The sequence below is a fragment of the Methylocella sp. genome, assembly GCF_044226135.1.
Taxonomy (GTDB): Bacteria; Pseudomonadota; Alphaproteobacteria; order Rhizobiales; family Beijerinckiaceae; genus Methylocapsa.
The window spans coordinates 1-51,855 of the sequence record NZ_JBGAHM010000024.1; the positions used below are offsets into that span (position 1 = coordinate 1).

Below are 51,855 nucleotides of genomic sequence, written 5' to 3' on the forward strand. Positions count from 1 at the left end.
GCCGGCGCCGCCGAGCGCGCCGAACGGGCTCTGGCCCGCGCCGGAGCCGAAACCGCCGGCGCCGCTCGACGAGCCTGAGCCGCCCGATCCCGAATGGGCGCCCATGGCGCTCGAGGCCATCGAGGCCGTGCCGCCCGTCAGCCGGTCTGTCGTCGTGGCGGCGCCCGAGCCCGGCGCGAGCTGGTTTGCGGCCGAATCGACGCCTGCGCCTCCGCCCGTGAAAAGCTCGCTCAGCAGCTTGGCGATCTGGCGCGCGTCGCCGTAGCGGACGCGATAGACCTTGACGCCCGTGTTCGCCGTCGCCGAGCCGTCGAGCCGCGAGATCCAGGTCGACGCCTGGCGCAGCAGCTCGGGCTTCTTGGCGACCACCAGGATGGCGTTGGAGCGCGAGATCGGCATCAGCTTGACGAGGCTCGCGCTCAGGCCGGCCTCGCCCGAATCGAGGATCTTCTCGAGCTCGGCCACGACCGGCTCGGGCGTGGTGTTGCGCACCGGAATGATGCCGACCGACTGGCCGCGCATCCAGTCCTGGTCGAAGCTCAGAATCGTTTCGACGGCGGTGCGGCGCTCGACGCCGGTGCCGACGATGAGGATGAGATTGCCGCTCGGGTCGGCGCGGATCGCGCCCGGGCGCGCCGAAAAGCCATCGAGCAGCTTGTTGACGTTCTGGGCCGAGACATGCCGCAGCGGCATGACCGTGAGCCCGTAGCCCGGCTCCATCCGGCCGCCGCGGTCGACCCCGCCGTTGCCCACGGCGTCGTCGACCGGCAGGATGCGATAGCCGCCGGCGTCGCGCACCAGCACGGCGTTGCCGGCGCGCAGGGCGTTTTCGAGCACGAACAGAAGCTGCGAACGCGGCACCGGCCGCCCCGAAGACAGCGTCACGGTCCCCTGCACGCGCGGGTCGACCGTATAGCCGACGCCGAGCACGTCGCCCAGAATGACCTTGGCGAGCGCCGTCACCGGCGCGTTCTCGAAATTGAGGTCGACGCCTTCTCCCGACGTGTTCGCGCCCGCGCCGCCCGCGGCCTCGCCGCGCCCCGGCGGCGCGGAGGCCTCGGGCCCGGCGGTGCCGTAATAGAGCTGCGGCCGGTCCGCGCCGGCGCCGCCGGTGTTCGCGGTCTCGCCCGCTTTCGTGAAGCGCGGCTGAAGGTCGAGGCCGCGCACGCGGTCGATGGCGTCGGGCTGTTCGGTTCCGCCGCCGATCCAGGCCGTCTGCGAGGAGCAGCCGGCGAGCGCCAGGACGACGAAGACGCCGACGCCGGCCGCGACGGCGAGCGACGGCCGGACGCGCGCGCCGGCCGCGAGGCCGGGCGGGACGAAGAGGACGCGGCCCCGAACGTGTCGCAAGAAACCCACTCTTATGCGGCTCCGAAGCTTGAGGCGGAGCCTGAGGCGCGGCCATGACGATTAGCGAAAACCGTCAACCATTGATATAACGGACATAATCTCGCCGTCGATAAAATGAAGGTCAAGGCGAGCCCGGGCGGCGCAGGCGTCCCCAGATTTCGGCGCGGACCGGCCCTGAGGCCGGCGGCGCGGTCCGAACTGGCGACGGCGCGCCGCTTCCCCATCCCAAGGCGCGACGGCATGACCGATACTCCCCTGTCCGATTTCGCCAGACACCTCGTCGAGCGGCGCTGCCTGCCGTCCGACGCGAGCCTTGCGTCCCCCGCCGGCGCGGACGCCGCGCCGTCGATGCGAAAAGTCTGGGAAGCCACTGATCTTTCTGCGAACGCGTTTGCCGATGAAGTCGCGCATTTTTATGGCATGCGTCGCTTGAGCCTGCCTGACCTCGTCGAGGCCCGGTCGCTCGCCCATCTTTTCGCGCCGCGTTTCCTGCGCGAAACCTGCGTCTTTCCCTTCGTCGGCGCGGACGGACGCAACCGCCTCGCCGTCGCCGACCCGAGCGAGGCGGCCGCCCTGCGCGCGGCCGAGATCGTGCTCGGCGGCGAGGTGCTGGTCGAGATCGCCTCGTTCGAGGACGTCGGCGTGGCGCTCAGCGAGCGGCTCGCCGAGGCGCCGGCGCAGGAGCGCCCGGCTTCGCGCGGCGTCGAGGACGACGTCGAGAACCTGCGCGACCTCGCGAGCGGCGCGCCGGTCGTGCGCGCGGTCAATGACCTGTTCGAGAAGGCGGTCGAGCTTCGCGCCAGCGACATCCATATCGAGCCGTTCCGTTCGGGCCTCACGGTGCGCATGCGCGTCGACGGCCTGCTGCGGCAGGTCGCCGCGCCGCAGGGGGCGCCGCCGCAGGCGATCATCTCGCGCATCAAGATTCTCGCCGGCCTCAACATCGCCGAGCGCCGCCTGCCGCAGGACGGCGCGGCGCGCCTGAAGCTTGGCCGCACAGACGTCGACGTGCGCGTCGCCACCATGCCGACGCAATATGGCGAATCGGCCGTGTTGCGTCTTTTGCCCCAAGACCGCAGCCTGCTCGACGCGGCCCGTCTCGGCCTTTCGGCGCGCGACGAAAACATCCTCGCGCGGCTGCTCGCGCTGCCGCACGGACTCATCATCGTCACGGGCCCGACCGGCAGCGGCAAGACGACGACGCTCGCCACCATGCTCTCCCTGCTCAACACGCCGACGCGCAAGATCCTGACGATCGAGGATCCGGTCGAATATGAGATTTCCGGCGTCAACCAGAGCCAGGTCAAGGCCGCAATCGGGCTCACCTTCGCGTCGGCGATGCGCGCCTTCGTGCGCCAGGACCCCGACGTCATCATGGTCGGCGAAGTGCGCGACCCCGAGACCGCGAGCATCGCCGTCAACGCCGCCCTCACCGGCCATCTGGTGCTGACCACGCTCCACACCGAATCGGCCGCCGCCGCCATTCCGCGCCTGCTCGACCTCGGCGTCGAGGGCTTTCTTCTCAAGTCGACGCTGCGCGCGGTGATCGCGCAACGCCTCGTGCGCGTGCTGTGCGAGCGCTGCAAGACGCCCCGCGCGCTCAGCGAGGCCGATCTCGAAGCGGACCCGCGCCTGCCGGCGCTCGGCCTCGCCTGCGGCGACGTGGTGCATGACCCGAAGGGCTGCGAGCGCTGCGGCGGCTCGGGCTACCGCGGCCGCAACGGCATCTTCGAAATGCTCGAACTCAAGGGAGAAGCCTATGAGCTCGTCGGCCCAACCTCCGACGCCTTCAGCATCGACGCGGCGGCGCGCCGCGCCGGCATGGTCACCATGATCGAGGACGCCGTCGCCAAATGCCGCGCCGGCGTGACCTCGCCGGCCGAAGCCCTGCGCGTGACGACGCTGAGGTGACGACGCGCTCATGAAGACCTTCCGCTACAGCGCCCTGACCCAGAAGGGCGAGCTCGTCACCGGCGCGATCGCCGCCGAAAGCGCCGCCGACGTCGCCCAGCGCATCGAATATCTGGGTCTGATCCCCGTCGAGACGAAGCTCGAGGCCGGCGCGAAAGGCGCGTTCGCCGCCCGCCTCGGCTTCGGCGCGAAGCCGCGCTTCGAGGACGTCACCTTCTTCACGGGCGACCTCGCGCTGCTCCTGCGCACCGGCGCGCGCATCAACGAGGCGCTGGAACTCGTCGCGACTGATTCCGACGTCGGCCGGCTGCGCCCGACGATCGAGAAGATCAACGCCGCGATCCTGTCGGGCGAAAGCTTCGCCGACGCTCTGGCGCGGCGCCCCGACGCCTTTCCGCCGATGTATGTGGCGCTGGCGCGCGTCGGCGAGGCCTCGGGCAAGCTCGCGCCGGTGCTTGAGGCGCTTGCGGCCGAGCGCGCGCGCGCCGAGGCGCTGCGCAGAAAACTGTCCGACGCGCTGCGCTATCCGGCCTTCGTGCTCACGGCCGCGGCCGGCGTGCTGCTGTTCTTCCTCACGTTCGTGCTGCCGCAGTTCGGCGCGGTGCTGCGCGATTTCAACGCCAAACTCGACCCGGTCGTGACCGCCTTTCTCTCCCTGTCGGATTTTCTGTCGGCGCATGCGCTCGCCGTCGGCGTCTCGATCTCCGCCGTCGTCGCCGGCGGCGCGCTCATTCTGAGACGCCCGAAGGTCCGGGCCGCGCTCATGCGCGGGCTCGGGCGGGCGCCGCTCGTCGACCGCGTCATGAGCTTTCACCAGACCGCGCTGTTCTGCCGCAACCTCGGCGTGCTGCTCGCGGCCGGCGTCACGCTGACGTCGAGCCTGCGCATCCTCGCCGACATGATGACCTCCGCCGGCGCCTCGAAAGCGTGGGACGAAACCGTCGACCTCGTGCGCCACGGCGGCAAGCTTTCCGACGCGCTGGCCCAGACAAAGGCGTTGCCGGCCATGGCCGCCCGCACCCTTCGCCTCGGCGAGGATTCGGGCCAGCTTCCGCTGCTCGCCGAGCGCGTCGCCAATTATTACGAGGCCAAGCTGCAGCGCAGCCTCGACCGCCTCGTGGGAATCATCGGCCCGGCGGCGATCGTCGTCATCAGCGTGATCGTCGGCGGCCTGATCGTGTCCATCATGACCGCGCTCATGTCGGTGAGCCAGGTGGTGGGCTAGCCGTTGGAGAGCCCCGCGCAAGGCCGCAAATGCAGCATCTTGCCGTCAAGAGACGATCACAATGCCGAAGTATCGCCACGGCGCCGCGTCACGACGACTGGCGTTTCACGAAAGTTATCCGCAATGACGACCGCTTCGATCCAACGCCGTCTCCACGCCTTCGCCCTGCGCTCGAAGCGCGGCCTTCGCGCGCGGCGGCGGCGCGGCGGCGAAGCCGGCTTCACGCTGGTCGAAATCCTCGTCGTCATCACCATCATCGGCCTCATCATGGGGCTCGTCGGCCCGCGCGTGCTGAATTATCTCTCTGAATCCAAGGTCAAGGCGGCGACCATCCAGATCGAGAGCCTGTCGAGCGCGCTCGACCTCTACTTCCTCGACAACGGGCGCTATCCGACCACCGCGCAGGGCCTCGCCGCGCTGGCGCAGCGCCCGGGCGGGGCCTCGTCGTGGAACGGCCCCTACCTCAAGGGCGCGAACGTCCCGCTCGACCCCTGGGGCAATCCCTACCGCTACCGCGCGCCGGCCGAACACGCGCCTTTCGAGATCGTCTCGCTTGGCTCCGACGGGCAGGAGGGCGGCGCGGGCCTCGCCGCCGACATCAGGAGCACGGAGCTTGGCGGCGCGAAAAAAGCCGCGCAACGATGAGCGTCCGGCGCGCGCGCGGCGATCGGCGAGGCGGCCGGCGAGGCGGCCGTGAAGACGCCTTCACCCTGATCGAGACCGTCTGCGTCGTCGCCATCGTCGCGATGATCGCGGCGCTCGCCCTGCCGGCGTTTCCGCGCGGCACGTCGCGCCCCCAGTTCTATGCGCTCGCCACGGCCGCGGCGGCGGCGCTCAAGGCCGACCGGCTCGCGGCGCTGCGCGGCGGCGCGCCGGTCGCGACGCAGATTGACGCGGCCGGCCGCATGATCCGCTCGGGCGCGAGCGCGCGGCGCGTCGTCGCGCCGCCCGACGTCGGCTTCTCCGCCCTTCTGGCCGAAACCTGCGGCGGCCGCCCCGCCGGCGCGACGATCACCTTCTTTCCCTCGGGGCTCTCCTGCGGCGGAACCCTGTCGCTGTCGCGCCGCGGCGAAACGCTCGAAGTGCGCGTCGCCTGGCTGACGGGAGGCGTCGAGATTGCCCCGAAAAAGAGCTTCTGACCGGGCCGCGCCCGAAGACGGCGGCGCGGCCGGCTTCCTTCTGGTCGAGGCCCTCGTCGCGCTCGCCGTCGTCGGCGTCTGCCTCGCGGCGATCGGCGCGCTCGCCGCCGCGAGCCAGCGCTCGGTGCGCCAGGTCGAGGAGCGGCTGGCCCTGACCTCGGCGCTGCGCAAGGTCGAAGCCGCGCTGCCCGACCGCGCCGCGCTCGACGCCGACCTTTCCGGAGAAATCAACGGCCTGCGCTACGCGGTGACCTCGCGGCCGGCCGCCGACCCGTTCCCGCCGCCAGATCCGGCCGGGCCGCCCCCGAAGACTCAGCCGGCCTGGGCGCCGCGCAAAATCGCCATCAGGGTCACGGCCCCGTCCGGCGCCGTCATGGAGGTCGAAAGCCTTCGTCTCACGCCGCTCGCGCGGCCCGACGCGGCGCAGCCATGAGCGCGCCGCGTCGCCCCTGCGCGCGAGCGCGCCGCGCGCAGGCGGGCTTCACGCTGTTCGAGGCGCTTGTGGCGCTCGCGCTCACGGGCTTCGTCATGGCCTCGGTCGCGGTCGTCGCCGGGCAATGGCTGCCGCGCTGGCGCGCGGGCTTCGACCGGCTGCAACAGGCCGATCTCGTCGCGCTCGCGCTTGACCGGCTCGCGGCCGACCTCGCCTCGGCCGAATTCGTCACGCCGCCGGGGGAGCCGCACGTGCTGTTCTACGGCTCGGACAACGCCGCGACCTTCGTGCGCTCGCCGCTCGGCCCGAAATTTCCCGGCGCCGGGCGTGCGACGCCTCCGGGGCTCGAGATCGTGCGCTGGTCGGCGGGCGACGACGGCCTGACGCGCGCGCGCGCCGCCTTCTCGCCGCAGACGGGCCGCGCCGCCCGCGCGGATGATTTCGCGTTCTCCGATTCCCTCCTGCTGCTGCGCAGGCCGCTGCAACTTTCCTTCGCCTACGCCGGGCCGGACCGCGTGTTCGCCGACTCCTGGGCAAATCCCGCGAGCCTGCCGAGCGCCGTCCGCGTCAGCGTCCGGACCGGCGGCGGCGAGCTCGCCTCCGCCTCGACCGTCGTGCGCCTGCGGATCGACGCGCCGGCCTGCGCCGTCGCGGCCGGCGGACAGGCGTCGTGCCTCACGGACACGAAAGACGCCGCAAAGCAGCCGGACGCGGAGCCCGCGCCGGCGGCGGGGCAGCGCCCGTGACGGCCCGAGGACGCGAGGACGGATTTCTGCTGATCGCCGCGCTGTGGCTTCTCGCCGCGCTCGCCGGCTTCGCTTCGGTTTTCGCCGTCTATGCGTCGACCAGCGTCGTCTCGGCGCGCGTCGGCGGCGACCGGCTCGAGGCCGAGGCCCTGATCCGCTCGGCGCTCGAACTCGCCGCGCTGCGCCTGCAGGGCCGCAGCGCCGAGGAGCCGCGCAGCGTCGGCGCCTTCGCCTTCGCGCTGGGCGGCGGATCTGCGGAAACGTCCTTCCGCAGCGAAGGCGCGCGCATCGACGTCAATTTCGCCGACAAGAAACTCCTCGCCGGCCTGTTCGTCGCGCTTGGCGCGCGCCTCGACGCGGCGCAGACCTACGCCGACCGGATCGCCGGCTGGCGCGAGAAGCCCGGCCCCGGACGCAACGCCGAGGCCGATCTCTACAAGGACGCCGGCCTCGACTACGCGCCGCGGCAGGGCCCGTTCCAGACGACGGACGAACTGCGCTTCGTGTCCGGCCTGCCGCCCGACCTCGTCGAGGCGGCGCTGCCGTTCCTCACGGTTTTCAACGGCACGGCGAAGATCGACGTCTTCGCCGCCTCGCCGCCCGTCCTGCGCGCGCTGCCGAATCTCGCGCCGGACGTCGCGGCGACGATTCTTCAGCGCCGCGCCGCGCTCGACCCCAAGGCGGTGCGCGCCCTGCTCGGGCGGGCCGCCGACTACGTCTCCTTCGATCCCTTCAAGTCCGCGCGGGCCGAAATCGCGGTCAGGACCGCGTCGGGGCGGCGCCTGCGCGCCGAGGTCATCCTGCTGCTGCCTGAAAACGACCCGAAGCAGCCCTATCGCGTGCTGTCGTGGCGTGACGATTTCGAGGGCGCATGACGACCGCGCCCGACGTCCGCCTTCCTGCGCGAGGCCGCGGCGTTTCGCCGCGCTTTGTCGGTAAAGTTTTCAATCTTCGGACACGCGCCTGGTGCACCATGGGGATGGCGTTCGCACGAGGCGACGCGCCGCGGCTTTTCTGCGCCACGAAGCCCGCCGCCCCGAAGTTCGCCTTGCGCGGGACCGCCCCGCCGGCGAGACGCGCCTGCCGCACCCGATCTCGCCGCCACGCCCGTCCAGACTGCGCCCGTCCAGATCGCGCCCGATGAAAAGCTTCGACGACATCTCCGCCCGCCTCTCGGCCTGGCTCGAAACCACGGCCAAGACCGTTCTCGCCGCAAGAGCGGGGTTGAGGCGCGCCCCTGCGGCGAGGCTCGTCGAACAGGCGGACGGCGCGTTTCTCATGGAGCAGGCCCCTGCGCCTGGCGCGCAGTCCGGCGGCGCGCCAGGCGTTCCCGTCCGCTTCGAGCCCGACGCCGCGATCGAGGCCTCGGCGCGCGCGGCGCTTTCGGGCTCTGACGTCGAGCTGGTGCTGCGCCCCGAACGCTTTCTGTTCCGCCCGCTCGAACTGCCCGGCCGGGCGGCCGAATTCCTTGACGGCGTGGTGCGGTCCCAGATCGACCGGCTGACGCCCTGGACCGCCGCGGAAGCGGCCTTCGGCTGCCGGCCGCTCGATCCGGCGGCGGACGAGCGGCAAAACGGGAGCTCGGGCGAACGTCTGCGCCTTCTCGTCGCCGCCACCTCTCACGCGGCGCTCGCGCCCTTCGTCGAAGCCGCCCGCGGCTTCGGCGTCGGAACGCTCGCCGTCTACGCCGCGGCGCCCGACCCCGGCGGCGCGACGATCGCCGTCTGTCGGCGGCCGATCGCCGGCGCGCTCGACGCCGGCCGGCTGAAGCGCATTCTTGGCGGCGTCCTGCTCGGCCTCTGGGCCGGCTGCGCGCTGGCGCTCCTTCTGTCCTCCTTCGGCGGGCAGGCCCTCGAGTCGCGCCGCGAGGAGGCCGCAGTCGAAAGCCAGCGCCTGCGCGCGGCGCTCATGCGCGAGGACGACGCCTCTTCGGGCGCCGCGGCGGCGCTGCGCGCGCGCAAGGCGTCGAACCCGGCGGCTGTCCTGCTTTATGACGAGCTCGCGCGCGTGTTGCCCGACGACGCCTATCTGAACGAGCTGCGCATCGCGCCGGACAAGATCCAGATCGCCGGGCTCGCGAGGGACCCGCCGGCCTTGATCGGCCTCATGGAACGCTCGCCCCATTTCGCGCACGCCATGTTCTATGCGCCGACCACCGCTTCGTCCGCCGGCGGGGCGCAGCATTTTTTCATCGAGGCGCAGATCGCGCCGGACTCCGACAAGGCGGCCGCGCCATGAAGCCCGGCGATCTCGTCAAGACCGTCGGCCCGCGCGGGCTTCTCGCGATCGGCGCCTATGTCGCGGCGGCCGTTCTGCCTCTGGTTGTCGCCGCCTCCGCGCTGAGCGGCCTTGGCGACGCCTATGGCGCCTATGGCGCGGCCCGGGAGCGGCTCGCGGCGCTCGAGGCGCGGGCGCGGCCGGGCGCGGCGTCCGGTGAGACGCCGGGCTCGCCTTTTCTCGACGGGCCGACGATCACGGTCGCGGGGGCCGGGCTGCAACGCCGCGTCGCCGCCGCGGCGGCCGAGGCGGGCGCCGTCGTGCTGTCGTCGCAGGTCGACCTTCAGGACGAATCTCAGGCCAATGACGGCTTCGTGCGGCTGTCCGCCAGCCTCGAAGCCGCGCAGGAGGCGATCCAGCCGCTGCTGCATGATCTCGAGACCGGGCTTCCGCTCCTGTTCGTGGAGCAGATCGTGGTTCAGGCGCCAAACGGCGCGTCGCAGAAAATGCGCGTCCAGCTCGACGTCGCCGGACAATGGAGAGACAAGCATTGACTGACCCGTCCCGCGCCCGCGCCCTCGGCCTTTTCGCGCTCGCCGCGGCGGCGTTCGCGCCCTGCGGCGCGGCCCGGGCGGACGCCGTCAATCCGCTCGCCGCGCTCTCGCTCGACGCGCTCGGCGCGACGCGCGAACGGCCGTTGTTTTCTCCCTCGCGCCGCCCGCCCGCGCCGGCGATCGTCGCGGCCGCGCCCGAAGAGCCGCCGCCGCCCCCGCCGCCGGCCGAGCCCGAGACGCCGCGCGTGAAGCTCATCGGCGTCGTGCATGGCGCGGGCGCGGAGATCGGCCTGTTCGTCGACGACGGCGGCAAGACGCTGCGTCTGCGCGTCGGCCAGACGAGCGACGACGGCTGGACCCTGCGCTCCGTCGACGCCCGCGCCGCGTCGCTCGAAAAACAGGAGCGCGTCGTCAACGCCGAGCTTGCGCCGCGCTCGGCCGATCTCGGCGCGCCGGGCGGCGCGCCGGCTCCGGCCCCTGAGCGCCCGGTCGTCGGCTACGCCGGGCAGATCGGCGCCCCGCCGGAGGCGATCTATGGCGGGCGCGATCATTTTGCGCATGGAGGTGAGGCGCATTGACGTGAGGCGCGGCGACTTGCGGGCCGGCGAACTTGAGAGCCGGCGACTGGCGAGCTGGCGACTTGCGGGCCGACGAGCTGGCGGCGTGGCGCGTCAGGCCGCGTCGAGCGTGTCCCTGAGCATGAGCCGCATGGAGCGCAGGGCGCAGACGAAGGCGCCGGCGAGCGGCTGCGGGTCGGCCGCGCAGTAGACCAGGGCCTCGGCGCCGTCAGGGTCGGCCACGAGGTCGCCGAGAAGGCTTTCGTCGGCGGTGCGCGCCATCGGGCAGCCGGCGCAGAGCGGGCGGCGCAGGCAGCGTTCACACAAGGTCATCATGCTGTCGAACGCCGGCGCGAGCACGCCGCAGTCGTCGCGCTCCAGCGTCGAATAGAGGCTCGGCTGGATCGGCGCGCCGAGATCACGCGCCATGCGCCAGCTGCGCGCCGCCCGGACGACGATCGCGCGCATCCGGCGCTCGGAGTCCAGTCCGGCGCCGGTCATGACGCGGTCCATGCGTCGCCCGGAGCGCCGGCGCGCCGCCGCGTTCGAGATCTCGTCTGCATGAAAGCGCCCATCAGTCTCCGCCAGGTTCGCAAGCCTAGCCTCCCACAGGCGCGCGACGACAGCAACCTTTGTTTTTCAAACGCTTAGCGTTCTAATTGCAGGGAAACCGCGTGCGAAATCAATCCGTCCTCAGGCTGGCTCCGGCGCCGCGACGGCGGGAATGGCGGGAAATGCGGCGTTGCGCCGCGCGAGCAGGGCCACGGCCACGCCGGCCTCAAGCAGAATGGCGAGGCCGACGAGCCAGACGAGGTCAGGGTTTTCGCGCACGAGCGATTCCGAGCCGACCAGCACGGCGACATGCAGGACAGGAATGACGAGCACGGTCGAGATGATCGCCGGCGAACCGCGCCCCGTCGCCGCCGCGACCGTCAGCACGAGGCCGATCGCGAGCAGCGTATGGCTCAGCGCGAGCGCCGGGATGAAGCCGCGTTTGGCCGCTTCGCTCATCCACTCGGCGTAGCCGCGCGGATCCCAGTCCGGATTGGGTTTTGCGGCGATGAACTCGCCGAGCGGCAGCTCGAACACGCCGCGCCAGTCGCGTTTCGGCAGCCCGCCCGCCCCCTGCATGTCGACCGGGATGGCGTATTGCTCGAAATTGGCGTTGCGCATGGAGGTCGCGCCCGCCGGCAGCGTCTGGATCGAGCCGTGGTTGAGCACGATGACGACGCCCGTCTCGTTGCGGCGGAACTCGGCCTCGTCGGCGTTGATGATCTGTTCTTCGTCCTTTTCGGCGGAATGCTGGCGGATGAACATGCCCGACGCCACGTCGGCGGTCTTCCAGCGCGTGAAGAAGATCGTCCGCGCGCCCTTGTCGAAGGTGTAGAAATGCGCCGGCTCAAGCATGCGGTGGTTGAGCGAGTCGCGGATGACGTGAATGACGTCATGCATCTGGCCGACGTAGTTCGGGGCGATATAGCAGGAAATGACATAGCCGAGGGCGGTCGCCGCGCTCGCGACGAGCAGGGCGGGCTTGCACACGGCCCACACCGAAAGCCGCAGCGAATAGAGCACGGCGACCATGCCGTCGGCCGACATGCGGGCGAATTCGAGCGCGACGGCGACGCCGACGGCGAGCGGAAGGGCGAGAAACAGCGCCGTCGGCAGCGTGCCGAGCAGGGCCGGCCACAGCAGGCCGCCGCGCACCGCCGCCGCCGGCAGGGTCTGGAACAGAGAGGCCATGACCAGCGGCACGCAGAGCATGGCCGCGATCACGAGCGACGAGAAGGCCGCCCTCCTGGCGAAATAGAGGGTGAGAAGCGGCGGCACGGCGTAACCTCACCTCTTGAGGCGCGCCTGCGCCTTTTGCGCATAGTCGAGCCAGGCTTTGTCGAAAACGCGGCGCTTCGGCAGCGAGACCGCGCCCGCCCAATGGGCGAAGAAGATGCGCTTCTTGGCGCCGTCGAGCGGCAGGCCGTCGGCGTCGAAGGTCACGTCCTGCGCCTTGTAGAAGCTTTCGTCGGAGGCGCCCTCGACGCGCTCGGCGATCGAGGCGATCTTGAGCCCGCGCCGGTGCGTGACGAAATTGCTCAGGGGCTGGGCGAACAGCATGCCGTGCTTGCGCACGTCGTGGAAGATCGCCTCGTCCTGGTCGATCACCTCGAAGAAATGGTCGAGCGACAGGATCTTGTTGGAGGTGAGAAAGAAGCCGTCGTTGAACAGCCGGACGTCCTTCAGGAAGTCGTATTTGTCGCGGCGCTTGTTGTAGACATATTCTTCGCTGGTCGAGGCCATGATGAATTCGGCCTCGCCCGGCTTGAGACGCCCGAACAGCTCGGCGACGTCGCGAAAGAGAATGACGTCGACGTCGACGTAAAGCACCTCGTCGAGCGGCAGGGCGAGCGACATGAACTTGCGCAGGCGGCGCCTGTGGCCCGGAAACAGCGGGTAGAGCCGGCTCGCGAGCCGGTCGAGCTCGCGCGAATCCTCGGTGACGAGCGTCACGCCATAGACCTCGCAGGCGCGGCGCGTCAGCGTCAGATTGTCGTCATAGGGAATGAGATAGAGCGGCGTCGCGGCGCTCGTCTCCTTGTAGCTTTCAAGGAACGGCAGGAGCCAGTCGGCGATCTTGTCGTTGGCGACGATGGCGATCCCGCGCGTCGGCGTGGGCGCGGACTGAGCCGCAGCGGTCTCGATCGCCCCTTCTGCAGTCGGATCGGTCAAGGGTTCAGTCTCGGCTTCATAAGGAGGGCGCGGGCGGCCGGCGCCGGCCGCCTCGCCGCGACGCGCATGCGTCGGACGGCCTGCGCCTTGCGCCGGACGGCTTCGGGACGCGTGCGCAGGCGCATGCGCAAGGCCCGCGGCGCGGCCCCCTGCGGGGCAGGCGCGGCTTGCATAACGCAAGCGGCGAACGAAGTAAATTCGGCGCCCGGCGCGGCGCGGCGGCGCTGAAAATCCTGCGGCGCGCCACGCCGGCGCCATGGAGTTTTCGTCCCAAAGGACTATTGATGCGCCGATGAACGTCGAACCCAGCCCCTGCTCCGCACCGGCCCGCGACGACGCCCGCGGGCCGCTGTCCGGCCGCACGGCGCTGATCGTCCATCCGGCCTGGCACTCCTGCGGCAGCCATCAGGTCTTCGTGTCGCAGGCGGCCGCCTATCGCGCGCTCGGCGCGCGGGTGCTGACCCTCGCGCTCGCCGACGCGCCGGGCGCCGTCGCCGGCTCGCGCGCGCAAAAAGCCTATGACGCCGCGACGCGCGACCTTTCCGCCGACCGGCGCTTCTATTCGGGCATGGCGCTGGCGCGCGTGCTGCAGCCGTCGTTTCTGGCGGCGACGCGGCGCTGGCTGCATGGCGACTTCGCCTCCATGCTGGCGACGACGGCGCGGCTCTCCCCCATCCCGGCGGGGCTCGACGCCGAGGAGCGCATCGACTTCATCCATTGCAACCATTTCTTCTGCATGCCCGCGGCGCTCGAGGTCGCGCGCCGCCGCGGCGCGAAAATCGCGCTCGACACCCATGATCTCCAGGCGCGCCAGTATGCGCTGCGCAACGAGCGCGGCTGGACCGTGCCGCCGGCCGCCCGCTTCGACGACATGCTGGCGATCGAGCTCGCCCTGCTCGCCAGGGCCGACGCGCTGATCCACCTCAACGACGAGGAGGCGGCGAGCTTCAAGATGCTGCTGCCAAAAAGCCGGCACGAGCTGATCTATCCGGCCGTGCCCGAGATCGCGCCGGGCCCGGGCGGACCCGACCTGATCGTCGTCGCCAGCGCCAATTACGCGAATTTTCTCGGCGTCAAATGGATGATCGAGGAGGTTTTGCCGCGCGCGCCCGAGGCCAGGATCAAGATCTACGGCAACATCGACCAGGAGTTTCGCGCCCGCGCCCCGGCCCTGTCGCGCGCCCGGCCCGAACTGTTCCTCGGGCGCGTCGCCGACCTCGCCGCCGCCTATGACCGCGCCGCCGCCGTGCTGCTGCCGACCACCGAAGGCCATGGCGTCTCGATCAAGACCATCGAGGCGATGTCGGCCGGCGCGCCGCTGATCGCGACGCCGCACGCCTTCCGCGGCATGCAGCTCGATCCGGCGCGGCTGACGAACGTCACGCTCGCGCCCGACGCGGAAAGCTTCGCCGCCGCCCTGCGCCAGGCCGCGGCGAACGGGGCGCGGGGCGAGGATCGCGCGGCCTCGGACACGCGGCGCGCCTATGAGGCGCATTTCGCCTTTGAGGCCTACGCCGCCGCCCTCGCGCGGGTGGCGCTGTCGCTCATCCCCACAGACAGGCACATATAAAGATTTGCTTATATCTTTATTGCGCTGTGCGCGGGCGGCTGGTATAGCCATGGGACATATGACTGGAGCCCGTTCATGACCCAGACCCCCAAGGATTACGTCGTCGCCGACCTCTCGCTCGCCGAATGGGGGCGCAGGGAGCTCGCCATCGCCGAGACCGAGATGCCGGGCCTCATGGCCGTGCGCGCCGAATACGGCCCGAGCCAGCCGCTGAAAGGCGCCCGCATCGCCGGCTCGCTGCACATGACCATCCAGACGGCCGTGCTGATCGAGACGCTGAAGGCGCTCGGCGCCGACATCCGCTGGGCCTCGTGCAACATCTATTCGACGCAGGACCACGCCGCCGCGGCCATCGCCGCCGCCGGCGTCCCGGTGTTCGCGCGCAAGGGCGAGAGCCTTGTCGATTATTGGGAATACACCCACAAGATCTTCGAGTGGGACGACGGCGGCGCGCCGAACCTGATCCTCGACGACGGCGGCGACGCCACCATGCTGATTCATCTCGGCATGCGCGCGGAGGCCGGCGACACGGCCTTCCTCGACAAGCCGACCAATGAGGAGGAAGAGGTTTTGTTCGCGGCGATCAAGCGCCGCCTCGCCTCGAGCCCCGGCGTCTACACGAAATACGGGACCGCGATCAAGGGCGTCTCCGAGGAGACGACGACCGGCGTGCATCGTCTCTATCTGATGGAGAAGGACGGCAAGCTGCTGTGGCCTGCGATCAACGTCAACGATTCGGTCACCAAGTCGAAATTCGACAATCTCTACGGCTGCCGCGAATCGCTCGTCGACGGCATCCGCCGCGGCACCGACGTGATGATGTCCGGCAAGGTCGCCATGGTCGCGGGCTTCGGCGACGTCGGCAAGGGCTCGGCCGCCTCGCTGCGCAACGCCGGCGCGCGCGTGCTGGTCTCGGAGGTCGACCCGATCTGCGCGCTGCAGGCCGCGATGGAAGGCTATGAAGTCACGACCATGGAGGACGCCGCCCCGCGCGCCGACATCTTCGTGACCGCGACCGGCAACGTCGACGTCATCACGCTCGACCACATGCGCGCGATGAAGGACCGCGCCATCGTCTGCAACATCGGCCATTTCGATTCGGAGATCCAGGTCGGCGCCCTGCGCAACCTGCAATGGCATAACGTCAAGCCTCAGGTCGACGAGATCGAGTTCGCCGACGGCAAACGCATCATCCTGCTGTCGGAAGGCCGGCTTGTGAACCTCGGCAACGCGACGGGCCATCCGTCCTTCGTGATGTCGGCCTCCTTCACCAACCAGACGCTGGCCCAGATCGAGCTCTGGACCCGCCACAAGGAGATGGAGCGCAAGGTCTACACCCTGCCGAAGCATCTCGACGAAAAGGTCGCGGCGCTGCACCTCGAAAAAATCGGCGTGAAGCTGACCAAACTCACGACCGAGCAGGCGACCTATCTCGGCCTGCCGCTTGAGGGCCCGTTCAAGCCGGACCACTATCGGTACTGAGGCTTTTTCGTCGGCAATGACGCGGGCCGCCCCTTTCGGGGCGGCCTTTTTCGTTGACGCGCGTCGCCTCCCTCGCCTTCGGCCGGGGCTGATGCTATGGCTTGACGAAAATGTCGCGTCGTCGCCTCCCGGGCGCGTTTGACGCCAAAATCGGAGAGCGCGCCATGGGGCCGGCCATGAAACCTCGCTTGCGCCGGGCCAGACGCGGGATTTCGGCGCTTCTCGCCGCCACGCTCGCCGCCGTTCCGGTTCTCGCCGAAGCGCAGACCACGCCCGCGGCGGAGCCCGCGCCTTCCGCGTCGCCGGCCGCGACGTCCCCAGAGCCCGCCGCGCCCGCGGAGCCGGCCGCGCCGGCGGCCCCTGACGAATCCCGCTTCACCCACGACGAGCTGTTGAAGCTGCTCGCGCCGATCGCGCTTTACCCTGATCCGCTGCTCGCGCAGCTTTTGCCGGCGAGCGCCTATCCGCTGCAGATCGTCGAGGCCTATCGCTGGCTCGAAAAGAACAAGACCGCTGTGAAAAAGAAGGATTTTTCCGGCGTCGACAAGCAGAAATGGGATCCTTCGGTCAAGGCGCTGGCGCGCTTTCCCGACGTCGTCAGGAAGCTCAACGACGACCTCGCCTGGACGAGCGATCTCGGCGACGCGATCGTCAACCAGCCGCAGGACGTCGCCGCCGCGATCCAGGAGCTGCGCGTGAGGGCCGAAAAATCCGGCGCGCTCAAGACGACGCCGCAGCAGACCGTCAAGCGCGTGAGTTCGTCGACGCCGCAGGGCGAAAAGAGCGACATCGTCATCCTGCCGTCGGACCCCTCGACGATCTATGTTCCGGCCTATGATTCGGCCGCCGTGTTCGACACGACGGCGGTCGTCGCGCCGCTGCTCACCTTCGGCGCGGGCGTGGCGCTTGGCGCGCTCGCCACCGGAACCTACTGGAACTGGCGCACGGGCGCGGTCTACCCGCCGGTCTGGGGCGGTTATCCGGGCTGGCGTCCGCCCTATCCGGGCTGGCGCCCCGGCATGCCTCCGCCTCCCGGCGGCTTTCCGCCGGGCCCGCCGCCGGGCGGCCCGGGCGGCGGCGGCCAGCCGTGGCGGCCGGGCGGCGACTACCGCCCTGGACAGGGAACCAAGCCCGGCCTCGGCGGGCCGGGACGACCCGGAGGGCCAGGCAAGCCCGGCGGAATCGGCGGCCCCGGGGGCGTTGGCGGGCCGGGCGGAATTGGCAAGCCCGGCGGCGGCGGCGGAATTGGCGGACCCGGAGGCGTCGGCGGCGCTGGCGGACCCGGACGTCCCGGCGGTCCTGGAGACGCTGGCGGAATCGGCGGACCCGGCCGGCCGGGCGGAAGCGTCGACAGGCCCGCCAATCGCCCTGCCGCGGGGACCCGTCCCGGCGCGTCGCGCCCTGCCGCCAAACCCGCCGCAAAGCCCGCGACGCGTCCGGCCAAGCCCGCGGCCCGCCCCGGAGGCGCGGCGAGCGGTCCACGGCCATCGTCGCGTCCGGCCGCGCGGCCTGCGGGCGGACGGCCGCAAGTCCATCATGGCGCCCGTGCGGGCGGGATTCAGGGCGCGCGCGCCGGCGGATTTCATGGCGGCGGACATGGGGGCTCCGGCGGCCGCGGCGGCTTCCATGGCGGCGGCGGCCATCGCGGCGGCGGCGGGCGACGCTCCGACATCCGCCTCAAGCATGACGTCGTCCTGCTCGGGCGGCTGAACGACGGCGTCGGCTATTATCGCTTCGTCTATAATGGCGGACGCACCGCCTATGTCGGCGTGATGGCGCAGGAGGTGGAGGCGGTCGCGCCGCAGGCCGTCGCGCGCGGCGCCGACGGCTATCTGCGCGTGTCCTATGAGCGGCTCGGCCTGCCGTTCGAGACCTATGAACACTGGGTCGCCGCCGGATCGCGCCTGCCGGAGCCGAAGCCGGACCGAGGCGGCTACTGAGCGGGCGCGATCCTGAACGTCGCGCCAAAGCGCCGGACGACGGAGGCGTCGCCTTCCCAGGGGCGCCAGTATTTCAGGCCGAGGGTCGTCGTTCCCGGCGCTCTGGCCGTGACCGTCCACGTCGCCTCGCCGCCCGCTCCGAGGCGGCCGGCCTGCGCCCTGAACGGGCCCTCTTCGACCTCAAGGCGCGCCGGATCGACCGTTTCAAGCGCCCAGCCGTAACCGGTCGACGGATTTTCTGGCAGGCGCAGCGCAAAACGCTCGCCGACGCGCGCCAGAATCGTTCCGCCGTCGTCGGCCTCGTTCACGATGCGGCCCTGCCCCGCCGCGCCGGCCGCATGCGCGGCGAAACAGAGCGCCGCAAGGATCGCGCCGGCCGGCCTCAAAGCCCGCCGAGCGCGCAGACGATGGCCCATTCCTCCTCCGTCACCGGCTGAACCGACAGGCGCGAGAGCTTCACAAGCGCCATGTCCTTGAGACGCGGATCCGCCTTGACGGCGGCGAGCGTCACGGGATTTTTCAGCGCGGTCTTGGCGCGCAGGTCGACCATGCCGAACTTGCCGCTCGCGTCGGATGGGTCAGGATAATAGGGCTTGATGATCTCGACGATTCCGACGATCTCCTTGCCCTCGTTGGAGTGATAGAAGAACGCCTCCTCGCCGACTTTCATGGCGATGAGGTTGAGCTTGGCCGAATGATTGCGCACGCCGTTCCAGAACGTGCCCTGCGTTCCAGCCGCGACCTGCTGGTCCCAGGACCATTTGAAAGGTTCGCTCTTCACCAGCCAATGGGCCATCCGATCTCTCCCGCAAAAGCCCGCGAGCTATAAAGCTTCAGCTTTCCGGTTTCGAGGGGCGCGCCATGAGTTCGGCGATGGCGTCCTCGATCGAGACGCGCCCGCCCAGCACGGCGTCGACGGCGGCGGCGATCGGCATGTCGACCTCGGCCGCACGTGCAAGTTCGAGCATCACGCCGCAGGTGAAGGCGCCCTCGACGAGGCCGATGCGCTCGGACGCCTCGGCCACGCTCGCGCCGCGCCCGAGCGCGAGGCCGAAGGAATAATTGCGCGAAAGGGCCGTGGTGCAGGTGAGCACGAGGTCGCCGAGGCCCGAAAGCCCGGAGAGCGTGGCGGCCTCGGCCTCATAGGCGCGCCCGAAGCGGACGAGCTCGGCGAAGCCGCGGGCGATCAGCGCCGCGCCCGCGCTCGCGCCAAGCTCGCGCCCGGCGGCGATCCCGCTCGCGATGGCGAGCGCGTTCTTGGCCGCGCCGCCGATCTCGACCCCGCGCACGTCGCTCGACGAATAGACCCTGAAGGTCGGCCCCGCCATCATCGCGGCGAGCGTCGCCGCCGCCACGGGGTCGCGCGCGGCGAGCGTCACCGCCGTCGGCAGGCCGCGCGCGACGTCCTGCGCGAAGCTCGGCCCCGACAGAATGGCGGCGGTGGCGTCGGGCAGGATCTCGCCGACGATCTCGGTCACGAACCGTCCGGTCCGGCGCTCGATGCCCTTGGCGCAGACGATGATCGGCGGATTGCCGGCGAGCTGCGGGGCGAGCTCGGCCAGAACGCCGCGCAGCGCCTGCGTCGGCACGACCGCCAGCACGACCTCGGCCGCGGCCGTCGCCGCGAGATCGGCCGTCGGCCTGACGTTGGACGCCAGCGGCACGCCCGGCAGGCGGCGCGCGTTGACGCCGGTCGCGGCCATTTCGGCGACATGCGCCGGATCGCGCGCGTAAAGCGCGACCTCGGGCGCCTCGCGGCCCGCCGCCTCGCCGCCGCGCGCCGCGAGATTGGCGAGCGCCGTTCCCCAGGCGCCCGCGCCCAGAACCGCGATCCTTCGGGCTCCCTTCGCCATCGGCTCCCCCCTTGCGGCTCTCCCGTGCGGCGCCTGCCTGCGGCCGCGCCGCCTGCCCCAAAGCTCTAGATGCGGCCGAACCCTGCGGCTGGCAAGAGCCGGCCCGCGCCGCCGCGCCTCGCGCGCAAAAGCTGCGGGCCCGGCAAAAATGCGCTATGCGGCCCGGGTCGCGGAGCGCAGGCGGCGAGAGCGGACGAGGCCATGTCGAAAGATCACGCGACGAACAAAGCGCCGAGCGCGCCCGGCGGCGCGGCGGCGAAGCCGCCGGCGCGCCTCGCCGTGCGCGTCTATTATGAGGACACGGATTTTTCCGGCGTCGTCTACCACGCGTCCTATCTGCGGTTTCTGGAGCGCGGCCGCACCGAGCTTCTGCGCGCCGCCGGCGTCGGGCATCGCGACCTGTTCGAGAACGGCGAAGGCGTTCATTTCGCCGTGCGGTCGATGTCGATCGAATTCCTGAAGCCGGCGCTGATGGACGACCTCATTGAGGTCGAGACGCGCATCGCGGCGGTCGGCGGCGCGTCGATCGACATGCGCCAGGCGATCCTGCGCGGCGAGGAGCGCCTGATCGCGGCGGCTGTCAGGATCGCCGTGATCTCGGGCGGACGAGCGGCGCGGCTGCCTCAGGCCCTGCGCGCAAGGCTTTGTGATGTGGGGTAAACCCGGCGTTAACCTTGACGCGGTTTGACTAGGCCGCCCGGCCGGCGGGGGCGCGTGCGAAAAAGCCGCAGAAATGACTGATTCGAGCGCCACACACCAAGCGACACACTTAGCGACACACTTGGCTTCACTTAGAAAAGCGCTGGGCGGCGAGCCCTGAGCGGCGCGCGGCGAGACGATGGGCTCGCGGGCGGCCCGACAGCCGAAGGATATTTGCGATGAATCCAGCCGATATTGCGGCCACGGGCGCGGCGGCCGCGGGACTGGCGCCGGGAGCCGAGATCACCCTGTGGTCGATGTTCTGGTCGGCGCATGTCGTCGTCAAGATCGTGATGATCGGCCTGCTCGCGGCCTCGGTCTGGTGCTGGGCCATCGTCATCAACAAGGTTCTGCTGCTGCGGCGCACGCAGAAGGCGATGGACCAGTTCGAGGAAGTGTTCTGGTCCGGCTCCTCGCTCGACGAGCTCTATCAGACGCTGTCGCAGCGCCCGACGTCGGGCACGGCGAGCCTGTTCGTGGCGGCCATGCGCGAATGGCGGCGTTCGCTCCAGTCGGGCGCGGCGGCGAGCTTCATGGGGCTTCAGGCGCGCATCGAGAAGGTGCTCGACGTCTCGATCGCGCGCGAGGTCGAAAAGCTCGAATCGAACCTGCTGGTGCTCGCCACCGTCGCGTCGGCGAGCCCGTTCATCGGCCTGTTCGGTACGGTCTGGGGCATCATGACCTCGTTCCGCTCCATCGCCGCGTCGCGCAACACCTCGCTGGCGGTGGTCGCGCCGGGCATCGCCGAAGCGCTGTTCGCCACCGCGATCGGCCTGTTCGCGGCCATTCCGGCGCTGATCGCCTACAACAAGCTGCAGGGCGACGTCGCCAAGAAGCAGGCGCGGCTCGAAGGCTTCGCCGACGAATTTTCCTCGATCCTGTCGCGGCAGATCGACCAGCGCGCCGCCCACCACGATCAGGCCGCGTGAGCGCGTCGACGAGCTTGAGGAGGCGCTGACATGGCCATGGCGACGATGGGCGGCCGCACCGGCGGACGCGGACGGCGCGGTTCGCCGCGCTACCGGCCGATGGCCGACATCAACATGACCCCCTTCATCGACGTGATGCTGGTGCTGCTGATCATCTTCATGGTGGCCGCGCCCCTGCTCGCGACCGGCGTGCCGATCGACCTGCCGCAGACGAAGTCGGCCGCGCTCAACATCGAGCAGAAGCCGCTGTCCGTCGCCGTCGACGACAAGGGCGCGATCTTCGTCATGGACGAGCCGGTCGAGGCAGGCAAGCTCGCCGACAAACTTAAGGAGGTCGCCAAGTCCGGCGTCGACGAGCGCATCTATGTGCGCGGCGCCAACGCCGTGAACTACGGCAAGATCGCCGAGGTGATGTCGATCATCACGGGCGCGGGATTCAAGAAGGTCGCGCTCGTCACCGATCCGAGCAAGTCCTGACGGCCATGCCCCTGCGCGACAACCCGGGCGCGGCGGTCTCCGCGGGCGGCCATGTCGCCCTGCTCGCCGCCATGCTCCTGTCGTTCTCGCACGACTCCCGTCCCGAGGACGCGCTGGAGACGATTCCGGTCGAGATGATGACCTCCTCGCAGTTCAACCAGATCATGAAGGGCGAGAAGACCGGCAAGCTCAGCGAGACGCCGAGGACGCGCGCCGAGAAACGCGCGGAGACGGCCGAGGTCAAGCCCGTGACCGCGCTCGCCCCGACCAAGCAGGACATCCCGTCCCCGCCGCCGCGCGCCAGGCCCGTCGACGATCCCGGCCGCGCCGAGGAGGCGAAGCCCGAGCCCCCCTCCCCGCCCGAGCGCCCCGTGCAGACGGCGAAGCTCGAGCCGGCGCAAGAGCCGCGCCCGGAGCCCCGGCCCAAACCCGAGCCGGCGCCAAAGGCCGAGACGAAGCCCGAGCCCGAGCCCGAAAAGCCCGACGCCGAAGCGCTCGACAGAAAACCTCCGCCACGGCCAAAGCCCAGGCCTGAAGCCAAGGCCGAGCCCCAGAAGGCCGAGCCCCAAAAGCCCGAACGGAAGCCGGAGCCGCGGAAGGCCGAGCCCAAATTCAAGCCCGACGAGCTCGCGAAGCTTCTCGAAGAAAAGAAACCCGAGGAGCGCAAGCCCGCGCCGAAGCCGAAGACGGGCGAGGCCGAGGCCGATCTTGCGCAGAAATTCGACGTCGGCGCGATCAGCCGGCTCCTCAACAAGGAGGCGCCGCAGCGTTCGGCCGCGGCCGGGCGTGAGCTGTCGCAGACCGCTTCGCTCGGCGCGCCGACGGCGAGCGCGGCCAAGATGTCGCCCTCGCTCTGGGCGCAGCTCGACGGACTGCTGCAGGACCAGTACCGGCATTGCTGGAATTTCGTCGGCGTCGCCGCGCAGCAGAAATATGTTCCGCAGATCCATGTGCGCTATGCGCTCGACGGCTCGCTCGTCGGCCAGCCCGAGCTCCTGAATCCGCCGACGGACCCCAATCTCCGCTCGCTCGCCGACAGCGCCATGCGGGCGGCGCGACGCTGCAACCCGCTGCGCATTCCGGCGCAGTTCCAGCCCTATTACGAACAATGGAAAGGCCGGGTCGTGCGCTTCGATCCGGAAGACATGCTTTGAAGCCTGGCTTTCTTCTGTCCCGCCGCTCCCTTCTTTCCGCCTCGCTGGCCATGGGCTGCTGCCTCGCCGCGCCGGCCGTCTCGACCGCGGCTCAGGACCGCGCGCTCGACGTGCGCCGCGGCGAGTTCACCCCCGTCACGATCGCGGTCGCGCCGTTTTCGGGCGATCCCGGCCCGGCCGGGACGCTGACCAGCGTCATCGTCAACAATTTCAAGCGTTCGACCTTTCTGTCGCCGCTCGACCCCAAGAGCTTCGCGGGCGTCACGGTCGACCCCGACCAGACGCCGGACATGTCGGCGTGGCGCGCGCTCAACGCGCAATATCTCGTCACCGGGCGCAGCCGCCGCAACGGCGACGGCCGGCTCCAGACCGAGTTCCGCCTGTGGGACGTCGCCACCGGGCAGCAGGCGGCCGGCCAGCAATATGTGACCGACCCCAACAACGTCCGGCGCGTCGCGCATATCATTTCGGATTCGATCTTCACCCGCATCACGGGCGAAGGCGGCTTCTTCGACACCCGCGTCGTCTTCGTCGACGAGACGGGCCCCGCGGAGCGCCGGCGCAAGCGCCTCGCCATCATGGACCAGGACGGCGCCAACGTGCGCTATCTGTCGCGCGGCGACGACCTCGTGGTGACGCCGCGCTTCTCGCCCTCGTCGCAGGACGTGACCTATATGTCCTTCGGCGCGACCGACCCGAAGGTTCTGCTGCTCAACATCGAGACCGGCCAGCGCGAGGTCGTCGGCAATTTTCCGGGCATGACCTTCGCGCCGCGCTTCTCGCCCGACGGCCAGCGCATCGTCATGTCTTTGGCGCAGGGCGCGGCGACCAATCTTTACGCCATGGACGTGAAGTCGCGCACCACGACGCGGCTGACCGATTCGGGCGCGATCGACACCTCCCCGTCCTATTCGCCGGACGGGACGCAGATAGTGTTCGAATCCGACCGCGGCGGGACGCAGCAGCTTTACGTCATGCCGGCCGGCGGGGGCGGCGCGGCGCGGCGCCTCTCCTTCGGCGACGGGCGCTATTCGACGCCGGTCTGGTCGCCGAAGGGCGACTTCATCGCCTTCACCAAGCAGAAAAGCGGGACTTTCGCGATCGGCGTGATGCGGCCCGACGGCTCGGGCGAGCGCATCCTGACGGAAGGCTTCCACAATGAAGGGCCGACCTGGGCGCCGAACGGGCTTTATCTGATGTTCTTCCGCGATCCCGGCGGCTCGAGCGGGTCGAAACTCTATATGATCGACGTGTTCGGGCGCAATGAATTCCAGGTGCCGACGCCGAGCTACGCCTCCGATCCGACCTGGAGCCCGCTGCTCAACTGAGCGGGCGTTTTGGCCTGACGCCGCCGCGCCGCGTGGCGTCAGGCCAGGCGGCGTCGCGCGAGCATGGGCGGTGCGATGGGCGGTGCGATGAGGGGCGTCCGCTCCCGCTGAAGGGCGGGCTCTCGGCCCCTGCGCCGGTCAGGCCGAGACGGCGCGCGGCTTCGGGGCGCGGCCCTCGATCACGTCGCGGTAATCCTCGATGATCTCATGCGCGGGACCGATCTCGCGCACCCGCCCGTCCTCGATCCAGACCACGCGGTCGCAGAGATGCGACAGCATGTGCAGGTCGTGCGAGACGACGAGAATGGTGCCGCGCTTGGCGAACTCCTGAATGAAGTCGTCGCATTTCGCCTGGAACTGCGCGTCGCCGACCGACAGCGCCTCGTCGACGATCAGGATGTCGGCGTCGGCGTAGGCGCAGACGGCGAAGGCGAGGCGCGCGGCCATGCCGGTCGAATACATCTTGAGGGGCTGGTAGAAGAATTCGCCGATGTCGGCGAAGGCCTCGACGAGGTGCAGGCGCTCCTCGATGAGCTTGCGCTTCACGCCAAGGATGGCGCCGCCGATGAGCGCGTTCTCGCGGCCCGTGAGCTCATGGTCGAAGCCGGAGCCGAGCGCGAGAATCGGCGCCACGCGTCCCTTGATCGCGACCTCGCCCACGCTCGGCCGCGTGATGCCGCAGATGATCTGCAGAAGAGTCGTCTTGCCGGCGCCGTTGCGGCCGATGATGCCGACCCGCTCGCCGCGCTCGACCTTGAAGGTCACGTCGCGCAGGACCCAATGCTCATGGTAGAACTTCCGCCAGCGGCCGAAGAGCGTCTGCTTGAGCTGGTCGTTGCGATGCAGATAAAGCTGAAACGCCTTGCCGACCCTGTGACAATCCACGACGGTTTCAGATGACATCGACGAAGACGGCCTTGTACTGCATGAAAAAACGATAGCCGAAATAAAACACGAGGAGCGATCCCGCGACAGTGCCGAAATAGAGCATGGCGTCGGGCGCCCTGCCGGCGAGCAGCAGGTCACGCGTCATTTCAACATAATTTCCGATCGGGTTTAGGTGCACGTAAAGGCGCAAATGAGGCGGAACGTCCTCGATCGTGTAGAAGATCGGCGTCGCGAACATGAACACCGGGACGATCGAGATCATGAGATGGGCGACGTCGCGCGTGAACGACCCGAGCGCCATCAGGAACCATGAGAGGCCGAGCAGCATCAGGAAGAAGGGCGCGGCGACGAACGGCAGGAGCAGCGCCGTCGCCGGCAGCGAGAACGACGCCGCGAGCTTGAACACGACGAGCACGGCGAGGCTGATCAGCGCATAGACCGAGCCGCGGATCGTCGCGGTCCAGGCGAGCGTCTCGCTCGGAAAGATCGATTTCTTGATCAGCGACGCCTGCTCATGCAGCATGGCCGGCGAACGATAGGCGATCTCGCTGAAAAGATTGAAGATGATGAGCCCGGCGAAGATCGACAGGGCGTAGCCCCCGACCCCCATGCCCTTGGCCGAGTTCGGCACGCCGACGGCGTTCGAGAAAATGATCGTATAGGCCGAAAGCATGACGAGCGGGCCGAACACGGCCCAGAGCCAGCCCAGAATCGAGCCGCGGAACCGCACCGCGAGTTCGCGGCGCACCACCGCCCGGATCAGCTCCTGATATCGCCAGGCGTGCGCGAAGGGCGCCGCCAGCGTCGTCAAAGGCGTCGCAAACGTCATTAAGTCCCCGATTAAACGTGCGAAATCCGCCGCGCGCGACGCTGTTGCGCCGTGCGCGGCGGATGTAGACCAGTTTGACGCCGCTTCGTCAATGCGAGGCGCGCGGACGCCCGGCGCGGCGCGTCAGGACGACGACGCCGGACATTGCACGAGATATTTCGCGGCGACGTTGAGGTTCGGCGCGGTATTTCCGTCGGCCATCACGATATTGGTGAGCGCGACATTGAGCGTCGGAGAGGACACCGTCCGCTTGAGCGGCACGACGAGGGTCGATCCCCAGACCCACGGCGCCTTGCTGACGACGGCGCCGGTCGCCACCGCGCTCGCGGAGACGACGCCGCGGTCATAGTTGATGATGAGATTGCCGTCGCCGCTCGGCGAGAAGGCGCAGGACGCGCCCGTGCTGGGCACGGGCAAGGAGCCGTCGGTCGTCGTCCACACCGGCGAATCGACATAGTCGCGGCCGGCCGCGTCGGATCCCGGCCGCACGAAGGAGGTGAGCGCGGTCGCCGCGGAGGGGTATTCGGCCGGCAGGGAGCCCGTGTTCACGGCGGTCTGCCAGTAGTTGGCGACGGCCTGCGTCGGCAGCCAGATATAGGGCCGCGGGCCCGTGAGGGAATCTTTCGGCGCGGTCACGACATTGACCATGCGCTCCTTCGAGCCCCAGGGCTGAACGCCCGTGTTCTGGGCGACGTCATAGGACGCGCGCCAGGCGCCCGAATAGGTGCGCCAGTCGGGCGCCATGACAGGCCCGGTCGTCGACGGCGCGGCGGGAAGGCTCGCGGCGAGAATGGCCTCCGTCCAGAAGCGCAGGAACCGCGCGCTGGCGTAGTGCCACCAGCCGTAATAGGAGCCGCCGTGCCACTCGCCATACTGGCTGAACACGGTGATCGGACGGCCCGCCGCCGCGAGCTGGCGCGCGAAGGCGTCGTGGCCGGTCGCCGGGACGTAGCCTTCGACGTTGGTGAGGAGGCCGCCGTAGACGTCGCCCGGATCGGAGATGAAGAGATGCGGCGTCCAGGCCGGCGGCAGGTAAGGCGGCGGATCGAGTTCATGATAGGTCGCGACGGCGATGACCCGCTGCGGCGCCTTCGTCGGATCGGGATTCGACAGGAGCGGGCTCGAGGCCGTGATCGCCGCGCCGGCCGAGCCCGCCGAAAACCCCATCAGCACCACGTTGAGATAGCGGATTTCAGGCCGGTCGGGGAATGCGTTCGCGCCGGCCGCGAGCGTGTCCAGGACGCGCTGGGCGCTGCGGTCGGCGTTCCAGTAGTCGAGCGTGACGTCGATGATCATCATGTTGTAGCGACGCGCCATGGTCTTCAGCTCGCGGTCGCCGCTTGGCACGACGCTCGACATATTGTTGACCACGGCGGCCCTGATCGGCTGCGTCACGTCATAGATATAGGCCGAATATCCGTTCAGCCTGCCCGACCAGCTTTGCACCGCGAGAGCTTGGCCCGCTCCGAGTCCGAGAATGAGATACGCGCCTGTACACAGGCTAGTGAGAAACCTTCGCATCGCTGCAGTCGCCTTTTCGGTCGCAAGAAGAAGCCCGAGCCTCCCTGTGAGATGATAATTGTTGAATTACGTCATTAGTAAAATTTAAATCAAACTTGACGCGGCGGCCTTTCGCCGCAGCGAAATCCTGTTGCTTTGCGTAACTTGGAGGCGCCCCGGGTTACGCGGAGAGCGGTCGCTTTAGGCGTGAGGGGTTTGGAGGGCGGCTGCGGCCGCCGCGGAACCCGGCGCGGCTTTCGCCGTTAAGCGCCCGAACGCAACACCGAAAGGAGCCGCGAATGGTTGACAAGGAGCATCTCAAGGGCGCCGCCGACAAGATGAAGGGCGCCGCCAAGGAAGCCGTCGGCAAGGTCACGGGCAGCGACCGTCTCGTCGCGGAAGGCAAGGCCGACAAGGCTGAGGGCGCCGCGCGCCAGACGATCGGCGACGTCAAGGACGCCGGCAAGAAGGCGGCCGACAGCATCAAGCGCTGACCGCTTCCAAGATAGAACTAAAATAGTATTGTCTTCATCAAGAAGCGCGTCCGGTCCGGACGCGTTTTTTGTTGCTGGGGCGCGCGTCCGAAGAGATCGGAAAGAAAACGCGCTTCATATCAGGGTTCGCTTCACCCTGCCGCCGCGGCGGCGCTGTTTTTCTTTTATCCGGCGTGCTTGACGCGGAATAACCGCGTCGCGCGGCTTTGACCATTTGTCTCGAAGATATTATTTCTGCTCCGGCGCCCGGCGCGACGATCGGACTTGATTTGCGTAAGCCTGATTTCGGATACAAACCTCGTGTCAGGCTTCTGTCGGACTGTCGCGCCGTCCGGCGGCCGGTTTCGCCCGTTCAGGCGACGCCGGCGCCACGGGCGAGATTCGACGCATTTCCGGGCAAACCATTGAAACGCGCCTTTGTTTTTCTGACGGTTCTCATCCTGCTGGCGGCGCTTGCGGGCGGCCTCGGCTATTTCCAGTTCGTGGTCAAGCCGCAGATGATCCGCCAGTTCATCGCGCAGGCCGAGCCGCCGCCGACCACCGTCGCGGTCGCGCCTGCGCAGGCGGACTCCTGGACGCCGCGCCTGCCGGCGATCGGCAGCTTCCGCGCCTTTCAGGGCGTCGAGGTCGCGCCGCAGATCGGCGGCGTGGTCGTCGCCGTCAAGGTCCGGTCGGGACAGGACGTCGAGAAGGGCGCGCCGCTGTTCGAGATCGACAATTTCGTCGAGCAGGCCGAGCTCAAGAGCAATCTCGCCGTGCTCAAGAACGCCGATCTGGCGCTCGAGCGCCAGAGCCAGCTGACAAGGTCGGGCAACACCACCAAGGCGAGCTTCGACGCCGCCGAGGCTGCGCGCGACCAGGCCGCGGCCGCCGTCGAGCGGGTGCGCGCCGTCGTCACCCAGAAGCAGATCGCCGCGCCCTTCGCGGGCCGCCTCGGCATCCGCAAGATCGACCTCGGCCAGTATGTCTCGCCGGGGACGACGCTCATCACCCTCCAGCAGCTCGATCCCATCTATGTCGATTTTCCGGCGCCCGAGAAATGGCTCGATCGCCTGAAGCCCGGCCAGGAGATCGAGGTCACGGTCGATTCGCATCCGGGCCGCGTGTTCCGCGGCAAGGTCGAGACGGTCGACGCCCGCGTCTCGCCGGAAAGCCGCAACGTGCTTCTGCGCGGCGTGCTCGAAAACAAGGACAAGGCGCTCCTGCCCGGCATGTTCGCCAATGTCGTCGTCGACGCCGGCGAGCCGAAAGAGGTCGTCACCGCGCCGCGCACCGCCGTCACCTATTCCCTTTACGGCGACAGCGTGTTCGTCGCGGTTCCGGCCCCGCCGCCGGACGGGTCGGCGCAGGCGGCGGCCGCAGCGGACGACAGGCCGATGAAGCTCGAACGGCGTTTCGTGCGCGTCGGCGAGGCGCGCGAGGACAGGATCGCGATCCTCGACGGCGTGCGGCCCGGCGAGCTCGTCGTGACCGAAGGCCAGATCAAGACGACGGACGGCGCGCTCGCGCGCGTCACGAGAGACACCGCGCTGACGCCGCCGCCGGCGCGTCCGAAGGAGTGAAATGTCTTTCACCGATATTTTCGTCCGCCGGCCGGTCCTCGCCAGCGTCGTCAGCCTGCTGATCCTGCTCGTCGGCCTTCAGGCCGCGTTCAAGCTCCAGGTGCGCCAGTATCCAGAGCTGTCGTCGACGACGATCACCGTGACCACGAGCTATCCGGGCGCCAACGCCGATCTCGTCAAGGGCTTCATCACGACGCCGATCGCCCAGGCCGTGGCCAGCGCGGAGGGGATCGACACGCTGGTCACGAGCTCGCAGCAGAACGTCTCGACCGTGACGCTGAACCTGCTGCTCAACGCCGACGCCGACCGCGCGCTGGCGGACGTGCTCTCCAAGGTCAACCAGATCAAATATCAGCTTCCGCGCGAAGCCTTCGACCCGGTGGTCGTCAAGCAGACGGGCGAATCCAGCGCCCTGCTCTACATGTCCTTCTCGTCGAAGGTCATGACGCCCTCGCAGATCACCGACTATCTGACCCGCGTCGTCCAGCCGAAGCTGCAGACCATCGAAGGCGTCGCCAACGCGCAGATTCTGGGCGGCCAGACCTTCGCCATGCGCATCTGGCTCGACCCCAACAAGATGGCCGCGCGCGGCGTGACGCCAAACGACGTGCGGGCCGCGCTCGCGGCCAATAATTTCACCTCCGCCGCCGGCCAGATCAAGGGCGACTTCGTCCAGACCGCGATCAACGCCCAGACTTCGCTCGATTCGGCGCAGGCCTTCGCCAATCTCGTGGTGCTCGCCCGCGGCGACGCGCTGACGCGGCTCGGGGCGATCGCCGACATCGAGCTCGGCCCGGCCTCGGCCGACTCCTCGTCGCAGTTCGACGGGCTGAAGGCCGTGTTCATCGGCGTCTATCCGACGCCCACCGCCAATCCCCTCGACGTCATCACGGCCGTGCGCGCCGCCTTTCCCGAGCTCAAGACGCAGCTTCCGGTCGGGCTCGAAGCGTCGATCGCCTATGACGCGACCGACTTCATCCGCGCCTCCATCGCCGAGGTCGAAAAAACCCTCGCCGAGGCCGCGGCCATCGTCGTCGTCGTGATTTTCCTGTTCCTCGGCAGCCTGCGCGCCACCATCGTGCCGGTGGTCACCATTCCGCTGTCGCTCGTCGGCGTGATGATCGTCCTGCTGGCGCTCGGCTATTCGATCAATCTCCTGACCCTGCTCGCGCTGGTGCTGGCGATCGGCCTCGTCGTCGACGACGCCATCGTGGTGGTCGAGAACATCCATCGCCATATCGAGGACGGGCTCAGTCCGCAGGAGGCGGCCCTCGTCGGCGCGCGCGAGATCGCCGGCCCCGTGATCTCCATGACGATCACGCTCGCCGCCGTCTACGCCCCGATCGGCTTCGTCACCGGGCTGACGGGCGCGCTCTTCCGCGAATTCGCCTTCACGCTCGCGGGCGCGGTCGTCGTCTCGGGCGTCGTCGCGCTGACGCTCTCGCCGATGATGTGCGCCTATCTCCTGAAGCCCCCGGCCGAGGACCGCGGGCGCAGCCTCGCGGCGCGCATCGACAGGGTGTTCAACTGGCTGCGCGAGGCCTACCGCCGCCGCCTGGCGCGCAGCCTCGAGTTCCGCGCCCTGACCATGCTGATCCTCGCCGGGACCATCGTCCTCACGGCGATCATGTTCTATTCGACGCCGCGCGAGCTCGCCCCCGAAGAAGACCAGGGCGCGATCTTCGCGCTGATCAAGGCGCCGCAATACGCCAATCTCGACTATCTCGAACGCGCCACGGCGCAGGTCCAGAAGGCCGCGGACGCGATCCCCGAAAAGGACAACGTCTTTCTCATCAACGGCTCGAACGGCGTGCGGCAGGGTTTTGGCGGCGTCATCCTCAAGCCCTGGGACCAGCGCGCGCGCAGCCAGAAGGCGGTCCTCGCCGAACTGCAGCCAAAGCTCGCCGAGGCGACGGGCGCCCAGATCCTCGCCTTCTCTCCCCCCGCCCTGCCGGGCTCGACCGGCGGGCCGCCGGTGCAGTTCGTGATCCGCTCGCTCGGCGACTACAAGGAGATCGTCGAGGCGATCGACAAGCTGAAGGCCGCGGCCGACAAGAGCGGCCTGTTCATCTTTTCCGACACCGACCTGCGCTTCGACCTGCCCCAGATCGAGCTCAAGATCGACGCCGACAAGGCGAACAGGCTCGGCCTCAACATGGCCGAGATCGGCTCCTCGCTCGCCACCATGCTGGGGGGCAATTACGTCAACCGCTTCAACATGAATGGGCGCAGCTACGAGGTCATCGCCCAGGCCCCGCGCGACTTCCGCCTGACGCCCGACTGGCTGACGCGCTACCAGGTGCGCACCGCGAGCGGCGCCCTCGTGCCGCTCGCGACCGTGGCGAGCGTCGAGACGAGCGTGCAGCCGAACGCCCTGCCGACCTTCCAGCAGCTCAATTCGGCGACGCTGCAGGGCGTGCCCTTCCCCGGCCGCACCATGGGCGAGGTCATCGCCTTCCTGCAGCAGGCCGCCAAGGAGATCCTGCCCCATGACTTCACCGTCGACTATCAGGGCGAGAGCCGGCAATACGTCAAGGAGGGCAACTCCCTTCTCGTGACCTTCGTGTTCGCGCTGATCGTGATCTTTCTGGTGCTGGCGGCGCAGTTCGAAAGCTTTCGCGACCCGTTCATCATCCTGATCGCCCTGCCGACCTCGATGTTCGGCGCTTTGCTGCCGCTCAACATCCTCGGCGTCGTGGGCGCGGCGAGCCTCAACATCTATTCGCAGATCGGCCTTGTCACGCTGATCGGCCTGATCTCGAAGCACGGCATCCTGATGGTCGACTTCGCCAACCGGCTCCAGATCGAGGACGGCCTCTCCCGCCGCGACGCGATCGTGCAGGCGGCGGCCGTGCGCCTTCGCCCGATCCTGATGACCACGGCGGCGATGGTGGTCGGCATGATCCCGCTCATCGTCGCCAACGGCGCCGGCGCGCAGAGCCGCTTTTCGATCGGAATCGTCATCGCCTCGGGCATGACCATCGGCACGCTGTTCACGCTGTTCGTCACGCCGGCGGTCTACACTTTCGTGGCGCGCGACCATTCGACCGGCCGCCGCCCCGAGCCTGCGATCGACATTTTTGACGAAGGCGTCGGCCGCTCGGCGGCGGAATGAGCGCCGCTCAGCAGGGCGGCGGCGGCAGCCGCGCCCTGAGCACGCCCGCGACGAGCGCCGCCCCCGCGCCAAGAAGCGCCAGCGCGGCCATGGCCAGATAGGCCCCGGCGCCGAAGGCCGCCGTCAGCGCGCCGGCCGCGAAGGTCGCGGCGGCGAGGCTCAGGGCCGAAGCCGCCGAAAGCCATCCCTGCATCCGCGCCCGGTGCGTCGGCGTGGCCAGCGCGCCAAGCAGGAGCACGCCGCCGATCGTCGTCGCGCCATAGCTCAGCGCATGCAGCGTCTGCAGCAGGATGACGGCCCAGCCCGGCGGCCCGAAGCTCATGGCGATCCAGCGAAAACTCGCGCCGAAGGCGCCGGCGAGCAGGAGGCAGATCGAGGCGCGCTCGGAGCGAAACAGTCGCCCGGCGACGATGAACAGCGCGCTTTCGGCGGCGACGCCGATCGCCCAGGCGAGGCTGATCGCGAAGGCCGAAAGGCCGGCGGCGCGCCATTCCAGCGTGCCGAAGGCGTAGACCTGCGCATGGCTCGCCTGAATGAACGACGCGGCCATGATCGCCATGGCCGCGAGGCGCAGCCGCGCGCGGTCGGCGGTCAGCCGTCCGCCCCGCTCCTGAACGAGCGTGTGGACGCGGTTCATGCGCCGGAAGGCGAGCGCGCCGGCGCCGAGCGAAGCCATCGAAAGCAGCAGCAGCGCATGGATGATGCGCTCGCCGGGAAAGAGCCGGACCAGAAGCGGCGACGCCAGCATGACGGCGAGCACGCCGATCGAGGTCCAGACGCGGATATGTCCATAGGCGACCGGCGTCCGTCCCTCGACCTCGGCGCGGCGCATCGCCGAGACGGTCAGGGCGTCGCACAGCGCCGGCGACGAGCCCATGGCGAGCGAGACGACGAGCGCGCCGAAAAAGACCGGGGCGAAGCCTTCGACCGCGGCGAGGAACGCATAGCCGCAGGCGATGGCGAGCGCGCACAGCAGCAGGGCGAGCCCGAGGCCGCGCCGGTCGGCGAAGCGCGCGACGAGCGGCGTCACGACGACGCGCAGCACGAGCGGCGCGGCGAGCGCTGCGGCGATCTCGCCCTCGCTCCAGCCGCGCGCGCCGAGCCAGACCGGAAAATAGGGCAGTTGCAGGCCGAGCGGCAGGAAGAACAGGCCGGCGACGAGCGCGAGGTCGCGCGATTCGCCGGGCTTCAGGAGGCGCCTCGCGCTCACTCCATCGCCGCGGCCTTGAGGATGCAGACCATCGTCGCGACGGCCGGCCGGTCCGAGACGTTGCGGATGACATGCGGCCGGTCGCAGCGGTAGCGCAGCGTGTCGCCGGCCCGCGCCCGCTCGACCACGCCCGACACCTCGACCTCAAGCTCGCCCTCGCTCACGGACAGGCTTTCGACCGAGCCGCGCTGGTGCGCCTCCGATTCGAGCACGCCGCCGGGGTCCGCCGAAAACTCGTACCATTGCAGCCATTCGACCGTCTTGATCCAGCCGACGATCGACAGCCGGCATTTTCCGTCGTCGGAGACGAGCATCGGCGTGTCGCGGCGCTCGGTCTTTTCAAGGAACGGCTCGTCGTCCTGCGCCTGCAGCACGCGCTCGATCGACACGTCGAGCGCCTGCGACAGCCGCCAGATGGTGGCGAGCGTCGGATTGGTTTCGTTGCGCTCGATCTGGCTGATGATCGATTTGGCGACGCCCGAATGTTCCGAAAGCTCGGAAAGCGACAGATTATAGGCCTTGCGCAGGCGCTGCACGGCCTTTCCGAGCTGCCCGGACACGGCGAGCGCGCCGGCTTCGAGCGCCTTGGCCTTGTCCCGCCCTTCGATTCCCATCGCGACCCCGTTCGGCGATGCCCCGCCATCGCGTTTGTTATATCGAACGCGCCGGCGCGTCCGCAAGCGGCGTGAAGCGGCGAGCCCGGGGGCGGTCAAGCGTCCATCATCATAGCGTCATCCGAAAGCCATGCGACTCTGCTTTATAAAGCAGCGCAGCAAAAGCAGAACGCAGGATCCGACGCGTGAGCGAGTCAGCAGAGCCAAGACGTTACCGCAGCCTGTTCCTGTCGGATGTTCATCTCGGCACGAAAGGATGTCAGGCGGATCTGCTGCTCGACTTCCTGAAGCATAATGAAGCCGACAACGTCTATCTCGTCGGCGACATCATCGACGGCTGGCGGCTGAAAAGCGGCTGGTACTGGCCGCAGTCCCACAATGACGTCGTGCAGAAGCTGCTGCGGCAGGCGCGCAAGGGCGTCAAGATCACCTACGCCCCCGGCAATCACGACGAATTCGCGCGCGACTTCGTCGGCGCCTTCTTCGGCGGCGTCGAGGTGGTCGACAGCGCGGTCCATGTCACGGCCGACGGCCGGCGCCTTCTCGTCATCCACGGCGACCAGTTCGACGTCGTCGTCCAGCACGCGCGCTGGCTCGCTTTCCTTGGCGATTGGGCTTATGAAGCGGCGCTCGTCGTCAATCGCTGGTTCAACAAGGTCCGGCGGTGGCTCGGCTTCCCCTACTGGTCGCTGTCCTCCTGGGCCAAGCTCAAGGTCAAGAACGCTGTGAGCTTCATCGGCGATTATGAACAGACGCTCGCCGACGCCGCGCGCCGCCATCAGGTCGACGGCGTCGTCTGCGGCCACATTCATCACGCCGCGATCCGCGACATCGGCGGCGCGCTCTATGTGAACACGGGCGATTTCGTCGAGTCCTGCACGGCGGTCGCCGAGCACGCCGACGGCCGGCTCGAAATCCTGCGCTGGCAGGCGACGGCGGCCGAACAGGCCCTGCTGCCCGCGTCCTCCGCCGCGCGGGCGCATCGCCAGGCGGCCGCCTGATGCGCATCCTGATCGCGACCGACGCCTGGAAGCCCCAGGTCAACGGCGTGGTGCGCTCGCTCGAATCGGTCGCGGCCGCCCTGCGCGAGTTCGGCGCCGAGGTCGAGTTCCTGACGCCGCAGGGCTTCGCCTCCGTGCCGCTGCCGACCTACGGCGAGATCAAACTCGCCTTCGCCAGCGCCAAATCCATCCGCAAGCGGCTCGACGGCGCGCCGATCGACCATATCCATATCGCGACGGAAGGTCCGGTCGGCTTCGCCGCGCGGCGCTACTGCCTGCGCGAGAACCGCGCCTTCACCACGAGCTACCACACGCGCTTTCCCGAATATATCGAGACGCGCACGCGCCTGCCCTCGTGGATCACCTACGCCGTGCTGCGGCGCTTCCACAATTCCGGCGCCGGCGTGATGGTCGCGACGGCGTCCGTCGCCTCCGACCTCAAGAAGCGCGGGTTTGAACGGCTGATGCACTGGTCGCGCGGCGTCGACCACCGGCTGTTTTCGCCCGAACGGACGCTGCCGCTCGACCTGCCGCGCCCGATCTATCTCTACGCCGGCCGGCTCGCGCCCGAAAAGAACATCGAGTCCTTTCTGGCGCTCGACCTGCCGGGCTCGAAGCTCGTCGTCGGCGACGGCCCGTCGCGGCGCGCGCTCGAGGCCGCCTTTCCGAAGGCGCGCTTCGTCGGCGCAAAAAGCTCCGTCGAACTCGCGGCCTATTACGCCTCCTCCGACGCGCTCGTCTTCCCGAGCCGCACCGACACTTTCGGCATGGTGCTGATCGAGGCGCTCGCCTGCGGCCTGCCCGTCGCCGCCCTGCCCGTCGCCGGGCCGCTCGACGTGATCGGATCGAGCGGCGTCGGCGCGCTCGACGAAGACCTGCGCGCCGCCTGCCTCGAGGCGCTCGACATCCCGCGCGAAAAAGCGCGCGCCCACGCCCTGACCTTCACCTGGGCGAACAGCGCGCGCCAGTTCCTGGACAACATCGTGCTCGCCAAGTCGCGCAAGCTCTCGACCGCCGCCCTCTGACGGCTCGCCCCTTTAACATTCGGGCATATGCCCCATATCAGCGCCAATCCTTTCCAGGGTCTACGCTGATGGACTTCTATTCTTCCCTGATTCTTGACGATTCCGACCGCTTCGCCGAAGGCCGCGACGACTCCGCGCTCGCCGCCCCTCCGCCCGCAGGCGAAAGCGGGACGCAGGACGACGATCCGCCCGACGACGCGCTGCTCGACGCCTATTCGCGCCGCCTCACGCGCATCGTCGAAGAGGTCGGCCCGAGCGTGGTGCGCCTCGACGTGCGGCGCGGCGACGGGCGCGGCGGCTCGGGCTCGGGCGTGATCGTCTCGCCCGACGGGCTCATTCTCACGAACAGCCATGTCGTCGGCGGCGCGAAGCGCGCCGGCGTCCTGACGCTCGACGGCCGCAGCCTGTCGGGCCGCGTGCTCGGCGACGACCCCGACACCGACCTCGCGCTCGTCCGCGTCGATGAGAACGTCGCCCTTCCCGCCGCCCGGCTCGGCGATTCGAAGCGGCTTCGGCCAGGCGAGATCGCGGTCGCGATCGGCAATCCGCTCGGCTTCGATTCGACCGTCACCGCCGGCGTCGTCTCGGCGCTCGGGCGCTCGCTGCGCGCCGCCAACGGGCGCATGATCGACGACGTGATCCAGACCGACGCCGCGCTCAACCCCGGCAATTCGGGCGGCCCGCTCGTCGCCTCGAACGGCGAGGTGGTCGGGATCAACACGGCGATCATCGCCGGCGCGCAGGGCATCTGCTTCGCGGTCGCCGCCAACACCGCGCGTTTCGTGCTCGGCGAGCTCGTCCGGCACGGGCGGGTGCGGCGCGCCTGGCTCGGCGTCGGCGCGAGCACGATCGTGCTGCCGCGCCGGATCGCGCTGCGCCTCGGCCTCGAACAGACCCGCGGCGCCGTGATCAACGAGGTCGAGAAGGACAGCCCGGCCGACCACGCCGGATTGCTGACCGGCGACATCGTGCTCGCCGTCGAAGGCGAGCCGGTGGCGAGCGCCGGCGACCTTCTGCGCCTTCTCGACGCGAGCCGCATCGACCGGGTCGCTCTGGTCGAAGTGCTGCGGCGTTCGGACCGCCGTCGGTTCTGGGCGGCGCTGCGCGAGCGGCGCTAGCCCCGAAACTGCATCGAAATTAAGCAAGCTTTGGAGCCGACCCAGAAAAGCGGCGTAAACTCCGCGTTTTCCGTCGCAAGAAGCGTAATTTCGTTGCTTCGGCGCGAGTTTTGAGGCAAGAGAAAGAGCCATATCGCCAACAATCCCGACGCCACGGCGTCAGGAGCAATTGACGTCAGGCCGCGCGCAAGCCGCCTGTAAGTCTCGGCGACACCGCCAGTCCGTCAGTTTGAGCCCGAAGGTTGGTCCCTGAAGGCTCGTTCGCGCCGGCGGCCTTCCAGCCGCTTGTGGGCATTTGCAGGGCGCAGGCCCGTTTTTCAGGATAAAGATGACTTTCGAGGAACTTGGCCTTAGCGCCAAAGTGCTGCAGGCGGTCGAAGCGACCGGCTATACGACGCCGACGCCGATCCAGGCCCAAGCCATTCCTTTCGCGCTCGCAGGGCGCGACGTCCTGGGCATCGCCCAGACCGGCACCGGCAAGACCGCGGCCTTCACCCTGCCCATGCTCTCGCGCCTTGAACAGGGCCGGGCGCGGGCGCGCATGCCGCGAACCCTGATCCTCGAGCCGACGCGCGAACTCGCCGCGCAGGTCGAGGAGAGCTTCGTGCGCTACGGCGTCAACCACAAGCTCAACGTCGCGCTTCTGATCGGCGGCGTCTCCTTCGCCGACCAGGACGCCAAGATCACGCGCGGCGCCGACGTGCTGATCGCGACGCCGGGCCGCCTGCTCGACTTCGCCGAGCGCGGCAAGCTGTTGCTGACGGGCATCGAGATCCTCGTCATCGACGAAGCCGACCGCATGCTCGACATGGGGTTCATTCCCGACATCGAGCGCATCTGCAAGCTCGTCCCCTTCACCCGGCAGACGCTGTTCTTCTCGGCCACCATGCCGCCCGAGATCACGCGGCTGACCGAGACCTTCCTGCACAATCCGGCCCGCGTCGAGGTGGCGCGGCCTTCGTCGACCGCCTCGACCATCACGCAGGGGCTCGTCGCCTCCCCGCCCGGCCCCGACAAGCGCAAGACGCTGCGCAATCTGATCCGGGGCGCGGCCGACTTCAAGAACGCGATCATCTTCTGCAACCGCAAGCGCGACGTCGCGGTGCTGCACAAATCGCTCGTCAAGCATGGATTCTCGGCCGGCGCGCTGCATGGCGACATGGACCAGCGCGCGCGCATGGCCTCGCTCGACGCCTTCAAGACGGGCGAGGTGGCGCTGATCGTCTGCTCGGACGTCGCCGCCCGCGGCCTCGACATCCCCGACGTCAGCCATGTCTTCAATTTCGACATGCCGACCCACGCCGAAGATTACGTTCACCGCATCGGCCGCACCGGCCGCGCCGGCAAGAGCGGCGTCGCCATCTCGATCGTCACCCGCGCGGACCAGAAGCATGTCGCCGAGATCGAGAAGCTGATCGGCCGCAAGATCGACTACGCCGAGGGCCCGGCGCTCGCCGACCTGCCCGAGGACGACGCCGACGCCGCGCGCGAAGACGGCGACCGCCGTCGCGGAAAACGCGACCGCCGCCGCGCCGAGGACGGCGATTCGGGCAAGAGCCGCCGCCGCGAGCGCGGCGAGGCGCGCCCGCGCCCCGAGCCCGTCGCCGAGGAGCCGCCGCGCGCCGTCGCCAGGCCGGCGCCCGCGCCGCGCGCCTGCTGCCGCGAGCCGCGGCGCGACGGACGGCGCGACCGCCGCCGCCACGAGGACGACGACGTTCCGGTCGTCGGCATGGGCGATCATGTGCCCATGTTCATGCTGCGGCCGGTGCGCCTCAGGCCCTCTAAATCCGTTCGCGAGGACGCCGAGGAGTCCACCGGCGTCGGCGGCTGAGCGGTTTCGCCGCCGGCGGCGTCAGGTGGCGCGGCGGGCGATCTCCCAATCGGCCTCGGCGATCACCCGCGGCGCGCCGACAAGCCGCCAGACCCCGTCGAGCCGCAGGCCGTAGAGCCGCCCGTGCAGCGCCGCCTCGAAGAAATAGGGCGACAGCGGAAAGACGTCCTCCGCGCGGCCGGCGAACAGCGCCGGCTTGACGATTCCCACGCCCGCATAAACGAAAGGCGCGACCTCCCGTTCGGGGCGACGCGTCAGCCTTCCGTCGACGGCCATGTAGAAATCGCCCGGCCAGTCGACGCCGACGCTCGCCGTCGTCGCCGCCACCAGAAGCAGGATGTCCATCCGCTCCGGGTCCCACAGCTCGGCGAGGCGCAGCAGGTTCTGCCGCGGCCCCTCGATCCAGAGCGCGTCGGTGTTCGCCACATAAATCGGCTTCTCGCCCAGAAAAGGCAGCGCCTTCTTGAGGCCGCCGCCCTGGTCGAGCAGCTTCGCGCGCTCGTCCGAGACGATGATTTCGAGATCGGAGCGGCCGAGCACATGGCTTTCGACCTGATCGGCGAGATGATGCACGTTGACCACCGCGCGGCGCGCCCCGGCGCTGGCGAAGCGGTCAAGCATATGGTCGATCATCGGCCTGCCGCCGACCTTGATCATCGGCTTGGGCGTCGTCAGGGTCAAAGGCAGCATGCGGCTGCCAAGGCCGGCGGCGAAGACCATGGCCGTTTCGGGCGCTTGCGTGGACATGAACGGACGGCCGCCTTTTGTTCCCGAGGGTCCGGGACGTCGGCCCGAAACGCCGCAGAGTTTTAAGCCCGCCGCACGACGACGCCAAGCCCGCGCAGAGGCCGCCCGGGCGGGATCGCCTCCGCGCCGCGCTCAGGCTTCGCCGGCGAGCTTTGGCGCATGCGTCCTGAACCAGGCGCGGATTTCGGCGAGGCTCTCGTGGCGCAGGTTCTTTTGCAGATAGCGCTCCACGCGCGGAAGATGCGCGAGGTAATGCGGCTTGCGGTCGCGCGCGTCGAGCCGCGCGAAAATGCCCAGAATCTTGGTCGCGCGCTGTGCGCCGAGCGCCGCATAGGCCCGCGCGAACTCCTGCAGGTCGAAGGCCGCGCCGGGCGCGAACTCGCGCCGCGCCCGCGCATAGGCGCCAAGCAGCTTCAGTTCGAGCGCCTCGGGCACGTCGACGCGCGCGTCCTGCAGCAGCGAGACCACGTCATAGGCCGGGTGCCCCATGACGCAGTCCTGAAAATCGACGAGCCCGACTTTGGCGAGCCCCTCCCGCCGCGCGAGCCAGATGAGGTTCGGCGAATGATAGTCGCGCAGCGTCCAGGTCGTCTCCATGGTCAGGGCGGCGTTGAGCGTGCGTTTCCAGATGTTGACGAAGGTCGCGCGCGCCCCCGACGACAGATGCAGCCCGCCGCGATGCGTCGCCCACCAGTCGAGGAACAGCTCGACCTCGATGAGCAGCGCGTCGAGGTCATAGGGCGGCACCACATAATCGTCGCCGTCTTCGACTTCGAGCACGTCCGGCAGATCGCTCGCATGCAGCTTCGCCAGCGCCCGCGCGGCGAGCTCGTAGCGCTCGAAGTCCGGCGCGCCGTCGGCCAGCACGCCCTCGGTCCCGAGATCTTCGAGCAGGACCACGCCCGTCTCGAGGTTGAAGGCGTAGATTTCGGGCGCAGACAGCCCCTGTCCGCGCAAAGCCCGGTCGACGGCGACGAAGGGGCGCGCGTCTTCGGCGAGTCGGGCGATGGCGCTATAGGGCTTGCCGAAGCGGATCGGCGGGCCGTCGGGGCGCGGCGGCGAGATCATCAGCACGGCGGTCGCGCCGTCCGGCGTCACGAGACGCTCGAAGGCGCGCGATGAGGCGTCGCCCTGCATGTGGTCGCGCCGGGCGGCGCGCCATTGCGTCGGCGCGAGCAGGGCCTCGATCGCCTGGACGCGGGCGAGGCGTTCGGCGAAGGCGCCGCGTCCGGAGACGGTCGCGGTCCGCGCCTCCTCGCCGCCCTCGGGATCGAGCGCGAAACTGACGTCGAGACGGTCTGGCGAGAGCCGGCCGCCGCCCCGCTCCGGCCATTCGACGATGGCGAAGGCGCCTTCGACCGCCTCGTCGAAGCCGAGCTCGACGAGCTCTTCGGGGCTTTCGAGCCGGTAGAAATCCGCGTGCACGATCGGCGCCTTGCGCCCTTCATAGAGCTGCATGAGCAGAAAGGTCGGGCTCGGGGCCTCGATCTCGGCGTCGCCGCTCAGGCGCCTGATCAGGGCGCGCGCGAACGTGGTCTTGCCGGCGCCAAGCTCGCCCGAGAGGGCGACGAGATCTCCAGGTTCGATCAGCTCGGCGATCTCGTCGGCGAGGCGGGCCGTCGCCGCCTCGTCGGGCAGGCGCCTCGTCCAGCAGGCCGCCCCCAGCCCGGCGGGAGGAGCCTGATCCGGCGCGGGCGCGACCTCGGCGTCTTCAGCCATTGCTTTCGCGCTCCTCTTGCCCGGCGGCCTCGGCCGGAACCATCTTTGCGGGGAAAACGCAGGTCACGGTGGTCCCTTCTCCCAGCGCCGAATCGATCATGATGCGCCCGTCGTGCAGCTCCACGAAGGAGCGGGCGATCGACAGGCCGAGCCCGACGCCGCGATGGCGCGAACCGGCCGAATGCGTGCGGAAGCGGTCGAAAATATGATCGATCACTTCGGGCGGCACGCCGCGCCCGCGGTCGATCACCTTGAACACGATCTCGCCGTCGCGCCGCATCGCCGCAAGGTCGATGCTCTCGCCGCGATCGGAGAAGCCGATGGCGTTCGAGAGCAGGTTGGTGAGGATCTGGCGCAGCCGCTTGCCGTCGGCCACGAAGCAGCCGAGCGGCCCGAGCGCGACGACATGGATCGAGACGCCGGCGTCGGCGGCGCGGGTCTCCATCGCCTGCGCGGCGGCGAAGGCGGCGCCGGCGACGTCGATCTCCTCGAGCGAAAGCTCCATGGCGTCGACGTCGATCGAGGCGAGGTCGAGAATGTCGTTGATGATGGCGAGCAGCGAGGTCGATTCGGCGTTGACGTAGCCGACATAGTCGCGCTGCAGCGGGTTCAGCGGGCCGACCGCCGGATCGTCGAGGCGCTGCGCGAAGCCGATGATGTTGGTGAGCGGAGATCGCAGCTCATAGGACACATGGTGCACGAAGTCGTTGCGCAGGCGCTCGGCCTCGACCAGCGCCTGGTTGCGCTCGGTCAGCGCCCGCTCGATGTTGACGCCGGCGGTGGCGTCGATGAAGGTCAGGAGCGTCGCGCCGTCAGGCAGGGGCGCGGCGGCGCAGTCGAACACGCGCGCGTCGCAGAGCGTCTTGCGGCTTTTCGAGCCGAGCCGCTGGTCCTCGAGCCCGGCGACGGCGGCCTTGAGCGCGTCCCAGTCGTCCGGCTGCGCGAACAGCGGCGCGCAGAGTTCGGCGACCCGGTCGATATGCGGCTCGCCGCTCAGCGCGGCGGGGTCAAGGCCCCAGAGCTCGGCGAAGGCGGGATTGAACAGCTTGAGCCGCCCGTCGCTGCCGAACACGGCGACGCCTTCGCTCAGGGCGTCGAGCGTCTCGCTCTGCACGCGCATCGCCGCGTTGAAGCGCGATTCGAGGCGGAAGCGCTCGGTCAGATCGTCGTAAAGATAAGTGACGCCGCCCTGCGGATTGGGGTTGACGACCATGCGCAGCGTGCGCCCGTCGGGCAGGTGCCAGGCCTGCTCCTCGGTTTCGATCGACTGGTAGCAGGACAGCAGCTTCTCCCGCCAGGCGCGATAGTCGGCCTGCTCGGGGATGAGTTCGGCGGCGCGCAGGTGGTCGAGGATCTCGCCGTCGGTCGGGCGCTCGTCGAGCCAGGCGTGGTCGAGCCCCCAGAGCTGGCGATAGGCTGCGTTGTGGAAGGCGAGGCGTTTCGCGCCGTCAAAGATCGCCACCGCCGTCGAAAGCTGGTCGAGCGTGCGGGCGTGGGCCTCGCGCTCGCGCTCGAGCGCGTCGCGCGCGGCCTGCAGTTCGGTCACGTCGGCGGCCATCCCGGCGCAGCCGAGGCCGCCGTCGCGGCCGGCGCGTCGATGACGCGTCGAAGATGCGGCGCGCGCCCGCGACGACTGCGGGAACGCGGGCGCGCCAGACCTCGCCGGCCGCGCGCGCGGCGAGGCTCGCCCTCGCGCGCCGGCTTCGAGCAGTTCGAGGCCGCGCGCCGGCGTCGGCCGAGTCCTTCGCCTCGACCGCGCTGGCGTAGGCGGCGTTGACGAGCACGAAGGCGCGCCGCCGGCGTCGCGCAGCCAGGCGGGGTTGGGCGACGCCTCGATGGTCGTCCAGAGCGATTTCAGTTGCGCGCGCGCCTCGGCCGCCACGCTCGACGCCGATCGCGTCGAGGCGGTCCCTGGAGACGTCGCGCAGGCAGGCGCAGAAGGGCGCGGCGGCGCGGGGCGCGCCTTCGACTTCGATCCAGCGCCCGTCGCGCGTCGCGGTGGTGAGGCGGAAGCCCTCGCCCCCGGCGCGCAGCCGTCATGCGCTCGGCGAGCTGCCGCGGCGTCGTCTTCGGCGAGCCAGCCGGCGAAATCGAGCGGCCGCGTCCGCGCCGCCTCCGGGCGATAGCACGGACAGGTCGCCGACGACGCGGGCCGCCTCGCCGGGCCCGGCAGGATCGCCAGAACTTGAGATTTTTCGCCCAGGAAAGACCGGCCTCATGGAGGCGCGCGCGCAGCGCGCGGCTTCGGCGTCGAACTCCGCCTCGCGGCGGCGGGCTGCGCGGCGGCCGGACGCATGAAGCCAGCCGGCGGCCCCGGCGAAGGCGAGCGCCCCCGAAGCCGAAGGCGAAGACGAAGCCGCTGCCCCGGGCCGCGCTCGGCTTGTGTTGCGAGCGCCGGCGTCGCGAGCGCCTCTGCGCCTGCGCTGGCGAGCGCCCCGCCAGCACCGCGCGCTGTCCTCATCTATCCCCGTCCATCCTGGAGGCCGCCCTGCCCCGTCAGGCGGCGCAGCTATACGCGGGCGCGCCAGACCTCGCCGGCCGCGCGCGCGGCGAGGCTCGCCTCGCGCGCCGGCTTGTCGAAAAGCTCGAGGCCGCGCGCCACGGCGTCGGCCGGGTCCTTCGCCTCGACCGCGCTGGCGTAGGCGGCGTTGACGAGAATGAGCGCGCCGCCGGCGTCGCGCAGCCAGGCCGGGTTGGGCGACGCCTCGAGCGTCGTCCAGAGCGATTTGAGCTGCGCGCGGGCCTCGGCCGCCACGCGCTCGACGCCGATCGCGTCGAGGCGGTCCTGCGAGACGTCGCGCAGGCGCAGCAGGACGCGGCCTGACCGGGGCGCGCCTTCGACTTCGATCCAGCGCCCGTCGCGCGTCGCGGTGGTGAGGCGAAAGCCCTCGCCCCCGGCGCGCAGCCGTCGCGTGCGCTCGGCGAGGCGCGCGGCGTCGTCTTCGGCGAGCCAGCCGGCGAAATCGAGCGGCCGCGTCCGCGCCGCCTCCGAGCCGAGGACGGACAGGTCGCCGCAGACGCGGGCCGCCTCGCCGGGCCCCGGCAGAATCACCAGCGCCTGAGATTTTTCGCCCAGGAAAAAACCGGCCTCATGGAGGCGCGCGCGCAGCGTCGCGGCTTCGGCTTCAAGCTCCGCCTCGCGGCGGCGGGCGGCGCGGCGGCCGGACGCATGAAGGCAGCCGGCGGCGCCGGCGAAAGCGAGCGCCCCGAAGCCGAAGGCGAAGACGGCCGTCGTCGTGGCCTCGCCCAAAGCCGGCGCGGCGAGGGCCGGCCCTGCGAGCGCGTCGAGGCTCGCGCCCGCCAGAATCGTCCCCGCCAGAAATTCGCGCCAGCGCGTCCCCATCGAGCCCCCTTCGTCCGCGCCCCGCCCCGCCGGCGCGCGGCGGCGCGCACCTTAGCCCGCGCGCCGTCGTTTGAGAATCCGCCGCGAAGCGAAAGCCTAGCGCGGCCGCAGCGCCTTGCCATAGGGGGCGCCGCTGACGAACAACAGCCCGCGCGCGATCGGCCCGCCAAGCGCCGCTTCGACATGGGGAAAGCGCCGCAGAACCTGCGTCGCCACGCGCGAGCGCGCCGACCAGCGCGGCGTCGAGGGCGTCGCGTCGGGGTCGGAGCAGTCCATGCGCCGCAACAGCCGCGCATAGTCGAACGGCGTCCAGCCGCGCTCGACGAAGAATCCGGCGCGGTCGATCAGATGATCGACGAGGATGGCCTTCGCCCGGTCGTTGCTGTCGCCCGCGCCGCCCGGCTGATAGGACAGCACGTTGTGGAGCTGCGGCCGCTTCGAGAAAATATTGCCGCCGTGCAGCCGGTAGACGGCGAGCGCGTCGTCGATCAGCACGCTGCCGCTGACCGCGTTGACGCCGAGGCAGAAATAAAGGTCCGTGCCGGTGCGCAGGCCGGCGAGCGCCTGCGGCCCGAGAAACAGGTCCAGCGCGTCGCGGCGAAAGCAGTTGCCTGAAGTCGGCGACCACACCCATTCATTGGTCATGGGCTCGACGAAGCGCAGGCGGTTCAGGACCGCGCGGTCGACGCCCTCCCCCGGCCAGTCCGCGGCGAACACCGCGCCGGCCTGCTGGCGATAGGGCCTGACCCTGCCCGGCGCCCTGCCGCGCTTGCCCGTCACGACGCGGTTGAACGCCTCCTCGGAGCCGAGCACCACCTCGCGGCCCGCGGCCTGAAGCATGTCGCCCGACGAAAAGCCGACATGCACGCGCAGCGAGAGATGCACGAAGACATGGGTCGAAACGCAATGCGGCAGCAGCAGATCGTCGGCGTCGACGAAGATCACATAGGGCGCGTCGGACGCCGCGAGCCCGTCGAGCGCGGCCGGCGTCTGGCCGTCGTTGGCGGCGCGGCGGATGATTTTCGCCTGCGGCCAGCGCGCCTCGATGCGCGACAGCGCCTGCGGCGTCTCGTCGGTCGAGGCGTTGTCGACCACGACGCAGTCGACGTTTCGATAGGTCTGGCCGAGGATCGAGCCGACGCAGGCTTCGAGAAAGCGTCCATAATTATAATTGACGACGACGACGCTGACGCGCGGCAGGCTCAGCCCGTGCTCAGGGCGCGCGCGCTCCGCCTCGCGCGTCCGCTGTCCGATCGTGTCCGCTTCGTCCGTCAACATCGAGCCTCCCTGACGCCGCCGACATGGACAGGCATTCGCCAAATCAGTCAATATCGGCTTAAGGACAGCCTGTCGTCTTCTGGAGCCGCGTCGCCGCATGGATCGGGTTTTGAAACGCCGCCGCCTCGGCGCGGACGGGCCGGAGGTCTCCGCGATCGGGCTCGGCTGCATGTCGCTCTCGGGCGCCTATGGCGCGAGCGACGACGCCGCGGGCCTGAAGCTTCTGCGCGCCGCGCTCGACGCCGGCGTCGATTTCCTCGACACCGCCGACATGTATGGCTGGGGCCACAATGAGAACCTCGTCGGCGCGGCCGTCGCCGGGCGGCGCGACGACGCGTTCGTCGCCACCAAATTCGGCCATGTCCAGGGCGAGACGGGCGAGCTTTTGATCAACGGCCGGCCGGATTATGTGTTCAGGGCCTGCGACGCGAGCCTCAAACGGCTCAACCTCGACCATATCGACCTCTACTATCAGCACCGCGTCGATCCCGACGTGCCGATCGACGAGACCGTCGACGCCATGAGCCAGCTCGTGCGGCGCGGCAAGGTGCGCTTCCTCGGCCTGTCGGAGGCGCGGCCCGAGACGATCCGCAAGGCGCATCGCATCCACAAGATCGCGGCGGTGCAGATGGAATATTCCCTGCTCTACCGTATTGAGGCCGAGGAGGTGGCGGCCGCCGTGAAGGAGCTCGGCATAGGCTTTGTCGCCTATTCGCCGCTCGGGCGCGGCCTCCTGTCCGAAAGCGTGACCTCGGCGCAGGACGTCGCGAACGACCGGCGGGCGGCGCATCCGCGCTTTGCGCCCGAGAATTTCGCGCGTAACCGCAGGCTCGCCGGGCGCCTCGCTGACGCCGCCCGCGCGAAGGGCTGCTCCACGGCCCAGCTCGCGCTCGCTTTCGTGCTGGCCGAAGGCGCGATCCCGATTCCAGGCACGAGGAAGCCCGAAAGGCTCGCCGAAAACCTCGGCGCGCTCGATGTGGAGCTGACGCCGCAGGAGGTCGCCGAACTCAAGGAGGCGATCCCGGCCGACGCCGCGGCCGGCGCGCGCTACCCGGCCGACCTTCTGGCGAAAGCCTATCTCTAGCCACGCCCGCCGTTGACGCCCCGGGGCGCGGCCTCCCGTATTTCCCGCGCCTTGCCTGCCCGCCTCTCCCCGCCCAAAATCCGCGCGGATCGACGGCTGGCGCCAGGCGGGCGAGAACAACACGCAGCGTCGGCCCGCGACTCCAGGCCAAATGGTTGCGCCTGCGCCGCGACGCGTCGCCCGCGCAAAACGGATCGCCGTGCGGGAGCGCCGCTTAGACGGATCCGTCGACGACGCGCCCCATGGCGGGCGTCGTCCATAAATCAAGAACAAGAAGCTTTTGACCCCCGCGGCGGACCTGCGGAGACCCCTGAAGGAGCTTGTTCATGACCATGAAATGCGTGGCCGAACCGTCGCGCCACACGCCCCCCGCGGCGCGCGAAAACTGTCCCCTGTGCGGCGGCGCGCGCCTGTTCAAGACCGTGGATTTCGAAACGCCGGTGATGTGCAACATCCTGTTTGCGGAGCGCCAGACGGCGCGCGACGCCGACAGGGGACGTTTCACGCTGGCGTATTGCGAGGACTGCTCGCATCTCTTCAACAGCTCGTTCCAGGAAGAAAAGATTTCCTACACGCCAAACTACAATTCGTCGCTCGAACATTCCGCGCGCTTTCGCGAATTCGCCGCCTCGCTCGCCGGCCGGCTCAACGACGCCTACGGCCTCGCCGGCAAGACGATCGTCGAGATCGGCTGCGGCAAGGGCGATTTTCTCAAGCGGCTGTGCGGCCTCGCCGACGCGCAGGGGATCGGCTTCGACACCAGCGTCGACGACGAGCAGACTCCCACCCGCAACGTGCGCTTCGTGCAGGAGTATTTCGGCGCGACGCACGGGCGCGTGCGCTGCGACCTCGTCATCGGCCGCCATGTCCTTGAGCATGTCGGCGACCCTGTGGGCTTCCTCGAGTCCCTGCGCCGGCATCCAGGCGTCGGCGCCGACACGGTGTTCTATTTCGAGACGCCGAACGCCCTCTACACGCTGCGCGATCACGGCATCTGGGACCTCATTTACGAACATGTCTCCTATTTCACGCAAAGCTCGCTCGCCATGGCGTTCGAGCGGGCGGGATTTGAGATCCTCGACGCGGGAACGGCGTTCAGCGAGCAATATGTCTATGTGGAGGCGCGGCCAAGGCGCGCGCCGGCGCGGCGGGCCGGAACGGTCGACGCCGGCCTCAGGCCGCTCGTCGAATCCTTTCGCGAAACCTACAATCGCAAGGTCGAGCGCTGGACAAACTACATCTCGACGCCCGACGCCGAGGATACGGTGGTGTGGGGCGCGGGCTCCAAGGGCATCACCTTCATGAACGTCGTGCCCGGCGCCGACCAGCTGCGCGCGCTGGTCGATCTCAACCCCGACAAGCAGGGCCGCTTCGCGCCGCTTCACGGCACGCCCGTGGTGCGTCCCGACGAGCTTGCGATGCGGCCGCCGAAGTCGATCATCATCATGAATCCGGTCTATGGCGACGAGATCGCGCGGGCGGCCGCGGCCTGCGCTCCGGCGGCGACGCTCATGCTGGCGTAGCCGCAGGGCGCGTCGCCCGCCCTCCCGCCGCGGCGCGCGCCGAGAAATCATCTGGCCGCGCCGCGGAATTTTATTTATCGAAGCTCTCGACGCGTCCAGCCGACTTCACGGCCATGGGCGATTGGTCGAGGAGGCGAACATGAAAAGCATCGTCCTGGCGCTGGCGCTGGCGACGTTCGGCGTGCTGGCGGCCGGCGTCGTCGAGGCGGACGCCGCCGCCTGCGCGCGCGGCGTTTACCGCGCCGGCTGCGTCGGCCCCAACGGCGCCGTCGTCAAGCGCGCCCCGCCGCCCGGCCCGCGCTGCTATTACCGCGCCGGCGTCCGCGTCTGCCGCTACTGAGCTCTGATCCGCGCGCATGACCGCCGCCGACCGCGGCGGCCCCTGCGCGCCTCGACCGCTTGGCCCCCCGTCCACGCCGCATTCCCGCGTGAACGGCGAAGACGCTGCAACCTGGACGGCGATGGACATCGACCACATCAGCGTCGCGATCACCCACGCGACGGCCCCGGCCTTCATGCTCGGCGCGGTGGCGGGCTTCGTGTCCATCCTGAACACGCGCCTCGACCGCATCGTCGAGCGCGGCCGCGCCCTGCGCGCCGGCTCCGCTCCGGGCGTCGAGGCGGCGTCCGCGGCGAAGGTCGGCGCGGCCCTGACGCGCCGCGCCGTGCTGCTTGGAAACGCCATTTATTTCGGCGTGCTCAGCGCGCTCGCCACCTCCATCCTGCTCGTCGCGGCGTTCGGCGCCGCCCTGCTCGGGGTCGGGCATGGCGTGATCGTCGCCCTCATGTTCGTGGCGGCGCTGATCCTGCTCTCCGCCTCGCTCGTCAATCTCGCGCTCGAGCTTCGCGTCCACATGAGCACGATCACGATCGACTAGCGGCGTCCGGCCGCAACCCAGAAGAAGCATTGCCAAACCCCGTCCCCCCATGCACTCTTGCCTGCGACAGTCCGCCGCATGGCGGGGGGCGCAACGCTGTTTCGAGGGCGCAATGAGCGAAAGACTTCCAATCGACGCGACGCATGCGGCCGACGGCTCCGACACGTCGGGTCCGGCCGTCAGGACGATTTCGACCGACGACGTGCGTGACGCCCTGCGGCTGGGGTGGCGCGATTTCCAGGACGCGCCGGCCTACGGTCTCGTCTTTGGCGCGATCTACACGCTGGGCGGGCTGGCGATCGCCGTGTGGGCGTTCCAGAGCGGCCTCAGCTATCTGATGTATCCCGCGATCATCGGCTTCGCGATGATCGGCCCCTTCGCGGCGATCGGCCTTTACGAGGTCAGCCGCCTGCGCGAACGGGGCGAGCCCGTCAGCTGGGGCGCGATCTGGCGCACGCTGGCCTCGCAGGGCGCGGCGGAGCTCGCCTGGATGGCCTTCGTGACCCTGTTCATCTTCATGGCGTGGATGTACGCCGCGCAGATCCTCGTCGCCATTTTCTTCGGCCTGCAGCGCTTCTCGTCGTTCACGGCGTTCCTCTCGCTCGTCGCTACCACGCCCGAAGGCTGGCTGTTCTTCATCATCGGCAATCTCATCGGCGCGGCGACGCTGTTCACGGTGTTCGCGCTGACCGTCGTGTCGGTTCCGCTGCTGCTCGACCGGGACGTCGATTTCGTCACCGCCATGCTGACGAGCCTGCGCGCCGTCGGCGCCAATCTGAAGCCCATGCTGTTTTGGGCCGGGATCGTCTTCGCCATGCTGATCGCCGCGGCCGTGCCGGCCTTCCTCGGCCTGCTCGCCGCGATTCCGACGCTGAGCTTCGCCACCTGGCGGCTCTATCGGAAGCTCGTGGTGACGTAAGCTTTTCAGTCCCCGCATGTGACCGGCCGGATCGAGCCTTGAGCCTTTCAGGGGCTCGATCCAAGCCCCCCAGCTCCCGAATTCCGGCCCGGACGCGCTCGACGCGTCCGGCCTCCGCCCGCCACGGCGTTTCACGGCGGCCGTTTCAGGGTCGCCGATCACGCGTCACGGGCTCCGTGGATCGGTTTCCCCATAGCGCCGCCAGACTTCGGCGAAGGTTTCGTCCGGCAGCCATGTCGCCGTCGACGGATCGCCGACGAACGCCCGATAGGGAGCGATCGAAAGACGCTGCCGTCCGCCCTTCGCCCTGTCATAGGCGCCGCCGAGCCAGCCGTTCTCGAGGACGACCGGCCTCAGGCCGCCGTCCGGCTTCAGGCGGATCCGCAGCGCCGCCTCGCAATAGGCCGCGATGAAGGCGAAGGTCGCGTTCTGGCCCTTGTCGACGGGAAAATGCGGCACGTCCGGTTCGATCATGAAGGTCAGGGGCGCGGCGCGCTCCCGGCGGAGCGCCGCGATGACCGCCTCATGCTCGGGGCTGAAAAACGGATCGGCGAGGCCGTGCATCACCAGCCCCGGCGTCTTTTCGAGGTCCGGATATTGCAGGTAGGAGGTCGCGCCGGGATGGTAGGAAATCCAGGCGATCGTCCGGTCGGGGCGCAGAGCCGCGATCAGCGCCGAAAAGCCAGTGCCGTTGGAATGGCCGAAGGTGATCGCGGGCAGCGTGGCGAGCTCGGGGCGATGCAGCATCTCGCCCAGTCGTTCGAGATAGGGATCGAGCAGGTCCGGCGGATAGAAGCCCCGCTGCACGGGATCGCCCTTCACGGCGACCAGAGCGACCGCGTTGCGGTCCGCGAAGGCGCGAAGCTGAGGCTGGTCGATCGAACCGACG

48 protein-coding genes are annotated in these 51,855 nt (G+C 69.5%); 30 read left to right on the plus strand and 18 right to left on the minus strand.

All coding sequences use genetic code 11. The features are described from left to right. Window positions 1-1,350 (minus strand): secretin N-terminal domain-containing protein (locus tag ACILRB_RS10905; RefSeq protein ID WP_395666320.1); only part of this gene is annotated, 1,350 nt, incomplete at its 3' end. A 240-nt stretch (window positions 1,351-1,590) separates the two neighbouring features. On the opposite strand from ACILRB_RS10905, the gene ACILRB_RS10910 reads away from it, so the two are divergent. The 10 genes from ACILRB_RS10910 to ACILRB_RS10955 all read left to right on the plus strand — a co-directional run bounded on the left by ACILRB_RS10910 (window position 1,591) and on the right by ACILRB_RS10955 (window position 10,153). Continuing rightward, window positions 1,591-3,261 (plus strand): GspE/PulE family protein, encoded by a 1,671-nt coding sequence (locus ACILRB_RS10910; RefSeq protein WP_395666321.1) that lies wholly within the window; start codon window positions 1,591-1,593, stop codon window positions 3,259-3,261. Between the two features lie 10 nt (window positions 3,262-3,271). After that, window positions 3,272-4,486, plus strand: a complete 1,215-nt coding sequence (locus ACILRB_RS10915; protein WP_395666322.1) for a type II secretion system F family protein — start codon at window positions 3,272-3,274, stop codon at window positions 4,484-4,486. Window positions 4,487-4,609: 123 nt separating this feature from the next. Continuing rightward, window positions 4,610-5,131 carry a type II secretion system major pseudopilin GspG gene (gspG, locus tag ACILRB_RS10920; protein ID WP_395666323.1) on the plus strand — a complete coding sequence of 174 codons (522 nt, stop codon included), beginning with the start codon at window positions 4,610-4,612 and terminating at the stop codon, window positions 5,129-5,131. Then, window positions 5,128-5,625, plus strand: coding sequence for a type II secretion system protein (locus ACILRB_RS10925; RefSeq protein WP_395666324.1), 498 nt, complete (start codon window positions 5,128-5,130; stop codon window positions 5,623-5,625). Before gspG ends, ACILRB_RS10925 begins: the two co-directional genes overlap by 4 nt. Next, complete coding sequence (locus ACILRB_RS10930) at window positions 5,603-6,058, plus strand: type II secretion system protein (RefSeq protein WP_395666325.1); 456 nt, start codon at window positions 5,603-5,605, stop codon at window positions 6,056-6,058. Before ACILRB_RS10925 ends, ACILRB_RS10930 begins: the two co-directional genes overlap by 23 nt. Next, window positions 6,055-6,804: a type II secretion system protein J gene (locus ACILRB_RS10935; RefSeq protein WP_395666326.1), complete on the plus strand. Its 750-nt coding sequence runs from the start codon at window positions 6,055-6,057 to the stop codon at window positions 6,802-6,804. Before ACILRB_RS10930 ends, ACILRB_RS10935 begins: the two co-directional genes overlap by 4 nt. Next, window positions 6,801-7,679, plus strand: coding sequence for a general secretion pathway protein GspK (locus tag ACILRB_RS10940; protein ID WP_395666327.1), 879 nt, complete (start codon window positions 6,801-6,803; stop codon window positions 7,677-7,679). The genes ACILRB_RS10935 and ACILRB_RS10940 overlap by 4 nt, the downstream gene beginning before the upstream one ends. 265 nt (window positions 7,680-7,944) lie before the next feature. Further along, the gene (locus tag ACILRB_RS10945; RefSeq protein WP_395666328.1) at window positions 7,945-9,042 is read left to right on the plus strand and encodes a PilN domain-containing protein; all 1,098 of its coding nucleotides are present in this window, start codon (window positions 7,945-7,947) and stop codon (window positions 9,040-9,042) included. Beyond that, window positions 9,039-9,575, plus strand: a complete 537-nt coding sequence (gene gspM, locus ACILRB_RS10950; RefSeq protein WP_395666329.1) for a type II secretion system protein GspM — start codon at window positions 9,039-9,041, stop codon at window positions 9,573-9,575. Before ACILRB_RS10945 ends, gspM begins: the two co-directional genes overlap by 4 nt. Beyond that, the gene (locus ACILRB_RS10955) at window positions 9,572-10,153 is read left to right on the plus strand and encodes a hypothetical protein (protein WP_395666330.1); all 582 of its coding nucleotides are present in this window, start codon (window positions 9,572-9,574) and stop codon (window positions 10,151-10,153) included. The genes gspM and ACILRB_RS10955 overlap by 4 nt, the downstream gene beginning before the upstream one ends. A 93-nt stretch (window positions 10,154-10,246) precedes the next feature. Here ACILRB_RS10955 and ACILRB_RS10960 read toward each other — a convergent pair whose 3' ends face one another. The 3 genes from ACILRB_RS10960 to ACILRB_RS10970 form a co-directional block, all read right to left on the minus strand. Continuing rightward, the gene (locus tag ACILRB_RS10960) at window positions 10,247-10,633 is read right to left on the minus strand and encodes a hypothetical protein (protein WP_395666331.1); all 387 of its coding nucleotides are present in this window, start codon (window positions 10,631-10,633) and stop codon (window positions 10,247-10,249) included. Between the two features lie 192 nt (window positions 10,634-10,825). Then, window positions 10,826-11,962 carry an LptF/LptG family permease gene (locus tag ACILRB_RS10965; protein WP_395666332.1) on the minus strand — a complete coding sequence of 379 codons (1,137 nt, stop codon included), beginning with the start codon at window positions 11,960-11,962 and terminating at the stop codon, window positions 10,826-10,828. A 9-nt stretch (window positions 11,963-11,971) separates the two neighbouring features. Then, window positions 11,972-12,856: a hypothetical protein gene (locus ACILRB_RS10970; protein ID WP_395666333.1), complete on the minus strand. Its 885-nt coding sequence runs from the start codon at window positions 12,854-12,856 to the stop codon at window positions 11,972-11,974. Between the two features lie 292 nt (window positions 12,857-13,148). Here ACILRB_RS10970 and ACILRB_RS10975 point away from each other — a divergent pair, with 292 nt between their 5' ends. The 3 genes from ACILRB_RS10975 to ACILRB_RS10985 all read left to right on the plus strand — a co-directional run bounded on the left by ACILRB_RS10975 (window position 13,149) and on the right by ACILRB_RS10985 (window position 17,848). Next, window positions 13,149-14,426, plus strand: coding sequence for a glycosyltransferase (locus ACILRB_RS10975; protein ID WP_395666334.1), 1,278 nt, complete (start codon window positions 13,149-13,151; stop codon window positions 14,424-14,426). Window positions 14,427-14,501: 75 nt separating this feature from the next. Next, the gene (gene ahcY / locus ACILRB_RS10980; RefSeq protein WP_395666335.1) at window positions 14,502-15,908 is read left to right on the plus strand and encodes an adenosylhomocysteinase; all 1,407 of its coding nucleotides are present in this window, start codon (window positions 14,502-14,504) and stop codon (window positions 15,906-15,908) included. Between the two features lie 188 nt (window positions 15,909-16,096). After that, the gene (locus ACILRB_RS10985; protein WP_395666336.1) at window positions 16,097-17,848 is read left to right on the plus strand and encodes a DUF3300 domain-containing protein; all 1,752 of its coding nucleotides are present in this window, start codon (window positions 16,097-16,099) and stop codon (window positions 17,846-17,848) included. Here ACILRB_RS10985 and ACILRB_RS10990 read toward each other — a convergent pair. From ACILRB_RS10990 to ACILRB_RS11000, 3 genes are read right to left on the minus strand one after another with little or no spacing between them, the layout of a single operon-like run. After that, complete coding sequence (locus tag ACILRB_RS10990) at window positions 17,842-18,264, minus strand: protease inhibitor I42 family protein (RefSeq protein WP_395666337.1); 423 nt, start codon at window positions 18,262-18,264, stop codon at window positions 17,842-17,844. The genes ACILRB_RS10985 and ACILRB_RS10990 overlap by 7 nt on opposite strands. Continuing rightward, entirely contained in the window at window positions 18,231-18,644 is a 414-nt protein-coding gene (locus tag ACILRB_RS10995; RefSeq protein WP_395666338.1) for an EVE domain-containing protein, read from the minus strand. Before ACILRB_RS10995 ends, ACILRB_RS10990 begins: the two co-directional genes overlap by 34 nt. 37 nt (window positions 18,645-18,681) lie before the next feature. After that, window positions 18,682-19,701 (minus strand): NAD(P)H-dependent glycerol-3-phosphate dehydrogenase, encoded by a 1,020-nt coding sequence (locus ACILRB_RS11000; protein ID WP_395666339.1) that lies wholly within the window; start codon window positions 19,699-19,701, stop codon window positions 18,682-18,684. A gap of 201 nt (window positions 19,702-19,902) precedes the next feature. Between ACILRB_RS11000 and ybgC the strand changes: the two genes are divergently transcribed. From ybgC to tolB, 5 genes are all read left to right on the plus strand, one after another. Continuing rightward, window positions 19,903-20,361, plus strand: a complete 459-nt coding sequence (ybgC, locus tag ACILRB_RS11005; protein ID WP_395666340.1) for a tol-pal system-associated acyl-CoA thioesterase — start codon at window positions 19,903-19,905, stop codon at window positions 20,359-20,361. Window positions 20,362-20,579: 218 nt separating this feature from the next. Continuing rightward, complete coding sequence (gene tolQ / locus ACILRB_RS11010; RefSeq protein WP_395666341.1) at window positions 20,580-21,329, plus strand: protein TolQ; 750 nt, start codon at window positions 20,580-20,582, stop codon at window positions 21,327-21,329. A gap of 30 nt (window positions 21,330-21,359) precedes the next feature. Then, window positions 21,360-21,806, plus strand: coding sequence for an ExbD/TolR family protein (locus ACILRB_RS11015; RefSeq protein ID WP_395666342.1), 447 nt, complete (start codon window positions 21,360-21,362; stop codon window positions 21,804-21,806). Between the two features lie 5 nt (window positions 21,807-21,811). Then, window positions 21,812-22,960 (plus strand): cell envelope biogenesis protein TolA, encoded by a 1,149-nt coding sequence (locus ACILRB_RS11020; protein WP_395666343.1) that lies wholly within the window; start codon window positions 21,812-21,814, stop codon window positions 22,958-22,960. Beyond that, the gene (tolB, locus tag ACILRB_RS11025) at window positions 22,915-24,288 is read left to right on the plus strand and encodes a Tol-Pal system beta propeller repeat protein TolB (RefSeq protein ID WP_395666344.1); all 1,374 of its coding nucleotides are present in this window, start codon (window positions 22,915-22,917) and stop codon (window positions 24,286-24,288) included. The genes ACILRB_RS11020 and tolB overlap by 46 nt, the downstream gene beginning before the upstream one ends. Before the next feature lie 138 nt (window positions 24,289-24,426). Here tolB and ACILRB_RS11030 read toward each other — a convergent pair whose 3' ends face one another. The 3 genes from ACILRB_RS11030 to ACILRB_RS11040 all read right to left on the minus strand — a co-directional run bounded on the left by ACILRB_RS11030 (window position 24,427) and on the right by ACILRB_RS11040 (window position 27,451). Further along, window positions 24,427-25,191 (minus strand): ABC transporter ATP-binding protein, encoded by a 765-nt coding sequence (locus ACILRB_RS11030; RefSeq protein WP_395666345.1) that lies wholly within the window; start codon window positions 25,189-25,191, stop codon window positions 24,427-24,429. After that, window positions 25,181-26,005 carry an ABC transporter permease gene (locus ACILRB_RS11035; protein ID WP_395666346.1) on the minus strand — a complete coding sequence of 275 codons (825 nt, stop codon included), beginning with the start codon at window positions 26,003-26,005 and terminating at the stop codon, window positions 25,181-25,183. Before ACILRB_RS11035 ends, ACILRB_RS11030 begins: the two co-directional genes overlap by 11 nt. 123 nt (window positions 26,006-26,128) lie before the next feature. Continuing rightward, window positions 26,129-27,451: a hypothetical protein gene (locus ACILRB_RS11040; protein WP_395666347.1), complete on the minus strand. Its 1,323-nt coding sequence runs from the start codon at window positions 27,449-27,451 to the stop codon at window positions 26,129-26,131. Between the two features lie 353 nt (window positions 27,452-27,804). On the opposite strand from ACILRB_RS11040, the gene ACILRB_RS11045 reads away from it, so the two are divergent. The 3 genes from ACILRB_RS11045 to ACILRB_RS11055 all read left to right on the plus strand — a co-directional run bounded on the left by ACILRB_RS11045 (window position 27,805) and on the right by ACILRB_RS11055 (window position 32,676). Next, window positions 27,805-27,999, plus strand: a complete 195-nt coding sequence (locus ACILRB_RS11045; protein ID WP_395666348.1) for a CsbD family protein — start codon at window positions 27,805-27,807, stop codon at window positions 27,997-27,999. Between the two features lie 404 nt (window positions 28,000-28,403). Next, the gene (locus ACILRB_RS11050; protein WP_395666349.1) at window positions 28,404-29,561 is read left to right on the plus strand and encodes an efflux RND transporter periplasmic adaptor subunit; all 1,158 of its coding nucleotides are present in this window, start codon (window positions 28,404-28,406) and stop codon (window positions 29,559-29,561) included. Between the two features lies 1 nt (window position 29,562). Continuing rightward, window positions 29,563-32,676, plus strand: a complete 3,114-nt coding sequence (locus ACILRB_RS11055) for a multidrug efflux RND transporter permease subunit (RefSeq protein ID WP_395666350.1) — start codon at window positions 29,563-29,565, stop codon at window positions 32,674-32,676. A 7-nt stretch (window positions 32,677-32,683) separates the two neighbouring features. Here the strand turns inward: ACILRB_RS11055 and ACILRB_RS11060 are convergent, their stop codons facing one another. Beyond that, on the minus strand, window positions 32,684-33,886 hold the full coding sequence (locus tag ACILRB_RS11060) for an MFS transporter (RefSeq protein ID WP_395666351.1): 1,203 nt from the start codon (window positions 33,884-33,886) through the stop codon (window positions 32,684-32,686). Next, a complete protein-coding gene (locus tag ACILRB_RS11065) occupies window positions 33,883-34,500 on the minus strand; it encodes a helix-turn-helix domain-containing protein (RefSeq protein ID WP_395666352.1) in 618 nt (205 codons plus the stop codon). Before ACILRB_RS11065 ends, ACILRB_RS11060 begins: the two co-directional genes overlap by 4 nt. Window positions 34,501-34,685: 185 nt before the next feature. Here ACILRB_RS11065 and ACILRB_RS11070 point away from each other — a divergent pair, with 185 nt between their 5' ends. From ACILRB_RS11070 to ACILRB_RS11085, 4 genes are all read left to right on the plus strand, one after another. Further along, window positions 34,686-35,501 (plus strand): UDP-2,3-diacylglucosamine diphosphatase, encoded by an 816-nt coding sequence (locus ACILRB_RS11070; RefSeq protein ID WP_395666353.1) that lies wholly within the window; start codon window positions 34,686-34,688, stop codon window positions 35,499-35,501. Next, a complete protein-coding gene (locus tag ACILRB_RS11075) occupies window positions 35,501-36,526 on the plus strand; it encodes a glycosyltransferase family 4 protein (RefSeq protein WP_395666354.1) in 1,026 nt (341 codons plus the stop codon). The genes ACILRB_RS11070 and ACILRB_RS11075 overlap by 1 nt, the downstream gene beginning before the upstream one ends. 68 nt (window positions 36,527-36,594) lie before the next feature. Continuing rightward, window positions 36,595-37,644: a S1C family serine protease gene (locus ACILRB_RS11080; RefSeq protein WP_395666355.1), complete on the plus strand. Its 1,050-nt coding sequence runs from the start codon at window positions 36,595-36,597 to the stop codon at window positions 37,642-37,644. A gap of 328 nt (window positions 37,645-37,972) precedes the next feature. Then, on the plus strand, window positions 37,973-39,475 hold the full coding sequence (locus ACILRB_RS11085; RefSeq protein WP_395666356.1) for a DEAD/DEAH box helicase: 1,503 nt from the start codon (window positions 37,973-37,975) through the stop codon (window positions 39,473-39,475). A 21-nt stretch (window positions 39,476-39,496) separates the two neighbouring features. Here ACILRB_RS11085 and ACILRB_RS11090 read toward each other — a convergent pair whose 3' ends face one another. From ACILRB_RS11090 to ACILRB_RS11110, 5 genes are all read right to left on the minus strand, one after another. Continuing rightward, complete coding sequence (locus tag ACILRB_RS11090; protein WP_395666357.1) at window positions 39,497-40,222, minus strand: nucleotidyltransferase family protein; 726 nt, start codon at window positions 40,220-40,222, stop codon at window positions 39,497-39,499. A gap of 132 nt (window positions 40,223-40,354) precedes the next feature. Next, on the minus strand, window positions 40,355-41,941 hold the full coding sequence (gene tsaE / locus ACILRB_RS11095) for a tRNA (adenosine(37)-N6)-threonylcarbamoyltransferase complex ATPase subunit type 1 TsaE (protein WP_395666358.1): 1,587 nt from the start codon (window positions 41,939-41,941) through the stop codon (window positions 40,355-40,357). Then, window positions 41,934-43,487: an ATP-binding protein gene (locus tag ACILRB_RS11100; RefSeq protein WP_395666359.1), complete on the minus strand. Its 1,554-nt coding sequence runs from the start codon at window positions 43,485-43,487 to the stop codon at window positions 41,934-41,936. The genes tsaE and ACILRB_RS11100 overlap by 8 nt, the downstream gene beginning before the upstream one ends. A gap of 963 nt (window positions 43,488-44,450) precedes the next feature. Beyond that, window positions 44,451-45,284 carry a hypothetical protein gene (locus tag ACILRB_RS11105; protein ID WP_395666360.1) on the minus strand — a complete coding sequence of 278 codons (834 nt, stop codon included), beginning with the start codon at window positions 45,282-45,284 and terminating at the stop codon, window positions 44,451-44,453. Window positions 45,285-45,380: 96 nt separating this feature from the next. Continuing rightward, entirely contained in the window at window positions 45,381-46,562 is a 1,182-nt protein-coding gene (locus tag ACILRB_RS11110) for a glycosyltransferase family 2 protein (RefSeq protein WP_395666361.1), read from the minus strand. A 97-nt stretch (window positions 46,563-46,659) separates the two neighbouring features. On the opposite strand from ACILRB_RS11110, the gene ACILRB_RS11115 reads away from it, so the two are divergent. The 5 genes from ACILRB_RS11115 to ACILRB_RS11135 all read left to right on the plus strand — a co-directional run bounded on the left by ACILRB_RS11115 (window position 46,660) and on the right by ACILRB_RS11135 (window position 50,966). Beyond that, window positions 46,660-47,646, plus strand: a complete 987-nt coding sequence (locus ACILRB_RS11115; protein WP_395666362.1) for an aldo/keto reductase — start codon at window positions 46,660-46,662, stop codon at window positions 47,644-47,646. Between the two features lie 326 nt (window positions 47,647-47,972). Beyond that, window positions 47,973-49,169 carry a class I SAM-dependent methyltransferase gene (locus ACILRB_RS11120; RefSeq protein WP_395666363.1) on the plus strand — a complete coding sequence of 399 codons (1,197 nt, stop codon included), beginning with the start codon at window positions 47,973-47,975 and terminating at the stop codon, window positions 49,167-49,169. Window positions 49,170-49,308: 139 nt separating this feature from the next. Beyond that, a complete protein-coding gene (locus ACILRB_RS11125) occupies window positions 49,309-49,509 on the plus strand; it encodes a hypothetical protein (RefSeq protein ID WP_395666364.1) in 201 nt (66 codons plus the stop codon). Between the two features lie 88 nt (window positions 49,510-49,597). Then, window positions 49,598-50,047: a DUF2721 domain-containing protein gene (locus ACILRB_RS11130; protein WP_395666365.1), complete on the plus strand. Its 450-nt coding sequence runs from the start codon at window positions 49,598-49,600 to the stop codon at window positions 50,045-50,047. Window positions 50,048-50,159: 112 nt separating this feature from the next. Then, window positions 50,160-50,966, plus strand: a complete 807-nt coding sequence (locus ACILRB_RS11135) for a DUF2189 domain-containing protein (protein WP_395666366.1) — start codon at window positions 50,160-50,162, stop codon at window positions 50,964-50,966. A gap of 165 nt (window positions 50,967-51,131) precedes the next feature. Here ACILRB_RS11135 and ACILRB_RS11140 read toward each other — a convergent pair. Further along, window positions 51,132-51,855 (minus strand): hypothetical protein (locus ACILRB_RS11140; RefSeq protein WP_395666367.1); only part of this gene is annotated, 724 nt, incomplete at its 5' end.

What these genes read in the sequence shown, in the direction of transcription:
- ACILRB_RS11055 (WP_395666350.1), top strand. Translation starts at nt 29,563, where the DNA reads ATGTCTTTCACCGATATTTTCGTCCGCCGGCCGGTCCTCGCCAGCGTC.
- ACILRB_RS11090 (WP_395666357.1), bottom strand. Translation starts at nt 40,222, where the DNA reads ATGTCCACGCAAGCGCCCGAAACGGCCATGGTCTTCGCCGCCGGCCTT.
- ACILRB_RS10925 (WP_395666324.1), top strand. Translation starts at nt 5,128, where the DNA reads ATGAGCGTCCGGCGCGCGCGCGGCGATCGGCGAGGCGGCCGGCGAGGC.
- ACILRB_RS11085 (WP_395666356.1), top strand. Translation starts at nt 37,973, where the DNA reads ATGACTTTCGAGGAACTTGGCCTTAGCGCCAAAGTGCTGCAGGCGGTC.
- gspM (WP_395666329.1), top strand. Translation starts at nt 9,039, where the DNA reads ATGAAGCCCGGCGATCTCGTCAAGACCGTCGGCCCGCGCGGGCTTCTC.
- ACILRB_RS11125 (WP_395666364.1), top strand. Translation starts at nt 49,309, where the DNA reads ATGAAAAGCATCGTCCTGGCGCTGGCGCTGGCGACGTTCGGCGTGCTG.
- ACILRB_RS10990 (WP_395666337.1), bottom strand. Translation starts at nt 18,264, where the DNA reads ATGGGCCATCGTCTGCGCGCTCGGCGGGCTTTGAGGCCGGCCGGCGCG.
- ACILRB_RS10945 (WP_395666328.1), top strand. Translation starts at nt 7,945, where the DNA reads ATGAAAAGCTTCGACGACATCTCCGCCCGCCTCTCGGCCTGGCTCGAA.
- ACILRB_RS11020 (WP_395666343.1), top strand. Translation starts at nt 21,812, where the DNA reads ATGCCCCTGCGCGACAACCCGGGCGCGGCGGTCTCCGCGGGCGGCCAT.
- gspG (WP_395666323.1), top strand. Translation starts at nt 4,610, where the DNA reads ATGACGACCGCTTCGATCCAACGCCGTCTCCACGCCTTCGCCCTGCGC.
- ACILRB_RS11075 (WP_395666354.1), top strand. Translation starts at nt 35,501, where the DNA reads ATGCGCATCCTGATCGCGACCGACGCCTGGAAGCCCCAGGTCAACGGC.
- ybgC (WP_395666340.1), top strand. Translation starts at nt 19,903, where the DNA reads ATGTCGAAAGATCACGCGACGAACAAAGCGCCGAGCGCGCCCGGCGGC.
- ACILRB_RS10995 (WP_395666338.1), bottom strand. Translation starts at nt 18,644, where the DNA reads ATGGCCCATTGGCTGGTGAAGAGCGAACCTTTCAAATGGTCCTGGGAC.
- ACILRB_RS11015 (WP_395666342.1), top strand. Translation starts at nt 21,360, where the DNA reads ATGGCCATGGCGACGATGGGCGGCCGCACCGGCGGACGCGGACGGCGC.
- ACILRB_RS10960 (WP_395666331.1), bottom strand. Translation starts at nt 10,633, where the DNA reads ATGACCGGCGCCGGACTGGACTCCGAGCGCCGGATGCGCGCGATCGTC.
- ACILRB_RS11000 (WP_395666339.1), bottom strand. Translation starts at nt 19,701, where the DNA reads ATGGCGAAGGGAGCCCGAAGGATCGCGGTTCTGGGCGCGGGCGCCTGG.
- tolB (WP_395666344.1), top strand. Translation starts at nt 22,915, where the DNA reads ATGGAAAGGCCGGGTCGTGCGCTTCGATCCGGAAGACATGCTTTGAAG.
- ACILRB_RS11105 (WP_395666360.1), bottom strand. Translation starts at nt 45,284, where the DNA reads ATGGGGACGCGCTGGCGCGAATTTCTGGCGGGGACGATTCTGGCGGGC.
- ACILRB_RS11115 (WP_395666362.1), top strand. Translation starts at nt 46,660, where the DNA reads ATGGATCGGGTTTTGAAACGCCGCCGCCTCGGCGCGGACGGGCCGGAG.
- ACILRB_RS11035 (WP_395666346.1), bottom strand. Translation starts at nt 26,005, where the DNA reads ATGACGTTTGCGACGCCTTTGACGACGCTGGCGGCGCCCTTCGCGCAC.
- ACILRB_RS10915 (WP_395666322.1), top strand. Translation starts at nt 3,272, where the DNA reads ATGAAGACCTTCCGCTACAGCGCCCTGACCCAGAAGGGCGAGCTCGTC.
- ACILRB_RS11030 (WP_395666345.1), bottom strand. Translation starts at nt 25,191, where the DNA reads ATGTCATCTGAAACCGTCGTGGATTGTCACAGGGTCGGCAAGGCGTTT.
- ACILRB_RS10975 (WP_395666334.1), top strand. Translation starts at nt 13,149, where the DNA reads ATGAACGTCGAACCCAGCCCCTGCTCCGCACCGGCCCGCGACGACGCC.
- ACILRB_RS10910 (WP_395666321.1), top strand. Translation starts at nt 1,591, where the DNA reads ATGACCGATACTCCCCTGTCCGATTTCGCCAGACACCTCGTCGAGCGG.
- tsaE (WP_395666358.1), bottom strand. Translation starts at nt 41,941, where the DNA reads ATGGCTGAAGACGCCGAGGTCGCGCCCGCGCCGGATCAGGCTCCTCCC.
- ACILRB_RS10935 (WP_395666326.1), top strand. Translation starts at nt 6,055, where the DNA reads ATGAGCGCGCCGCGTCGCCCCTGCGCGCGAGCGCGCCGCGCGCAGGCG.
- ACILRB_RS11065 (WP_395666352.1), bottom strand. Translation starts at nt 34,500, where the DNA reads ATGGGAATCGAAGGGCGGGACAAGGCCAAGGCGCTCGAAGCCGGCGCG.
- tolQ (WP_395666341.1), top strand. Translation starts at nt 20,580, where the DNA reads ATGAATCCAGCCGATATTGCGGCCACGGGCGCGGCGGCCGCGGGACTG.
- ACILRB_RS11120 (WP_395666363.1), top strand. Translation starts at nt 47,973, where the DNA reads ATGACCATGAAATGCGTGGCCGAACCGTCGCGCCACACGCCCCCCGCG.
- ACILRB_RS11135 (WP_395666366.1), top strand. Translation starts at nt 50,160, where the DNA reads ATGAGCGAAAGACTTCCAATCGACGCGACGCATGCGGCCGACGGCTCC.
- ahcY (WP_395666335.1), top strand. Translation starts at nt 14,502, where the DNA reads ATGACCCAGACCCCCAAGGATTACGTCGTCGCCGACCTCTCGCTCGCC.
- ACILRB_RS11080 (WP_395666355.1), top strand. Translation starts at nt 36,595, where the DNA reads ATGGACTTCTATTCTTCCCTGATTCTTGACGATTCCGACCGCTTCGCC.
- ACILRB_RS11045 (WP_395666348.1), top strand. Translation starts at nt 27,805, where the DNA reads ATGGTTGACAAGGAGCATCTCAAGGGCGCCGCCGACAAGATGAAGGGC.
- ACILRB_RS11110 (WP_395666361.1), bottom strand. Translation starts at nt 46,562, where the DNA reads ATGTTGACGGACGAAGCGGACACGATCGGACAGCGGACGCGCGAGGCG.